Annotated in this window: 43 protein-coding genes; 9 read left to right on the top strand and 34 right to left on the bottom strand. The window is 44.7% G+C overall.

Going from position 1 to position 57,671, the window contains the following annotated elements; translation table 11 throughout:
• Window position 1: 1 nt before the first annotated feature.
• Together HMPREF1150_RS00135 and HMPREF1150_RS00140 are read right to left on the bottom strand one after the other, a co-directional pair.
• Window positions 2-982, bottom strand: coding sequence for a YeiH family protein (locus HMPREF1150_RS00135; RefSeq protein ID WP_002912169.1), 981 nt, complete (start codon window positions 980-982; stop codon window positions 2-4).
• Between the two features lie 99 nt (window positions 983-1,081).
• Window positions 1,082-3,526, bottom strand: a complete 2,445-nt coding sequence (locus tag HMPREF1150_RS00140) for a bifunctional DnaQ family exonuclease/ATP-dependent helicase (protein WP_002912168.1) — start codon at window positions 3,524-3,526, stop codon at window positions 1,082-1,084.
• A gap of 135 nt (window positions 3,527-3,661) precedes the next feature.
• Between HMPREF1150_RS00140 and HMPREF1150_RS00145 the strand changes: the two genes are divergently transcribed.
• Window positions 3,662-4,300: an MBL fold metallo-hydrolase gene (locus tag HMPREF1150_RS00145; RefSeq protein WP_009660587.1), complete on the top strand. Its 639-nt coding sequence runs from the start codon at window positions 3,662-3,664 to the stop codon at window positions 4,298-4,300.
• A 69-nt stretch (window positions 4,301-4,369) separates the two neighbouring features.
• On the opposite strand, the gene ftsX is transcribed toward HMPREF1150_RS00145, so the two are convergent.
• The 3 genes from ftsX to prfB all read right to left on the bottom strand — a co-directional run bounded on the left by ftsX (window position 4,370) and on the right by prfB (window position 7,121).
• The gene (gene ftsX / locus HMPREF1150_RS00150) at window positions 4,370-5,296 is read right to left on the bottom strand and encodes a permease-like cell division protein FtsX (protein WP_009660576.1); all 927 of its coding nucleotides are present in this window, start codon (window positions 5,294-5,296) and stop codon (window positions 4,370-4,372) included.
• On the bottom strand, window positions 5,289-5,981 hold the full coding sequence (gene ftsE / locus HMPREF1150_RS00155) for a cell division ATP-binding protein FtsE (RefSeq protein WP_009660571.1): 693 nt from the start codon (window positions 5,979-5,981) through the stop codon (window positions 5,289-5,291). The genes ftsX and ftsE overlap by 8 nt, the downstream gene beginning before the upstream one ends.
• A gap of 44 nt (window positions 5,982-6,025) precedes the next feature.
• Window positions 6,026-7,121 (bottom strand): peptide chain release factor 2 gene (gene prfB, locus HMPREF1150_RS00160; protein ID WP_156788990.1). Its coding sequence is split into 2 segments (ribosomal slippage): window positions 6,026-7,048 and window positions 7,050-7,121, totalling 1,095 coding nucleotides; the frame shifts between segments, so codons are not numbered across the junction.
• A 310-nt stretch (window positions 7,122-7,431) separates the two neighbouring features.
• Between prfB and HMPREF1150_RS00165 the strand changes: the two genes are divergently transcribed.
• Window positions 7,432-8,292, top strand: coding sequence for a metallophosphoesterase (locus HMPREF1150_RS00165; RefSeq protein ID WP_032905833.1), 861 nt, complete (start codon window positions 7,432-7,434; stop codon window positions 8,290-8,292).
• A 153-nt stretch (window positions 8,293-8,445) separates the two neighbouring features.
• Here the strand turns inward: HMPREF1150_RS00165 and HMPREF1150_RS00170 are convergent, their stop codons facing one another.
• Together HMPREF1150_RS00170 and HMPREF1150_RS00175 are read right to left on the bottom strand one after the other, a co-directional pair.
• A complete protein-coding gene (locus HMPREF1150_RS00170) occupies window positions 8,446-11,142 on the bottom strand; it encodes a cation-translocating P-type ATPase (protein ID WP_009660560.1) in 2,697 nt (898 codons plus the stop codon).
• A gap of 285 nt (window positions 11,143-11,427) precedes the next feature.
• Window positions 11,428-11,814: a DUF1934 domain-containing protein gene (locus HMPREF1150_RS00175; protein WP_032905849.1), complete on the bottom strand. Its 387-nt coding sequence runs from the start codon at window positions 11,812-11,814 to the stop codon at window positions 11,428-11,430.
• A gap of 115 nt (window positions 11,815-11,929) precedes the next feature.
• Between HMPREF1150_RS00175 and HMPREF1150_RS00180 the strand changes: the two genes are divergently transcribed.
• From HMPREF1150_RS00180 to HMPREF1150_RS00195, 4 genes are read left to right on the top strand one after another with little or no spacing between them, the layout of a single operon-like run.
• Complete coding sequence (locus HMPREF1150_RS00180) at window positions 11,930-13,231, top strand: HD domain-containing protein (protein WP_002910076.1); 1,302 nt, start codon at window positions 11,930-11,932, stop codon at window positions 13,229-13,231.
• A 1-nt stretch (window position 13,232) separates the two neighbouring features.
• Window positions 13,233-14,042: a sugar-phosphatase gene (yidA, locus tag HMPREF1150_RS00185; protein WP_009660541.1), complete on the top strand. Its 810-nt coding sequence runs from the start codon at window positions 13,233-13,235 to the stop codon at window positions 14,040-14,042.
• A complete protein-coding gene (locus HMPREF1150_RS00190; protein ID WP_009660573.1) occupies window positions 14,042-15,256 on the top strand; it encodes an aminoacyltransferase in 1,215 nt (404 codons plus the stop codon). Before yidA ends, HMPREF1150_RS00190 begins: the two co-directional genes overlap by 1 nt.
• Before the next feature lie 14 nt (window positions 15,257-15,270).
• Window positions 15,271-16,506, top strand: a complete 1,236-nt coding sequence (locus HMPREF1150_RS00195) for an aminoacyltransferase (protein WP_009660578.1) — start codon at window positions 15,271-15,273, stop codon at window positions 16,504-16,506.
• Between the two features lie 33 nt (window positions 16,507-16,539).
• Here the strand turns inward: HMPREF1150_RS00195 and HMPREF1150_RS00200 are convergent, their stop codons facing one another.
• The 8 genes from HMPREF1150_RS00200 to pcrA form a co-directional block, all read right to left on the bottom strand.
• Window positions 16,540-20,412, bottom strand: coding sequence for a GBS Bsp-like repeat-containing protein (locus HMPREF1150_RS00200; protein WP_009660543.1), 3,873 nt, complete (start codon window positions 20,410-20,412; stop codon window positions 16,540-16,542).
• Window positions 20,413-20,476: 64 nt separating this feature from the next.
• Window positions 20,477-21,235 carry a triose-phosphate isomerase gene (gene tpiA, locus HMPREF1150_RS00205; protein ID WP_009660567.1) on the bottom strand — a complete coding sequence of 253 codons (759 nt, stop codon included), beginning with the start codon at window positions 21,233-21,235 and terminating at the stop codon, window positions 20,477-20,479.
• Between the two features lie 278 nt (window positions 21,236-21,513).
• Window positions 21,514-22,368, bottom strand: a complete 855-nt coding sequence (gene rfbD, locus HMPREF1150_RS00210; RefSeq protein ID WP_009660566.1) for a dTDP-4-dehydrorhamnose reductase — start codon at window positions 22,366-22,368, stop codon at window positions 21,514-21,516.
• 260 nt (window positions 22,369-22,628) lie between these two features.
• Window positions 22,629-24,113 (bottom strand): glucosyltransferase domain-containing protein, encoded by a 1,485-nt coding sequence (locus HMPREF1150_RS00215; protein WP_009660572.1) that lies wholly within the window; start codon window positions 24,111-24,113, stop codon window positions 22,629-22,631.
• Window positions 24,110-25,036, bottom strand: a complete 927-nt coding sequence (locus tag HMPREF1150_RS00220) for a glycosyltransferase family 2 protein (RefSeq protein ID WP_002906863.1) — start codon at window positions 25,034-25,036, stop codon at window positions 24,110-24,112. Before HMPREF1150_RS00220 ends, HMPREF1150_RS00215 begins: the two co-directional genes overlap by 4 nt.
• 161 nt (window positions 25,037-25,197) lie before the next feature.
• Window positions 25,198-26,478, bottom strand: coding sequence for an O-acetylhomoserine aminocarboxypropyltransferase/cysteine synthase family protein (locus HMPREF1150_RS00225; RefSeq protein WP_002906864.1), 1,281 nt, complete (start codon window positions 26,476-26,478; stop codon window positions 25,198-25,200).
• Between the two features lie 98 nt (window positions 26,479-26,576).
• Window positions 26,577-26,975, bottom strand: coding sequence for an NUDIX pyrophosphatase (locus tag HMPREF1150_RS00230; RefSeq protein ID WP_002906865.1), 399 nt, complete (start codon window positions 26,973-26,975; stop codon window positions 26,577-26,579).
• Window positions 26,972-29,272: a DNA helicase PcrA gene (pcrA, locus tag HMPREF1150_RS00235; protein ID WP_009660579.1), complete on the bottom strand. Its 2,301-nt coding sequence runs from the start codon at window positions 29,270-29,272 to the stop codon at window positions 26,972-26,974. Before pcrA ends, HMPREF1150_RS00230 begins: the two co-directional genes overlap by 4 nt.
• Before the next feature lie 260 nt (window positions 29,273-29,532).
• On the opposite strand from pcrA, the gene HMPREF1150_RS00240 reads away from it, so the two are divergent.
• On the top strand, window positions 29,533-30,729 hold the full coding sequence (locus HMPREF1150_RS00240; protein WP_009660535.1) for a cation diffusion facilitator family transporter: 1,197 nt from the start codon (window positions 29,533-29,535) through the stop codon (window positions 30,727-30,729).
• A gap of 32 nt (window positions 30,730-30,761) precedes the next feature.
• Here HMPREF1150_RS00240 and HMPREF1150_RS00245 read toward each other — a convergent pair whose 3' ends face one another.
• The 5 genes from HMPREF1150_RS00245 to HMPREF1150_RS00265 all read right to left on the bottom strand — a co-directional run bounded on the left by HMPREF1150_RS00245 (window position 30,762) and on the right by HMPREF1150_RS00265 (window position 38,154).
• Entirely contained in the window at window positions 30,762-31,499 is a 738-nt protein-coding gene (locus tag HMPREF1150_RS00245; protein WP_032905846.1) for a hypothetical protein, read from the bottom strand.
• A 140-nt stretch (window positions 31,500-31,639) separates the two neighbouring features.
• The gene (lepB, locus tag HMPREF1150_RS00250) at window positions 31,640-32,197 is read right to left on the bottom strand and encodes a signal peptidase I (protein WP_009660559.1); all 558 of its coding nucleotides are present in this window, start codon (window positions 32,195-32,197) and stop codon (window positions 31,640-31,642) included.
• 182 nt (window positions 32,198-32,379) lie between these two features.
• Window positions 32,380-33,885, bottom strand: a complete 1,506-nt coding sequence (gene pyk, locus HMPREF1150_RS00255) for a pyruvate kinase (RefSeq protein ID WP_002897851.1) — start codon at window positions 33,883-33,885, stop codon at window positions 32,380-32,382.
• 63 nt (window positions 33,886-33,948) lie between these two features.
• Window positions 33,949-34,959: a 6-phosphofructokinase gene (pfkA, locus tag HMPREF1150_RS00260; RefSeq protein WP_002906871.1), complete on the bottom strand. Its 1,011-nt coding sequence runs from the start codon at window positions 34,957-34,959 to the stop codon at window positions 33,949-33,951.
• Window positions 34,960-35,043: 84 nt separating this feature from the next.
• Window positions 35,044-38,154, bottom strand: a complete 3,111-nt coding sequence (locus HMPREF1150_RS00265; protein ID WP_032905844.1) for a DNA polymerase III subunit alpha — start codon at window positions 38,152-38,154, stop codon at window positions 35,044-35,046.
• A gap of 180 nt (window positions 38,155-38,334) precedes the next feature.
• Between HMPREF1150_RS00265 and HMPREF1150_RS00270 the strand changes: the two genes are divergently transcribed.
• Window positions 38,335-39,042: an ABC transporter ATP-binding protein gene (locus HMPREF1150_RS00270; RefSeq protein WP_009660581.1), complete on the top strand. Its 708-nt coding sequence runs from the start codon at window positions 38,335-38,337 to the stop codon at window positions 39,040-39,042.
• 14 nt (window positions 39,043-39,056) lie between these two features.
• Entirely contained in the window at window positions 39,057-39,890 is an 834-nt protein-coding gene (locus HMPREF1150_RS00275) for a hypothetical protein (protein ID WP_009660565.1), read from the top strand.
• A 42-nt stretch (window positions 39,891-39,932) separates the two neighbouring features.
• Here the strand turns inward: HMPREF1150_RS00275 and HMPREF1150_RS00280 are convergent, their stop codons facing one another.
• The 14 genes from HMPREF1150_RS00280 to HMPREF1150_RS11945 form a co-directional block, all read right to left on the bottom strand.
• Window positions 39,933-40,628, bottom strand: coding sequence for an LrgB family protein (locus HMPREF1150_RS00280; protein WP_002906876.1), 696 nt, complete (start codon window positions 40,626-40,628; stop codon window positions 39,933-39,935).
• A complete protein-coding gene (locus HMPREF1150_RS00285; protein ID WP_002906877.1) occupies window positions 40,621-41,001 on the bottom strand; it encodes a CidA/LrgA family protein in 381 nt (126 codons plus the stop codon). Before HMPREF1150_RS00285 ends, HMPREF1150_RS00280 begins: the two co-directional genes overlap by 8 nt.
• Before the next feature lie 173 nt (window positions 41,002-41,174).
• Complete coding sequence (locus tag HMPREF1150_RS00290) at window positions 41,175-41,396, bottom strand: accessory secretory protein Asp5 (RefSeq protein WP_002906878.1); 222 nt, start codon at window positions 41,394-41,396, stop codon at window positions 41,175-41,177.
• A 1-nt stretch (window position 41,397) separates the two neighbouring features.
• Window positions 41,398-41,580: an accessory secretory system protein Asp4 gene (gene asp4 / locus HMPREF1150_RS00295; protein ID WP_002897858.1), complete on the bottom strand. Its 183-nt coding sequence runs from the start codon at window positions 41,578-41,580 to the stop codon at window positions 41,398-41,400.
• On the bottom strand, window positions 41,573-42,925 hold the full coding sequence (gene gtfB, locus HMPREF1150_RS00300; RefSeq protein WP_002906879.1) for an accessory Sec system glycosylation chaperone GtfB: 1,353 nt from the start codon (window positions 42,923-42,925) through the stop codon (window positions 41,573-41,575). Before gtfB ends, asp4 begins: the two co-directional genes overlap by 8 nt.
• On the bottom strand, window positions 42,909-44,429 hold the full coding sequence (gene gtfA, locus HMPREF1150_RS00305; RefSeq protein WP_002906881.1) for an accessory Sec system glycosyltransferase GtfA: 1,521 nt from the start codon (window positions 44,427-44,429) through the stop codon (window positions 42,909-42,911). Before gtfA ends, gtfB begins: the two co-directional genes overlap by 17 nt.
• Window positions 44,430-44,441: 12 nt before the next feature.
• Complete coding sequence (secA2, locus tag HMPREF1150_RS00310) at window positions 44,442-46,823, bottom strand: accessory Sec system translocase SecA2 (protein ID WP_002906884.1); 2,382 nt, start codon at window positions 46,821-46,823, stop codon at window positions 44,442-44,444.
• Entirely contained in the window at window positions 46,816-47,295 is a 480-nt protein-coding gene (asp3, locus tag HMPREF1150_RS00315; protein ID WP_009660554.1) for an accessory Sec system protein Asp3, read from the bottom strand. Before asp3 ends, secA2 begins: the two co-directional genes overlap by 8 nt.
• A complete protein-coding gene (asp2, locus tag HMPREF1150_RS00320; RefSeq protein WP_009660585.1) occupies window positions 47,292-48,821 on the bottom strand; it encodes an accessory Sec system protein Asp2 in 1,530 nt (509 codons plus the stop codon). Before asp2 ends, asp3 begins: the two co-directional genes overlap by 4 nt.
• Window positions 48,811-50,391, bottom strand: coding sequence for an accessory Sec system protein Asp1 (asp1, locus tag HMPREF1150_RS00325; RefSeq protein WP_009660537.1), 1,581 nt, complete (start codon window positions 50,389-50,391; stop codon window positions 48,811-48,813). The genes asp2 and asp1 overlap by 11 nt, the downstream gene beginning before the upstream one ends.
• Window positions 50,392-50,399: 8 nt before the next feature.
• The gene (gene secY2, locus HMPREF1150_RS00330) at window positions 50,400-51,623 is read right to left on the bottom strand and encodes an accessory Sec system protein translocase subunit SecY2 (RefSeq protein WP_009660545.1); all 1,224 of its coding nucleotides are present in this window, start codon (window positions 51,621-51,623) and stop codon (window positions 50,400-50,402) included.
• A 32-nt stretch (window positions 51,624-51,655) separates the two neighbouring features.
• Complete coding sequence (locus tag HMPREF1150_RS00335; RefSeq protein WP_009660574.1) at window positions 51,656-52,660, bottom strand: sugar transferase; 1,005 nt, start codon at window positions 52,658-52,660, stop codon at window positions 51,656-51,658.
• 16 nt (window positions 52,661-52,676) lie between these two features.
• On the bottom strand, window positions 52,677-55,898 hold the full coding sequence (locus HMPREF1150_RS00340) for an SP_1767 family glycosyltransferase (RefSeq protein WP_009660548.1): 3,222 nt from the start codon (window positions 55,896-55,898) through the stop codon (window positions 52,677-52,679).
• A 344-nt stretch (window positions 55,899-56,242) separates the two neighbouring features.
• Window positions 56,243-57,671: LPXTG cell wall anchor domain-containing protein (locus tag HMPREF1150_RS11945; RefSeq protein ID WP_083842709.1), on the bottom strand; the 1,429-nt coding region annotated here is incomplete at its 5' end.

Here is a 57,671-nt window from a genome sequence, read left to right as displayed (position 1 = left end):
TTTAGAAAAAATACTGGATAATCAAGCTAGAAACAGCGACACAAAACCAAGCAAAGGCACCAGTCAGCAAAGGCGCTGCTCCTGCTTGCTTAAACTGCTTAAAGGAAACCTTTGCGCCAATAGCTGCCAAGGCCATAGCCATAAGCCACTGAGAAATGAATTTTGTATAAGGGATGACAGCAGCCGGCAGAAATCCAAGACTGCTGATAAGTGAAGCTAGGACAAACCAAGCTATAAACCAAGGAAAAATCTGTTTCAAGTTTGTCTTTTGTGACGACTTCTTAGACTTGATATAGCGATAAGCTGCGAAGATCAAGCAGGCCGGTACAATCATCAGAGCCCGACTAAGCTTAACAATGGTCGCCAAGTCGCCAGCTGACGGGCTATATGTATAGCCTGCCGCCACTACTGACGAAGTATCATTGATGGCTGTTCCAGCCCAAGTCCCGAAAAATGCATCCGACATCTGCAGCAAATGCCCTAAAAAAGGGAAAATGAATACTGCTAAAATATTGAAAAAGAAAATAGTGGAGATAGACAGGGCGATTTCCTCTTCGTCAGCTTCCAAGATTGGTGAAGCAGCCGCTATGGCAGAGCCACCGCAGATGGCAGTTCCAAAACCAATTAAAATAGTCAAGACACGGTTCATCTTAAAGAAACGCCCAGCAAGATAGGCCGCTAGAAAGGCTATCAGAATTGTAATAAGACTGATACGAAGAGAAGAAATTCCCGTCTCAGAAACTCGACCTATGGACATGGAAAATCCCAAAAAGATGATGGAATACTGCAACAATTTCTTCCCCGAATAGCTGAGTCCTTCCTGAAAAGCAGCCGGCAGCTTCATGCTGTTGTTCAAAACAATCCCAAAGACAATAGCCAAAACACTAGAGCCTATCAAGGGAAGCAAGCCGCCTAAAAAGATAGAAACAGCCGCTATGACAAAGGACAACAGAATTCCTGGTAAATATTTTTTCACGAACACCCCTTCTTTCCTATGCCTCTCATTATAACAAATTTTGTTCCAAAAATCTGAATGAACCTAAAAAATCAGCCGATAAAACTCAGCTGATTTCAGATAGTTTCAGTCAAAAAAGTCTTGTAATTCCTGCATAATGGCTGCCTCTGGCAGAATATCCAAAGAAGCCAATTGTGACAGATGATGCTGAATCTGCTTGCCATAGCGTTTGCTAGAGATTCGATTGTCCAAAAGAATAACAGCTGACTTCTGATGTTCATTGCGCCGGGTCCGGCCAATGGCCTGTTTAAGACGTAAGATAGCAAGAGGCAGTTGATAATCATAAAAGGCATTCTTACCTTCCGCTTTCAAGCAGCTGTTAATCTTCTGCACGAAGAAATCCTTGGGATTATCAAATGGAATCCGAGTAATCAGCTGAATAATCTGGTCTTGCTCAGCAAAATCCGCCCCCTCCCAGAAGCTGCCAGAGCCCAAAAGGATAGCTGCCTCTCCTCTATCAAAACGCCGCTTGATATTGCCAGCATCGCCATTTTTATATTGGGCCAAATGCGGCAGAGCCAGCAAGTCCGAAACAGCCAAAAGCAAATCTTTAGAGGTGAAGAGGACGACGATAGGCAGACCAAGTTCTGCCACTTTCTGCAGGCAAGCAACAATCTCTTGAGCAAAATCCTCAGTTGACAAATCCACTACTGCTGGAAAATTTTCATCTAAAAAGAGCTTCTGCAGTGGCTTCTTCTTGCTTTTCAGCTTATAAAAGTGATAACATTCAAAGCCTAGCAACTGCGCCAGATTAACCTTAGAGCTAATTTCCAGAGTAGACGAAACCAAGATAACCTTAGCATTTTCAGGCAGGAAGTCAGTGAAATGCAGCAATTCTGAACGGCCAGCATGCAGAGTCATCAAGCGATGGTCTGCCAAAGCTTCATCAACCAACCAATAATACTGGTATTTGCCACTGAACAAGTGCTGCAGCTCAGGCAATGCACTAGTTTTTAACTCGGACACATCCTGAAGCAGCCGGGCAATCTTTTCCGGACTTAGCTCAGACGTTTTCTTGCGATGCTTCTCTGCGGCATCAGCGAGCTCAAACTGAATGCTTTGCAAAAGCCGTTGCTGCAGAAGCTCCCCTTCTTCCTGAAGGAGATGATTTATCTGCTGCAGCGTTTTAGTTAGATTTATACTGGACTGAGAGAAGCTTTCCAAGGCAAAAAACATCTTCTGAGCTTCATCAACTACCAGAATACGATTGTCCAGCAAAGACTGGTCATCCTCTAAACGCGTCAGCAGGTAAGCATGATTGGTAATCACGACTCGACTGGTAGCTGACTTGACCTGTCCCAACCGCCAAAAATCTTCCTCATAAAAAAGAGAATGTTTGCTTAGCTTACCGTCATGACGGATTTCATTGAAGTAGCTTGAGAAGCGATGAGCCTGCCCGATTTCATTCAAATCACCTGTTTTAGTTTCTGTCAGCCAAACCAAGAGTTGCAGCTTGCAGCGATTAACCAAACGGTTGTCATATTCCCTATCCAATGTCCGATAGAAATAGTCCAGTTTGAGATAATTCTCCGGACTCTTGAGACTGTGAAAGGAAATACCAAATACTTCCTCCAACAATCGCCCTTCCTTTTGCAGCAGCTGGTCCTGCAAGATCTTAGTCGGAACCGTCACTAGTACTTTTTCTTTACCTCTAGACAGTATAGGCAGCAAGTAGCCAAAGGTCTTACCCAAACCTGTCTGCGCCTCTAAAAAACTAGGCTCCTGCTGGTTCAGAGCTTCCTCCATAAAGCAAGCAAACTTGAGCTGTTCTGGCCGCTCTTCTAAGCCCATCAAGTATAGATTGGTCAGGAAATCCTGCGACAGTTTCTTTTCCGAAGTCAGCTTTTGGGGACGTCGCAAGAAAATACCATGGCAGGATTGCAGTTCCTTATCTTGCTGATCCGGCATTGTCTGATAAACTTCCTCGATAGCCAAACGAGACTCATAGATAATGCTGTCCGCCAAAGTTAGCATTTTCTCAACCAAGGCCTTGGGTAGGCTCTTGATTTTGTCTTGTATTTTTAAAAATAGCTGAGCCGTTGCTTGAGCATCTGCCAGAGCAGTATGGGCGTTTTCCAAAGAAATATCCAGCAGATCGCAGAGATTGCCCAAGGAATATTTATCAAAGGTCGGGTAAAAGACCTGAGCCAACTCCACCGTGTCCACACGCGGTGTCAGCAAGTCAAACCCTTCCCAGAAAAGGGCCTCTGCTAGTAGATTAGCGTCAAACTTGACATTATGAGCAACAAAAATCGCATCCTGAATCAGCTCATATACCTCCGCTGCTACCTGAGAAAACTCCGGGGCTCGGCCAAGCCGCTCATCATCCAAACCTGTCAGCTCTTTGATATGCTCATCCAGTTCCTCATGAGGATTGACATCTGTTTCATAAGTCTTGGTAATGCTTCCATTCTCAATCAGAACAATGCCAATCTGGATAATCTTTGCACCGCTGCCCGTTCCTGTAGCCTCCAAGTCCACAACAGCATACTTATAATCATTTTGTGTCATACTGCTATGATTATATCATAAAAGCCATTCAGAGACATCTGAAAATTTTCAGTCCTAGCCTAGAAAGCAATTCTGTGCAAAAAATTCTCTTTTCTGTTACACTCAATAGCAGAATACATTTTCCGAGGAAATCAAATGAAGATTCATAAAATTATCAACCTTATTGCTTTTGAAAATACCTATATCTTAGAAAATAATCAGGGTCTCCTAGTCGTCGATCCTGGCAGTGACTGGAAAAAGATTGAACGCAAGCTGGAGGAACTCGCCAAACCTGTGATTGCTGTACTCTTGACCCATACCCATTATGACCACATTATGAGTTTAGAAAAGGTTCGGGAGCACTATGCTGCCCCACCTGTCTATGTGGCTGAGAGTGAAAGCAGCTGGCTCTACACACCGACAGATAACCTATCTGGTCTGGCGCGCCATGCTGATCTGGATGATATTATCTGTCGACCAGCAGAAGAGTTTTTCTCCTACGAAACAGACTATGATCTTGGAGGCTTTCACTTCTATGTGCTTGCAACACCTGGCCACTCCATCGGAGGTGTCTCTCTAGTCTTTCCTAATGACTGCCTTGTTTTGACAGGTGATGCCCTCTTTCGGGAAAGCATCGGACGAACGGATCTGCCAACTGGAAACATGGAGCAATTGCTGACATCCATTCGCGAGAAACTTCTGGTCCTCCCCAAAGACTACGCTGTTTATCCTGGGCATGGTCATGATACCACTATTTCACACGAAAAAAACTTTAACCCATTTTTAGCTCAGTAATCATTTAAGCAATTACCTATAACAAAAACAGAGTTTGAAGAATTTCAAACTCTGTTTTTTTATGATTTGTTAAATCTTCAAGAAGCGTCTCATAGAGATGATAGATCCCAATGATCCGATAAGAATTCCCAACACAAAGAGTGCTGCTATCATAATCGGACTAAAGAGTTTTGGATCAATCATAGAAAGTCCTTGACCTACCAAGCTCTTATTCATAGTCTTGTAGGCTATACCATATGTCAAATACACTACAAGTGACGGAACTGTTGCTCCTAACAAGCCAATCCATGCTCCTTCAAACAGAAATGGTCCGCGGATATAGCTATTCTTGGCACCAACCAAGCGCATGATTTGAATCTCGCGACTTCGGGAAATAATGGTAATCCGAATAGTATTGGAAATGAGAAGGATAGCAATGAAAATCAGAAGCGCTGTCCCAATCAATCCCCATGTTTGGATGAAATTAGAAAACGCAAAGAGATTTTTGGTATTGGTACCACCATTTTGAACCTCAGAAACACCATCAATCTTACGAGCATCTTTTGTAACAGATTCTACATACTTAGGTGCCTTGGTCTCAACAATATAAGCATCGTAAAGAGGATTATTTTCTTCATCAAAAACATCCCACTCACTACCCATGGTCTCTGTTAGCTTATTATACTGCTCTTGCTTGCTAGAAAAAGTAACCTTCTCTACATTTTTCATAGAAGTCAGAGCATCATAAACCTTGTGGTAGTCCTCATTCTGAACTGTTTGACCTTCTTTTACAATCGTTTCGCTATTATCGAAAACATCCTTACGCATGTATACCATGACGCGGACATTATTGGAAATATCATTTGCCAGCTTAGCTGTATTTAAAATTACTGAAGCAAAAACAGCCACTAAGCTCAAGGTAATCATAACCGAGCTGACAGCCGCTACAGTCATCCAGCCATTCCGCGTAAGACTCTTAAGCGACTCAATCAAATGACGAAAAAATCTTCTAATCATCGTATCCGTATTCTCCTTCCGCTTCATCACGTACCACACGGCCATTTTCAATAGCAATAACGCGGTGACGCAGAGTATTTACAATCTGGCTGTTGTGGGTTGCCATCAGGACAGTTGTTCCCTGAAGGTTAATCCGCTCCAGCAGGTTCATAATCTCCCAAGAATTATCTGGGTCCAAGTTTCCTGTCGGCTCATCCGCAATCAGGACTTTAGGGTTGTTAGCAATCGCACGCGCAATGGCAATCCGCTGTTGCTCACCACCGGAAAGCTCATTAGGGAATGAGCGGACCTTATGCTTAAGGCCAACCAGGTCCAGCACTTCCATAACCCGCTTTTTAATATTGCGGCGGCGCTCACCGATAACTTCCATGGCGTAGGCAATATTCTCATACACTGTCTTTTTAGGAAGAAGTTTGTAGTCTTGGAATACGACTCCAACCTGACGGCGCAGCATTGGAACATCGCGCTTTTTAATCCTAGCTAAGTCAAAATCAGCTACTTTCAGACTTCCCTTATCCAGCTTTATCTCCCTGTAAAGCAAACGAATAAAGGTTGACTTTCCTGCTCCTGAAGGGCCAACAATATAGGCAAACTCCCCAGGTTCTACATTAATAGACACACTACGCAGAGCAGTGGTCCCGTTGCCATACTTCTTGACAACATCTTTCATTTCAATTATTGACATCTATTGAAATTTCCTTTCAATCTAATTCTAATCTCTTACATTTCCTAGTTCAAACGCCATTTCAAATAAGCGTCGATGAAACCATCCAAATCTCCGTCCATAACCTTGTCCACCTGTGCTACTTCGTAACTGGTCCGATGGTCTTTGACCATGGTATAAGGCGTAAAGACATAGGAGCGGATTTGGCTGCCCCAGGAAATTTCCTTCTTATCTCCCTTGAGTGAATTGACTTCGGCTGCTTGTTTCTCTTGCTCTAGCTGATAAAGCTTGGCCTGCAGCATCTTCATCGCCCGATCACGGTTTCCATACTGGGTCCGGTCAACCGTAGACTGCACCACAATTCCTGTAGGAATATGGGTCAGCCGCACACCAGTAGAAACTTTATTGACGTTCTGCCCGCCGGCTCCTCCCGAGCGGAAAGTGTCCATCTTAATATCGTCATCGCGAATTTCCACCTCAATGGTGTCATCCAGCTCTGGCATGACCTCTACTGAGGTAAAGGAAGTATGGCGACGTTTAGCTGAGTCAAATGGTGAAATCCGAACCAAACGGTGGACTCCCATTTCTGACTTGAGCAGACCATAAGCGTGCGGACCTTCAAATGAAAGAGTCACTGACTTGATGCCTGCTTCATCACCAGCTTGATAGTCCAAGACCTCAACTTTGAAGCCCTTGGCATTGCCAAAGCGCGTATACATACGCAGCAGCATATCTCCCCAATCCTGGGCCTCTGTACCACCAGAACCTGGGTGGATTTCAAGGATAGCATTGTTATTGTCGTAAGGCTCAGATAGGAGTAGGGTCATTTCATAGCTGGTCATCATTTTCTCGAGTTCGTCCAGCTTTTCTTCCAACTCTCCCTGAACCGACTCATCTTCAGCCAGAAAATCAAGCAAGATTTCCGATTCATCAAAAAGCTCGGTCATCTGATGGAAATTTTCATAGGTTTGCTTGAGTTCATTCAGCTCTTGAGATGTCTTCTGGGCTGCAATGTTGTCATCCCAAAAGTCGGGTTCTGTCATCTTATTTTCTAAGATGGCAATTTCTTCTTCCAGACCTTCTAAGTCAAAGAGACCCCCTGAAAGAAGCTAATTTTTCACGATTTGCGTCAATCTTTTGACGAATTTCTGAAATGTCCATAAATACCTCTTTTCACATATCGTTTAATTATAACATAAATTAAACAGTTTGCCTAATCTCACATTCAGCAGCTTACATTTTATCGGATTTTCCCTAGCTAGGCAAGACAAGCGACTCCTTGTCACCTAATTGTTAGAAAAGTAATATAATGACATGGGGTTGGAAGAATTATTTCAAACCTTCCTAGACTTCATTCATGGATAAACGAAATACAAAATTACAATAATTTATGATGTGTTCAGATAAAAGGGAGACTCTCCATAGGTGCTTAAGCATTTTCAAGTTTTGAAAAATATGCTAGACTAAAATCATGACAAGAATCGGATTTATGAGCGACCTCCATCTGGACTCCAATCAGTTTGGGGATTTTGAGCTGCAAGCTCTTCTCCAGCTTTTAAAAGAGGAAAGGATTGACCACCTACACATCGCTGGAGACCTGTCCAACGACCTGACCAAGATTAGTTTGCCCTTTATTGAAACTTTGAAGCAAGAGATTCCCCTTTCTTTTAATCTAGGAAATCACGATATGCTGGGACTTTCTGAGCAAGAAATTTCAAACCATGATTTTCAGGTTCAGCAGTTCGGCCAGACCAAGCTCGTCAGCTTTTCTGGCTGGTATGACTACAGCTTTTTTCCAGAAAAAAGCAAGGAAGAGCATCTGAGAACCAAGACAAATTTCTGGTTTGACCGCAGATTGGAGCGTCAACTCGACGACCCCAGTATTACGGCTCAGACACTGCAAGAGTTAGAAAAATTGCTGGCGACTTTAGATGGTCCCATTATTGTTGCTCTGCATTTTGTCCCCCATCAAGACTTTCTATACGACCATCCCTATTTCCAGCGCTTCAACGCCTTCCTAGGAAGCCAAGCTTTTCATCGGCTCTTTGTCAAATACAAGGTGAAAGAGGTGGTTTTTGGTCATCTCCATCACCGCCATCAAAGCCGTGTTATCGAAGGGGTCCGCTACCATATGCGTCCTCTGGGCTACATTCGTGAATGGGAACTGACTCGGAACTTTTTTAATGACTTTCCTCAGTATAAGATCCCCCAGATGTACCGCCTGCATAAGCGTTATAATGCTGTTAAAGATTTAGTCGAATTTCGAGACTATAAGAAAAAACACCTGGCAGCTGAACTGCGAGATGCTTTAACGGTGATTGAAGTTCAGTAACGGAAATGTTGAATAGCAGTTCTCAGCTCATCTGAGAGCTGCTTTTTGCTGTCCAACTGTACATAGACTTCTAATAAACAGGAGCGAAAATTGGAAAAAGCAATGAAGTCCTGGTTGCTATAAAAAAAGCCATCCGAAGATGACTTTTTGCTGTTAAATAGCATTCTTGTCCATACCTAATTTACGTTGGATGAACTTAACAATTTCAACAATGACAATCATGGCAAAGCTACCAATCAGAACAACTGTCCATTGTGACAAGTCCAGCTTGGTTACATGGAAAATCTTTTCCAATGGATCAATTACAATAGTTGAAATCAATAGGATGAAAGAAACCAGAATAGACCAGTTAAAGGTCTTAGACTTGAATGGACCAACTGTAAAGATAGATTGGTAAACAGATTTTACATTATAAGCATGGAAGAGCTGGATGAGGCCAAGCGTTGCAAAGGCCATTGTGAGAGCGTCCGCATGGATAGCCTTGATATCACCGGCATGGACGGGATTAGAGATAGCATAACCATAAACTGCCAGAACCAAAGCCCCTTGCAGGACACCTTGGTAGATGATAGAGCTCAGAACTCCGCCTGAGAAGAAGCTAGACTTACGGCCACGAGGTTTATGACTCATTACGCCAGGCTCAGCAGGCTCAACTCCCAGAGCAATAGCTGGGAAGGTATCTGTTACTAGGTTAATCCAAAGCAGATGAACTGGCTGCAGCACATCCCAGCCAAAGAGGGTTGCCAAGAAAATAGTCAGCACCTCAGCTGTATTAGCTGAAAGGAGATACTGGATAGTCTTTTGAATATTAGAGAAGACCTTACGTCCTTCTTCCACGGCTACAATGATGGTCGCAAAGTTATCATCTGCCAGAATCATGTCAGAGGCACCCTTAGATACTTCTGTACCGGTAATGCCCATACCGATACCGATATCAGCTGTCTTCAGAGCTGGTGCATCATTGACACCATCACCTGTCATGGCTACGACCTTGCCTTGGTTTTGCCAAGCTTTGACAATCCGTACCTTGTGCTCAGGCGAAACTCGGGCATAGACAGAGTATTGGCCAACAACCTTTTCGAATTCTGCATCAGAAAGCTCATTGAGCTCTGCACCAGTCAGGACATGGTCTTCAGTATCTCCCTCTTCGATGATACCCAAGCGCTTAGCGATAGCTTCAGCTGTATCCTGATGGTCACCAGTAATCATAATCGGACGAATACCTGCTTCCTTGGCTACACGAACAGCTTCTGCTGCTTCTGCACGTTCTGGGTCAATCATACCGATTAAACCAGTAAAGATTAAATCATTTTCTAGATTTTCAGATGTCAGGTCAGTCGGAACTGCATCAATAATCTTGTAAGCACCAGCCAGCACGCGCAGAGCTTGGTGAGCCATCTCTGAGTTGTTAGACTTAATCAGCTGTGAAGTAGCATCATCAATCGCTGCAACATCTCCAGCCTTATCACGGGCAACACAGCGTTTCAATAGTTGATCTGGTGCTCCCTTGACTGCCACTAAGAATTTCCCATCTGGCAATGGATGGACAGTAGACATGAGCTTACGATCTGAATCAAAGGGCAGCTCAGCTACTCGAGGATATTTCTCTAAAAAGGCCTTCACATCGTAGCCCTTGTCCAAAGCATACTGGATAAAGGCTGTTTCCGTTGGGTCACCAATCAGTTTTCCTTCTTGGTCAATCTTAGTATCATTGGCTAAGACAACCGAACGTAAGAGTGGCAGTTCCAAGCCAAGTTCAATATCTTGTCCAGCTTCATTCAGGACTCCGTCATAAAAGACTTTTTCGACCGTCATCTTATTCATGGTCAGGGTACCAGTCTTATCTGAAGCGATAATCTCAGTTGATCCCAAAGTCTCAACAGCTGGAAGCTTACGGACAATTGAATTCCGCTTAGCCAAAACCTGAGTTCCCAAAGCCAGCACGATGGTAACGATAGCAGGCAGACCTTCTGGAATAGCCGCAACTGCCAAAGCTACAGAGGTCATGAGTTCATCCAGTGGATTTTTCCCTTGAATGAAGACACCGACTACAAAAGTCACTGCAGCAATCACCAAGATAGCATAAGTCAGAACCTTAGACAGACTATTAAGATTTTGCTTGAGCGGTGTGTCCGTTTCATCCGCATCCTGCAACATACCTGCGATATGGCCGACTTCCGTATACATCCCTGTATTAACAACCAATCCAACCCCTCGACCATAGGTCACATTTGAGTTTTGGAAGGCCATATTCACACGGTCACCAATACCAGCATCTGCAGCCACCTCAACAGTCAAATCTTTCTCAACCGGAACAGACTCACCTGTCAGAGCCGCTTCTTCGATTTTCAGTGAATTAGCTTCCAAAAGCCGCATATCTGCTGGAACAACGTCACCGGCTTCCAATCTAACGATATCACCAGGCACCAAGTCCTTAGAATCTACTTCTGTGACATGGCCATCACGCAGGACACGCGCAGCCGGGCTGGACATCGATTTGAGAGCCGCAATCGCTTCTTCAGCCTTGCCCTCCTGATAGACACCGAAGATGGCATTGATGATTACTACAGCTAAGATGATTAAAGCATCTGCGATGTCTTCACCACCTGATGTGACAACAGACAAGACAGCTGCTACCAACAAGATGATAATCATTAAATCCTTGAACTGCTCCAAAAACTTCATTAAGAGAGATTTTTTCTCCCCTTCATCCAGTTCATTGCGGCCATAATCAGCTAAACGCTTGGCAGCTTCTTGACTGGACAAACCTTGCTCTGAAGCGTCCAAAGTTTTGAAAATTTCCTCAGGACTCTGGGTGTAAAAAGCTTGGCGCTTTTGTTCTTTTGACAATGTATTCCTCCTCTTGGCCTCTTTTATTTCTGAACTTTTCTGACCACTAGGACTCATCATCTCGAGCCGCATCCGTCATATCCAAAAAGTCAGAAACAAAAAAGAGACCTGTTTATTAACAAGTCTCGCTATTTCATACAAGGCCGGAAATTTCTTTCGTATTGACGACCTTGTAACGGTTATTCCGTTAGCTACTCCCTTGAGTTAGAAACTATTATACCAAATTTTCAAGCTTTTGCAAGGGGAAACATTATGATTTTCAAGAGATTTCTCAGAGAATTGCAGCTAACCCCAGCTAATCTCCATTTCATAGCTGGCAAAAATCTGCTCTCCGTCAACAGTTTTCAGCTGATAATGAAGTTGCAGAACCTGCTTGGTAAAATCAACCTTATAAAAAGGAGTATCGGTCACAAACTGCTGCAAGCCCACAGGTGTATGGATACCAACCAGCGCCTGCCCTTGACTGATGAAGCGCATGATGGACTTAGGTTCAGAAAAGCGCGTCATAACCAACTCTTTATCGTGGAACTTCAGAACTACTTTCTCTCCTTCTTCATTCTTATATAGCAGATAATGATAGTCTCCTTTTTGCGTCCAGTCCGTATCGTAGACCTGATCGATTAGCTCGGTATGCCCGTCCAGCTGGATGTGATTTTTTATTCTAATTTGCATCTTCATCTCGTTTCTCTTTTTCTTTCCCTATTTTATCAAAAAAAGAACAAAATTGCTCTTCTTTCAGTTGCAGCTTTGATTTTTTTCCTACTCTGATTTGTGGTATAATGATAACATGATTGAAAAAGTATTTCGGGACCCGGTTCATAATTATGTTCATGTGGACCATCAGGTTATCTATGATTTAATCAATACTAAAGAATTTCAACGGCTGCGCCGCATCAAACAGCTGGGTACCTCCGGCTATACTTTCCACGGCGGGGAGCACAGCCGTTTTTCGCATTGTCTGGGAGCTTACGAGATTGCCCGGCGCATCACCAAGATTTTTAATGAAAAATACCAAGCCAACTGGGACAGCCATGAAAGTCTGCTGACCATGACAGCTGCTCTCCTGCATGACTTGGGACACGGAGCTTATTCACATACTTTCGAGCGCCTTTTTGATACCAATCACGAGGATATTACGCGGCAAATCATCACCAGCCCAGAGACAGAGATTCATCAGGTACTGGTTCAGGTTTCACCAGATTTCCCAGAAAAGGTAGCTAGCGTCATCAACCATACCTATCCCAATAAGCAGGTGGTTCAGCTGATTTCCAGCCAAATTGATGTGGATCGAATGGACTATCTCTTACGAGACTCCTTTTTCACCGGCGCTTCCTATGGACAATTTGACTTAACCAGAATTTTACGAGTGATTTGTCCTGTAGAGAACGGCATCGCCTTCAAGCGCAATGGCATGCATGCGGTAGAGGACTATGTAGTCAGCCGCTACCAGATGTACATGCAGGTCTATTTCCACCCGGCCAGCCGTGCTATGGAAGTTCTGCTGCAAAATCTGCTCAAGCGGGCCAAGTATCTCTATCCGGCTCAGAAAGATTATTTTGCGCTGTCATCGCCCAATCTCATTCCATTCTTTGAAAACAGAGTGACCCTGCAGGATTATCTGGCCTTGGATGATGGTGTTATGAATACCTATTTCCAAGTCTGGATGACTAGTCCAGACAAGATTTTATCTGACCTGGCTCAGCGTTTTATCAACCGCAAGGTCTTTAAGTCTATCGTCTTCTCTCAGGAAAACGAAGCGCATTTGGATATCATGCGAGACCTAGTTGGACAGGTTGGTTTCGACCCTGATTACTATACTGCTATCCATCGTAATTTTGATTTACCTTATGATTTCTACCGGCCTGACGTTGAAAAACCCCGGACCCAGATTGAAATTCTGCAAAAAGATGGCAGCCTAGCAGAACTGTCCAGCCTATCTCCTATCGTTCATTCGCTAGCCGGGACCAGACAAGGCGATAATCGCTTCTACTTCCCCAAGGAAATGCTAGCAGAGACCGGACTTTTCAGCGAAAAAAACCAGACCTTTATGCACTATATCAAAAACGACCAATTTACCTACGGAGAATAATATGTCTATCAAATTAGTTGCCGTCGACATTGACGGTACCCTTTTAAATAACCAAAAAGAAATCACTCCTGAAGTCTTCAGCGCTGTTCAGGATGCCAAAGCTGCTGGTATCAAAATCGTTATTGCAACCGGCCGTCCTATTGCTGGTGTTCAAAAGCTTCTCGAGGAGCTAGATCTTAATCAGCCAGGCAACTATGTCGTTACCTTCAACGGCGGACTGGTGCAGGATACTGTCACAGGTCAAGAATTAATCAAAGAAACACTGACCTATGACGACTATCTGGATATCGAACTGCTCGGGCGAAAATTAGGTGTCCACATGCATGCCATCACCAAGGACGGCATTTATACAGCCAATCGCAACATCGGCAAGTACACTGTTTACGAGTCCAATCTGGTCAGCATGCCTATCTTCTACCGCACACCTGAAGAAATGACCAATAAAGAAATCGTCAAGTGCATGTATATTGATGAGCCGGAAATTTTGGATGCGGCCATTGCTAAGCTGCCACCGGAATTAGCTGAAAAATATACACTGGTTAAATCAGCTCCTTTCTATCTGGAAATTGTCAAAAAGACTGTCAATAAAGGGGCTGCTATCCTTCATCTGGCTGAAAAACTTGGCTTAAGCAAGGAGCAGACTATGGCTATCGGTGATGAAGAAAACGACCGCGCCATGCTGGAAGCTGTTGGCTCTCCTGTTGTCATGGAAAACGGCAAGGAAGAACTCAAGAAAATCGCCAAATATATCACCAAATCAAACGACGAATCCGGCGTAGCACACGCTATTAGAGAGTGGGTATTAAACTAATGTTTAGATACAAAATTGGAATTTCAGCTCAGGAACACGACGATTTTGTCACGGCTCATCCGCAGGCCAACCTCCTTCAGAGTTCAGCCTGGGCTCAGATCAAGGATAACTGGGCCAATGAGCGCTTAGGCTTCTATAAAGATGACCACTTGGTTGCTGCAGCTAGTGTCCTGATCAAACCCCTGCCTCTTGGGATGACCATGCTTTATATTCCGCGCGGTCCCATCATGGACTATGGTGACAAGGAGCTGCTGACCTTTGTTTTGGCGTCGCTCAAGAAATTTGCCAAGGAGAAAAAAGCGCTCTTTATCAAGTTTGACCCTAGCCTCTTTCTGGCAGAAAGCAAGATGGGTGCTGAATTGCAAGATAATACAAAGACTGTTGAGCTGATTCAACAGTTGCAGCAAGCTGGAGCTGTCTGGGTCGGACGGACTGAGTCTCTAGATGAAACCATCCAGCCTCGCTTGCAGGCCAATATCCATAAAGAAGATTTCAGCGAGGAGCTGCTTTCTAAGAGTACCCGCCAGGCTATTCGTACAGCCCGTAACAAAGGCATTCAAATCCAATTTGGCGGAGCAGAATTACTAGATGACTTTTCAGCCATGATGAAGAAAACAGAAAATAGAAAAAACATCCACCTACGCGGCAAAGACTATTATCAAAAACTCTTGGATACTTATCCTGAGCACTCCTACATCACATTATCCAGCATTGATCTAAAGGCACGATTGGAAGACTTGCAGACTCAGCTGACCAAGACACTCAAGGAAGCAGAGAAATTTACCGAGAAAACCAAGCCTGGCAAGATTGAGAATAACCAGCAAGAACAGAAACGCCTCCAAGAAGAGATTGATTTTTTGCAGGACAAAATCAGTCAAGGTGCTACTGTCGTTCCCCTGTCTGGCACACTGGTCTTGGAATACGGCAAAACCTCTGAAAATATCTATGCCGGAATGGACGAGGAATACCGCCGTTACCAGCCAGCCATTATCACTTGGTACGAAACGGCCAAACATGCTTTTGAGCGTGGAGCGGATTGGCAAAATATGGGCGGAATCGAAAACGATCTCAAGGGTGGTCTCTATAGCTTTAAATCCAAGTTCAATCCGACCATTGAGGAATTCGCTGGTGAGTTCAACCTGCCAACTAATCCCCTCTACCACCTCTCTAATCTGGCCTACACACTCAGAAAGAAACTGCGCAGCAAGCATTAACAGAAAGGAAGCCTATGACCTTTAAACTTCTCAGCCAAGAAGAATTCATCCAGCATACCTCAGCTAGCTCCCAACGCTCTTTCATGCAGACCGTAGAAATGGCAGAGCTGCTGAGCAAGCGTGGCTTCAGTACCCAGTATGTTGGCTACACTGACCCACAGGGACAGGTAGTGGTGTCTGCTGTCCTCTACAGTATGCCGATGACTGGCGGCCTCCATATGGAAATCAACTGCGGCCCTGTCTCTACCGATGCTCAATACTTGACTCCCTTCTATCAATCTTTGCAGGCTTACGCTAAAAAAGAAGGCGCTCTAGAGCTCATCATCAAGCCCTACGAGACTTATCAGACCTTTGACAGCAATGGCCAGCCCACATCTGATGAAAAAGTCGAGCTTATCCAGCAACTGACTGACTTGGGCTTTGACTTTGACGGTTTACAGACGGGCTATCCAGGCGGGGAGCCTGATTGGCATTATGTCAAAGACTTAGCTGGTCTGACGGAGAAAGACCTGCTCAAATCCTTCAGTAAAAATGGTAAGGCGACTGTCAAAAAGGCGAATACCTTTGGTATCAAGCTAAAAAGGCTGGAACGTGACCAACTCAGCATTTTCAAAGACATCACAGCTGCTACTTCTGACCGGCGGGAATATGATGACAAGCCACTAGACTACTATCAAGATTTTTATGATAGCTTTGGTCAGCAGGCGGACTTTATGACAGCCAGTCTCAACTTCAAGGACTATCTTAAGAACTTACAAAAAGACCAAGAGAAACTGGGCCAAAAAATCCAGAAACTGCAGGCTGACTTGGAAAAAAATCCTCAATCTGAAAAGAAGCAAAATCAGCTGCGAGAGCTTTCCAGCCAGTTTGACAGCTTTGAAACCCGCAAAACTGAAGCCCAAGAACTAATTGATAAGTACGGCGACCAAGACCAAATCCTGGCTGCCAGCCTCTTTATCTATACCCCCCAGGAAGCAACCTATCTCTTCAGCGGCTCCTATCCTGAGTTTAATAAATTCTACGCTCCAGCCCTGCTGCAGGAATACGTTATGACCGAAAGCATCAAGAGAGGCATTCCATTTTATAATTTCCTCGGCATTATGGGAATTTTCGACGGTTCTGACGGTGTTCTGCGCTTCAAGCAGAACTTCAACGGCTTCATCATCCGAAAAATGGGAACTTTCCGCTACTACCCTAACCCTCTCAAGTTTAAGCTGCTTCAGCTCATAAAGAAAATTCTAAGACGTTAAAAAACCAAGGTTTCCCTTGGTTTTTTTGTATGTTTATCTATAACGAGGTGTCGCAAAACCACGGATATTTCCGTGACCGATTCGGTAAGTGTTGCGTTTAACTACGTTATTGCTGTTGCCTTCAATCGTGTGAATGATGCCATTTTCAACTTTTTCGACAATACCGATATGATCAGCCCAGCCATCGTTTTGCTGGGTATCTTTATCCCAGTTAAAGGTGATGATATCGCCTGCGCTAGGAGTCGAATTACCATCTTCATTCCAGATACCTAGTCTTTGGAAAATATGAATATGGCGCTCAACACCGCACTCGCGGCCGATAAGATCGCTCAAGCCCTCTCTTTGGAAAATAACCGTCGTGAAAATGTCGCACCAGTCATCTGTGTTTTTCACAGCATAACCAACTGGCAGCGGTCTGACACTATTATAATCGTTGACCAAGCGCTGATGCTCAGCACTGCCTCCCCTGACACCTACCATAGCAGCTGCCGCCGCAAGAACACGGTCTCGCTGACTAGCTGCCTGAGGACGGTTTACAGAGATAGAGGTCTTTTCTCCGCCAGCTCCCTGCAGCTGATTTTGATTATTTAAGTAATACAAGTGAACATTGTATTCGCCTGCATTATTCTTATGGTCACGCGCATATACATGCTTACGATAAGTGCCATCAGCCTGACGATCCGCTGCGTACCATTGGATATCATCTTGACCATTCGCTTCTGACCAAGTCGGCAGGTAAACTGTCTTGAGACCTTCTGGTGCCACAATACCTGATACTACAATGTCAAACTCTCCAGTATCGTTATTCTTATTTTGAATACTGATTTTACCCTGCGGCTTACTGATAGAAACATTGGTCTTGATGCCACCTGCTCCTACTAGCTTGCCATCATTTTGCACATAGTAGAGATGTACATTATATTCGCCCTGAACGTTGTTATGGTCGCTCGCACGAACTCGCTTACGATAGGTACCATCCGGCTGACGTTCCGCGTTGTACCACTTGATATCATCCTGACCGTTGGCCTCTGACCAGGTTGGTAGGGAAACATTCTTGAGACCGCCTGGCGATACAATATCTGAAACCACAATATCAAAATCGCCATTTTCGCTGTTACGATTTTGGATACTGATTTTGCCCTGTGGTTTAACTGCTGACACATTGGTTGTAGTACCACCAACACCGACTAACTGCCCGTCGTTACGGACATAGTAAAGATGGATATGATACTTACCAACTGAGTCTTTATGTTTACTAGATTCAACAGTAACTTTATAGGTACCATTAGCCTGCTGAGTAGCTGTATACCAGATAATATCGTCTTGACCGTTAGCTTCAGACCAAACCGGAACACTGACAGCAGACACATCATAAGGGGCAGAAACGTTCGAAATCACAACATCAAAACTGCCGTTGACATTATTCTTATTTTGAATACTTATGTTGCCCTTTGGCTTGCCTAGAGAAACATTAGTCTTGATGCCACCAGCACCAACCAGATTGCCATCATTTTGCACATAGTAGAGATGAATATTGTACTCGCCCTCAACATTTTTGTGATCACTCACACGGACTCGCTTACGATAGGTACCATCCGGCTGACGTTCTGCATTGTACCACTTAATATCATCTTGACCATTGGCCTCTGACCAAGTTGGTAGGGAAACAGTCTTGATACCGCCTGGCGATACGATATCTGAAACCACAATATCAAAATCGCCAGTTTCGCTATTGCGATTCTGAATACTGATTTTGCCTTGAACTTTTGGTTTTTCTATAGAAATAGTCGTTTTAGTGCCATTTACACCTACCAAGCTGCCATCATTTTGCACATAGTAGAGATGCACATTGTACTCACCCTCAACATTTTTGTGATCGCTCAGACGGACACGCTTACGATAGGTGCCATCAGCTTGACGCTCAGCGTTGTACCACTTGATATCATCTTGGCCGTTAGCCTCAGACCAAGTTGGCAGGGAAACTTCCTTCAGACCGCCCGGAGATGAAATACCTGAAACCACAATATCAAAATCGCCGGTTTCTTTATTTCGATTTTGAATACTGATGGTGCCCTTAGGTTTTCCAAGAGAAACGGTCGTTTTAGTGCCGCTTACACCAACCAAGCGACCGTCATTTTGCACATAGTAGAGATGCACATTGTACTCGCCTTGCACATTATTGTGATCGCTTATACGTACTCGCTTACGATAGGTGCCGTCAGCCTGACGTTCAGCAGTATACCATTTGATATCATCTTGGCCGTTGGCCTCTGACCAAGTTGGCAGAGAGACAGTCTTAAGACCACCCGGAGATGAGATACCTGAAACTACAATATCGAAATCACCAGTTTCGCTGTTGCGATTCTGAATGCTGATTTTGCCCTGTGGCTTGATGACAGATACATTGGTTGTAGTACCACCAACACCGACTAATTGACCGTCGTTGCGGACATAGTAGAGATGGACAATGTACTTGCCAACTGAATCCTTATGTCTGCTAGAATCAACAGAAACTTTATAAGTACCATTAGCCTGCTGAGTGGCTGTGTACCAGATAATATCGTCTTGACCATTAGCTTCAGACCAAACCGGAACACTAACGACAGACACTCCATAAGGAGCAGAAACGTTTGAAATCACAACATCAAAGCTGCCGTTGACATTATTCTTATTCTGAATACTGATGTTACCCTTCAAAGGCTGCTTAGCAAGAGCAGACTGCTGGGTAAATCTTCCGGAATAGTCAACGCTATGGTCAAATACATGTTTGCCAGCTAAAAGCTGAGCCTGAGCTGTAAACTGCCATGCTCCAGCGCCACTGTTGTATTTGAGAGATTTAGCTCCATCAAGATTTAAATTAGAAGACGGATACTGAGCCACCCAGAAATTGCTATAGCCAAATTGCGATGTATTGACAGGTCCCTTGCTGCGAAGATTATTTTGATCCAGCCAGCTGGCACTGGTATAATACATCAGGTTGGAATAACCCAGTCTGCGCATCTCATCCGCCCAAGCCTGGGTATGCTGGTTAATCCCATTTTGCATTTTGGGATCTTCCATGTCGTTGACCATGACTGTGTTTTTAGGCAAACCTAGTCTATTAGCAAAGGCAGCGTAATAACGAGCTTCTGCTCTCGCTTCTTCATCACTGGTATAGTGCGAGAAGGCATAGGTCGATACTTGTAAACCAGCTCCCTGAGCATTTCTCACTTGAGACTCAGCAAATGGATTGGCGTAATGGGTTCCTTCAGTCAGTTTGACAACGACACCGCCAACCCCTTGCTGGGCTAATTTACGATAGTCGTCTACGCTGATATGGCCATTGTGGCTGCTGACATCTACAAAGGAAGTACCTTTAATCTCTGCTTGGGAATTCCCGCGGGCTGCCTGAGCCTTTGACCCAGCATTATAAAATACAGTTTTTCCAGCATTATTAGCTTTTGGTGCTGATACTACTGCAGGACTAGCCTTGGGCTCTGAGGCAATAGCAGAATCTCCAACAGAAGAACTTGCTTTTGCTGACTGATAAGCTGCAGTTTCATTCTGATTAGAAGCATTTGCATCTAGCTGACTTTGCCCTTCTGGCTTAGCAGAAGCTACCTGAGTTTCTACAGGAACTGATTGAGCTGCTCCTCCAGACTCAATAGCTGTTCCTGTAGCGTTCGTTGCTTCCTCCTCTTGCTTAACAGCTTGAACTGACTGTTCTGCAGATGATACTGCTACAGTCGGCTGATTAGACGTTTGTGATGCGGCCGCATTGACTGTCTGATTCTGGGAACTAACAGACCTTTCTGTTTTTAAAACTTCTGACTCAGCGATAGTATGTTCCTCGGCTTTTGCAACATTGGCAGTCGCTGCCAGCAAAATAGCCGTACTCGCTAAATAAACTAATTCTTTCGATTTCAACTTTTCTCTCCAACTTTTAAAAAACTTGTCACCTTTGGGAAGACAAGTCTTTTTTCAACATTTTTTATTTTACAAAATCAAGCAATGCCAAGAAGCTCTCAGCTTCAAGTGATGCACCACCAACAAGAGCACCGTCAACATCTGGACAAGCCATGTAAGACGCAACATTTTCAGGTTTAACAGAACCACCGTACTGAACACGAACCTTGTCCGCTACTTCTTGACCAAAGTCAGCTGCTACAACATCACGAACTGCTTTACACATCTTTTGAGCGTCGTCTTGAGTTGCTGACTTACCAGTACCGATAGCCCAGATTGGCTCATAAGCGATAACCAATGATGCAACTTGCTCAGCAGTCAAGCCTTTCAAAGCAGCTGATACTTGAGCACCAACGAATTCTACTGCTTTACCAGCTTCGTAAGTTTCAAGCGATTCACCACAGCAGATGATTGGCACCAGACCATTACGGAAGATAGCGTGCGCTTTTTTGTTGATGTCTTGGTCTGTTTCATGGAAATAATCGCGGCGTTCTGAGTGACCGATAACAATGTAGTCAACTCCAACTTCTGCAAGAACTTTAGGGCTGTTTTCACCAGTGAAGGCACCTGCATCTTCAAAGTAAGCATTTTGCGCTGCTACCTTAAGATTGCTTCCTTTAGCTGCTGCCAAAACAGTCGTCAAATCAATTGCTGGAGCAGCGATACCAGCTTCTACCAAATCTGAAGAAGGTAGCTTAGCAGCAACTGCTTCTACAAAAGCCTTTGCTTCTTCAGGATTTTTGTTCATTTTCCAGTTACCAGCAATAAATGGTTTACGTGACATATTCACACACCTCTTCTATTTTATTTATAGTAACATTGTAACACAGTTGAATGAAATAATAAAGGTTATCCACAGAATTTCATCAAATTGAAACATCTTTATTTTAAGGGGATAACATCTGTGGAAAATTTTTCTCATTATCATTTCCCATCCTCATCTTCAAGCCAAATCTTTCTCCACCAGAGCACGCGCCTGAAAATCGTTTCTTTAGTCTGCTAGAAAAAAACAGAACCTAGTCTGAGACTAAGTTCTGTCGCTGTTATAAACATCAAAGAAAATCACTGTTTCTTCTCTTGCTTGTAAAACTCTTTTAAGGCATCCTGCCAAGTCGGAATGACAAAGCCTGTAGCCTTAGCCTTGGCCAGGCTCATAGTTGAGTTGAAAGGCCGCTTAGCCTTGGCCGGGAATTTGCTGGAATCAACCGGCTGGACTTCCACATCTGTATCTTTGAGAATTTCCACTGCAAAGTCATACCAAGTGGTGTCCTCAGCCGCATCATTAGACAGATGGTAATAACCAAATTCCTTTTGGTTTTCAGCCAGATGAGTCATAAATTCAGCCAGCGTACGAGTCCAAGTCGGACGACCATGCTGGTCATTGACTACAGTCAGAGTTTTATGTGTCTTAGCAAGATTTTGCATGGTAAAGACAAAGTTTTTACCGTAGTTACCAAAGACCCAGGCAGTACGGATAATGTAGAAACGGCTAGAATATTTCTCAACCAGCTCCTCACCCATGCGCTTGGTACGGCCATACTCCGTCTGCGGATCCGGCCGGTCATCTACTTCCCATTCCTCTCCGACAGGTTTTTGTCCGTCAAAGACATAGTCTGTTGAGATGTAGACCAAGGTTGCTCCATGTGCTTCTGCTGCTTTTGCAACATTTTCGGTCCCGGTCACATTGATGGCATAGTCCAGCTCTTTTCCTTCGTCCTCAGCCGCATCAACAGCAGTATAAGCTGCGCAGTGATAAACCAAGCTTGGCTTGACTTCCGCAAAGACCTTGTCCACCATTTGGGCATTGGTAATATCCATTTCCGCCACATCAACAGCCACATACTCCTCATTGCGCTCATCCAAAAGATAGCGAAGCTCTGTACCCAGCTGTCCATTCGCACCTGTAATTAAAATCATTTGTCTTTCCTTTCACATCATAAACATTTAATGAGTTTATTATAACAAAAAAAGCAGAAAAAATCTGCTTGGTCGAATCATACCTCTAGTCATTTTTAGGAAAAAAATCTCATACTTTTTACACTCCATATATAAATGATGCAACATTATGCAAGTGATAATCAGAAAACTTAGCATCATTTCAAATTGACAGTATAAACTTTAACAATGCATAATCATATTAAAATGAATCTTTTCTTTATTTCTCTCTTAGAAAGATTCTACTTCATGATAACAAATAATTCATTATTTTCAAGATAAATATTATATAACTTTGTTTCTTCAAGTAATGTATAGTTTTCACTACTAAAATCTATATTAGCAATATCGATTAATTTGAAATCGACGTTTAAGTTCGTTATGCTATTAAATCTCAATGTCATATCCCAAGAAACATTCGTATTTGGCATAATCAAACTTTTTAACATTGGATAAACAGAAGCTGTATTGCTAAATACTGGCGAATCAGAAAGAAAGCGATTCACATTAATAACTGTTTTTTCGGGTGTAATGTACTTGTTTAGAGAGGAAGCTAGCAATATGCTCTGCGCTTTGAACATTTCATTTTGTTGTTTTAAACTGCTCACATAAGTAAAAGAGAAAGATAAGAAATAAAAAACTAATAATCCCGAGACGAAGGACTTCCCTCTACGTAGAATTTTACTCTTTTCAACGTACTCTAAGTTAACAATTAAGATAATCGCTAAAAAAATTCCGAAACCATATTCATATCTTGGTCTCATAAGATAATAAGGATTAGACAAAATCAAATAGGTTCCATAGCTAAATACACTTCCTAAACTTAGCCAAATCAGCATGTAAATAAAGTTTAAAAGGAATTTAGTTCTGGATAAGCGAATCACACTGATAGTTAAGAGAAATATAGCAATTATTGTTAATAAAACCCAGATAGTTGAACTTTGAAAAAATATATTGTTCAAATATCCTGTAGCATTCACCCCAATTATTTTAATCATCTCTAATCCCTTTGGAATATCAGCTTGATCAGCAAAAATCGGTGGCTTTATAAAAATTTGTATACGATATAAAAGCAAACCAATTACATATGACAACATTGAGATGAAAATTTTAGGAATTTTTTCTTTAAAATAACTTCCTTGCAATAATTCTAAAAATACTAGCGTCATGGTTACAATAATGTACACTCCTGAAGAAGCTTGGTATGAATTGCACATTAAGAATATACCAACAACTGACATAACTCCAAATATTTTTTTATTATCCCAGAAAATAAATGGAATGATGGAAACTAATATACTTAAAGTCATAAAAGGATTGTCAAACCTAAAACTTAATGGCTCTAAAAACCACGGATTAATCCCTATAATAGTTGAAACAGATGCTGTTATAAAAGAAATCTTTTTATTGGGATATAAGACAAACAATAAAATTAAGCTCGCTAAAGTTAAAAAACAAGCTGACAGAATATTTGAAGTCAAGCCTAGTTCTGTCAGATGATCCCCACCTTGTATTAAACGAGCGGAATACTCACTTAAATATCTTGAATAATGTTCAGAGAATTTTGAATAGCCTTGTAATTGTCTTCCAATATCATCAATATAGGGATACTCAGCTAAACCGATATTAATATTGACTACTGAATAAATAATAAAAATAACTAGGGCAGACGATTTATTTAAAAGAAGATAGTTTTTAAAATCAGAAAAACGTTTCTGGAAAATCATTTACTCTTCTCCTTAATCACATAAATCGGCCGATGCTTGGTTTCCATAAATATTTTACCAATGTATTTACCCAGTATGCCGATGGTCAGCAGCTGGAAGCCTCCGATAAGGAGAATGACAGTCATAAGGGACGGCCAACCCGATGTCGGGTCACCAAAAACCAAGGTGCGAATAATAATCACTGCCATCAGGATAAAGGCTAAAATCCAAGACAGGATACCTCCTAAAAAGGCGATGTTGAGCGGCGCATCAGAGAAATTGACGATGCCTTCCAAAGAATAGTTGAAAAGAGACCAGAAATTCCAAGAGGTCTTGCCAGCTACTCGTTCGACATTTTTGTATTCCAAGTACTCGGTATTAAAGCCAACCCAGGCAAAAATTCCCTTGGAGAAGCGATTGTACTCTGAAACTTCCAGAATAGCTTCTACCATCTGGCTGCGCATCAGTCGGAAGTCACGCGCACCATCCACCATCTCTACCTGACTAATCTTGTTTATCAACTTGTAAAACAAATTGGCAAAAAAGCTTCGGATAGGCGGCTCTCCCTCGCGAGTAGTGCGACGAGTACCCACACAATCCAGCTCAGAATTCGTGTCCAGCATGGCCTTCATCTCAACCAGGAGCTCTGGCGGATCCTGCAAATCCACATCCATTACCGTCACAAAATCCCCACTCGCCTCTTGCAAACCAGCATATAGAGCTGCTTCTTTTCCGAAATTACGAGAAAAAGACAGATAGTGCACATCAGGACAGCGACTGCTGAGCTCTCGCAAAACAGCCAAGGTCCGGTCCGTCGATCCGTCATTGACAAAAATATATTCAAACTGGTCACGGATTTGATATTTGACCGCTTCCATGGCTTCATGAAACAGAGGAATAGACTCTTCTTCATTGAAACACGGAACAATCACCGAAATTGTCATTTTAATCTCCTACTATTTTTATATATTTCATCCTATTATAACAAAAAACTAGGCGAAATGCACTGCACCCTAAAAGTTAGATACAAAAAATCTAGCTTTTGGGGTGCAGCTTATTTCCAACCTAGTTTTATTCTTATTGCTTAGTCTAGAGACCTTGAAAATTAGATAGATTCCAAGGCGATTTTCAAATCCTCTATCAAGTCATCTACATTTTCCAAGCCGATAGAGAGTCGGATTTGATTTGGTGCAATGCCTGCTGCTAGCTGAGCCTCTGGCGACATCTGACCATGAGTCGTCGTAGCTGGATGAACGACCAAGGACTTAGCATCTGCTACATTGGCCAAATCGGAGAAAATCTCTAGGCTGTCAATAACTTTTCGAGCTTCTTTCTCCCCACCTTTGACATTAAAGGTGAAGATAGAGCCTACGCCTTTAGGGAAATATTTTTCTGCCAAAGCATGATAAGGACTGTCAGCAAGCTTGGGATAATTGACCTTCTCAACCTTAGGATGCCCTGCTAAGAATTCCACAATCTTCTCGGCATTGGACACATGGCGCTCTACACGCAAAGAGAGTGTTTCCAACCCCTGCAGGAAGAGAAAAGCATTGAAGGGAGACATGGCTGCACCCGTATCGCGCAAGAGCTGAGTCCGGACAGCAGTAACAAAGGCTGCTGCTCCGACATCGCGCGTATAACTGATATCGTGATAGCTCGGGTCCGGGTCCACGAACTGCGGAAACTTGCCAGAAGCTTCCCAGTCAAAACGACCGCTGTCCACAATCACACCGCCAATGCTGGTTCCGTGACCACCGATAAACTTGGTAGCAGAATGTACCGCGATGTCCACTCCATGAGAAAAGACATTGATCAGATAAGGAGTGGCAAAGGTATTGTCGGAAATCAGCGGAATTTTATGAGCATGAACCAGCTCTGCCAAAGCATCAAAGTCAGGAATATTTATCAAAGGATTGCCCAAACTTTCAATCAGAACCAACTTTGTATTGTCCTGAATAGCTGCTTCTACTTCAGCCAGATTTTCAATATCCACAAAAGTCGTGGTAATGCCATAGCGAGGCAGGGTTTCTTTGAGCAGATTAAAGGTACCACCGTAGATGGTAGAGGCTGCTATTACATGGTCGCCAGCATGCGCCAAGGCTAGAACGGTATAGGTAAGGGCCGCCATACCAGAAGCTGTCGCTAGAGCTCCAACCCCACCCTCCAAAGCCGCAATCCGCTCCTCAAAAGCAGACAGGGTCGGATTGGTAATCCGAGTGTAGATATTGCCCGGTTTGCGCAGGGCAAAAAGTTCTTCTCCCTCCTGAGTATCGTCAAACACATAGGAAGTTGTCTGGTAAATAGGCAGAGCCCGAGACTTGGTTGTCGGATCAACTGTCTGTCCAGCATGAAGCTGCAGAGTTTCAAATTTAAATTCACGTGTCATAAGGTCACCTCACTATAGTTATGTGATAAGTCTACCACTAAACGCCCCGCTTGACTAATAGAATTTCCTTATCAAAAGAAATAAAGAGAAGCTATATCTTATAGCTTCTCTTTTATAATCTCAAAAGTCGCTTGATTGCTGGGCCAGTACAGCTGCGACGAAACTTTGTCTAAAGCTACCCACTGAGCTCCTACATGCTCATCAGAAATCTGGATTTCTTTCTGTTCAGTCAGAACTAGAAAGAGATTTTTGTGGATGGACAGATTTTCATCAATCTTTACCGTAAAATCTCCAAGACTAGTCAAATTTGGACAAGCTAAGAGCAAGCCGGTCTCTTCCTTTATTTCACGAAGACAAGCCTCTTCTGGGCTCTCGCCACTCTCAATCCCACCAGTAATGGGCTGCCAAAAGGAAACTTTCTCATTCTCCACTTTCAAGAGCAAGATTTCCCTATCCTCTGGATGATAGATCCAGGCTTCAATCGACTGTTTCATCATGATTTTTTCTCAATCGGTGCTATGCTGGCTAGCACTTTCTTCAGACCCACTTCTGGGAAATTAATCTTAAGCTCTTGGCTGTTGCCGCTGCCAGAGACTGCTAGAACTGTCCCATCGCCCCATTTCTTATGGTGGGCAATATCTCCGATAGCCCAAGCAACTTCTGGCTTAGATGGCTGGCTCTGACCGCTCTTTCCAAAAGGCAGACTGCCTGTAGAAATCGAGCTTGGTGCTGCCTGACGCTTCCGTTCTTGCAGGGCCTGGGCCAGACTCATGCCTTGACCGAATTGACTGGTATCACTATTGGTATCACTATTGGTATAACTAACCTTAAAGGAGCTATTTGACGGTCGAGCCAGTCCCTGATAGTCTAGCAAGTCTGAGCTGATTTCTCTCAAAAAGCGTGTAGGATGATTATAGTTGGTTTTACCATAAAGCATACGGGAATTAGCATTGGTCAGATAGAGAATCTTCTCTGCTCGGGTGATGCCAACGTAAGCTAGACGCCGTTCCTCTTCCAACTCATCCTCATCTTCAGACGCCCGACTTAGAGGGAAGACATTTTCCTCCATACCAACCAGAAAGACGACCGGAAATTCCAATCCCTTGGCTGCGTGGAGGGTCATTAGAGTCACTTCGGAACTCTCCGTATCCCCATCATCTGTGTCTGCGATCAAGGCTAAGTCATTGAGAAAACGGCTGAGCTTATCAAGACCAGACTCATCAGTAGGATTGTCTGGACTTTCGTCAAAATTCTTGGTTACAGACAGGAATTCTTCAATATTTTCAATCCGAGCTTGGCTCTCCAAGGTTGCCTGCGCAGCTAAGGCCGCAGCATAACCTGTCTTTTCCAGTACGGCTTCTACCAACTCCGTCACTGTAAAGTCGTCCAAGCGCTCCCTCAAATCCAGAAGCATATTAGCAAAATCATAGACCGCCTGAGCCGCCTTGCCCTTGACTGGAGACAGCAGGATATTGGCCGACGCATCTAGCAAGGAGATTTCCTGACTGGACGCAAAATCCCGAATTTTCTCCACCGTTCCTGGTCCGACACCACGCTTAGGCTCATTGACCACGCGCTCATAGCTGATATTATCGCTAGGATTGGCGATGAGATTGAGATAAGAAATGACATCGCGTATTTCCTTACGGCTGTAGAACTTGGTGCCACCAACCATGGTATAGGGAATATTGGACTTGAGCAAGGCTTCCTCCACCGTACGTGACTGGGCATTGGTCCGGTAAAGGACTGCAAAATCCTTATGACTGTAGCCTTCTCGGCTCAGCTGATCAATAGTTCGGGCGACAAAAAGAGCCTCGTCCTGCTCGTCATTAGCCCGATAGTAGACAATCTCTTCACCGTCTTCATTTTGAGTCCAGAGATTTTTAGGACGGCGGTTGCGGTTGTTTCGGATGACTTCATTAGCTGCCTGAAGAATGGTTTTGGTGGAACGATAGTTTTCCTCAAGCAAGACTACCTTAGCTTCAGGATAATCCTTTTCAAAGTCCAGGATATTCTGCATATCGGCTCCCCGCCAGCCATAGATAGACTGGTCAGCGTCTCCGACCACGCAGATATTCTTAAAGCGAGAAGCCAAGAGCTTGACCAGCTGGTACTGGGCATGGTTGGTATCCTGATACTCGTCCACATGGATATACTGGTAACGTTGCTGGTAGTAGATCAGAACATCAGGATTTTGATCAAAAAGGCGCAGGGTCAGCATGATTAAGTCATCAAAGTCCATAGCTTCGGACTGGCGCAATTCCTTTTGATAGGCTGAGTAACATTTGGCCACAATCTCTGTATACATGTCACCAGCTAGATTTGCATAGGCCACCTCATCAATCAGGTCATTCTTAGCATTGGAAATAGTTCCCAGAATGGCGCGCTCGTTCCACTTTTTAGGGTCCAGATTGAGATTTTTGAGAATCCGCTTCATCAGAGTCCGCTGTTCGCCCGGATCAACGATGGTGAAGTTGCGGTTGTAGCCAATATGGTCTGCTTCTCGTCGCAGGATGCGCACACACATGGAGTGAAAGGTAGCGATTAAGCAATCTTGGGTGGCTGGATTGAGCGCTGATGCCCGCTCTTTCATCTCTCGCGCCGCCTTATTGGTAAAGGTAATGGCTAGAATATTCCAAGGATTAACCATCTTCTCATCAATCAAATAGGCGATGCGGTGGGTCAGGACACGGGTCTTACCCGATCCAGCTCCCGCCATAATCAGCAAAGGTCCTTCTGTTGTTTGAACAGCCTCAGCCTGACGGTCATTCATACCGTTTAATAAAGGATGCATTTTTCTTCCTCTTTCAAAGTCAATGCTACTATTATAACAAAAATCCTGATGAAGCTAAACCAGAAAGAAGAGGAATTTCTGATTTTAGATTAGATTTTCGACAAGGTCATCTAAGGCACCCTAAGCCCGACGGAAATTGAAAATCAGGTCTATTTTTGCTATAATATGCCCATATGAGACTTAGAATATCTTTCCAGAGATGACATTTTTTCGCAAGTCTCTTTTCCGTTCTGCTGCCCCACTCAGAAAGAAAGGCTGTCATGAAAAATCCTAGTAACAATCTGAAACTAGCGGAGAGAGGAGCCATCCTGTCCATCGCTACCTATCTGATTCTCTCTGCGGTCAAGATTATCGCAGGCTCGACCCTCCAGTCCTCCAGTCTGACGGCCGACGGCTTTAACAACGTCTCTGATATCGTGGCTAATATCGCCGTTTTAATTGGCCTGCGTATGGCTAGAAAACCAGCCGACCGTGACCATCGCTTCGGCCATTGGAAGATAGAAGATTTGGCCAGTCTCATCACATCTTTTATCATGTTTTTCGTTGGATTTGATGTCCTGATTGAGACCATTCAGAAAATCATCTCCAATCAAGAAACCAAGCTTGACCCAGTTGGTGCCGTGGTCGGAATCATCTCGGCAATCATTATGTTAGTTGTTTATTTTTACAATAAAACACTGGCTAAAAAAGCTCACTCCAAGGCTCTGGATGCTGCAGCCAAGGACAACTTGTCAGACGCTGTCACTTCTATCGGCACTTCAGTTGCTATCATTGCCAGCACCTTTAATTTCCCAATCGTTGATAAGCTGGCAGCCATTGTCATTACCTTCTTCATTCTCAAGACGGCCTATGATATCTTTATGGAATCTTCCTTCAGCCTGTCCGACGGATTTGATGAAAGTCTGCTCCAAGACTATAAGCAAGCTATCCTGGAAATTCCTAAAATCACTCAGGTTAAATCCCAGCGCGGCCGGACCTATGGCAGTAATATCTATCTAGATATTATCTTGGAAATGAACCCAGATTTATCTGTTTTTGAAAGTCATGAGATTGCGGACCAGGTTGAGGATATGCTTATGGAGCGCTTCGGAGTTTTTGATATTGACATTCATATTGAGCCTGCTCCTATTCCCGAGGATGAGACGTTGGACAATCTTTACCCAAACCTGCTCATGCGTGAGCAGCTCGTGGAGCAAGGAAGCCAACTGGATACGCTTCTGTCCGCCGAATTTCTCTATATTTCCCAAGATGGCCGACAGCTAAACAAGGCTGAGTTTCAGGCAGAAAGAGCCTCAAAAACACCTATCAAAAACTTTGAACTGCTTTCTATTAGCCAGAAAACCAAGCTCATCCGCTATGAAATGGACGGTGTTATCCATACCAGCCTCTGGCGCCGCCACGAAGTATGGCAAAACATCTTTCACCAAGAGACACGAAAAAACCAGTCTGATGATTAAGTCAGCCTGGCTTTTTCTTTGCAACACATCCTTCATTTCCCCGTATAATAAATAACAGTAATGCTATCTACACTTTGCAAATTTGTTAGATTCTCTTTAGCTTTCAGGCCGTCTTTTTCAGGATTGTCAGACAAATGATAGTCATCATAGCTATCATCTAGGTCGGTATAAATCTTTATCTTATCATTAACAAGTAAAGCAACATATCTTGCCTGTCCAAAAGGCTTTCTTGAAATCTTTGTAAATTCAATTTTTTCAACATTTTCATAGTGATTCAGTAAAAATAAAGCCAGCCCCTCTTCCTGATTGCGTACCTTTACTTTTTCCTCTGTCGTCAGCCAAGCATTTTCTCCAGAGTAAATAACATCCGTCTCACCCGTATCTTTAAAATTTGTGACCTTCTCTTTCTTTTTCAGACGAAAAGTCAATTCTGTCGAATCAGTGTGAGAGTTATTATTTATATTATAGTTTTCATCTTTTGAGTCCAAAGAAACATGTGGGATATAACTGGTGTCATTTACTATGAGACTAACGGAATCCCCTTTCCATAAATTTCCCTTGGAAAATTCATCAAATTCAATTTTTTGAACATCTTCATAATGATTAATGATATAAAGTGCAAGCTTTTGCTCTTTCTTATGAAGCTTAGTCATTTCTGTATCTGACATCCATATTTTTTCACCATCTCTATTAACTATACTGCTGCATGCTGTCAAAAAACTTAGAGCCAGTATAGCAAAAAATAATAATTTCTTCTTTCTTGACTTCAAGAGCATTCTCCTTTAGCGATCTTTTGATATTAGTATACCACATCAGGACAAGTATCTTTATGTTTACTTGTAACTTTAAAGTTGATTTTCAAAGAAAAAAACCAAGGCTTGCCCTGCCTTGGTTAAAAATAGACTTCTATTTACTTATTCTTAATAAAACCAAATTCATTAAGCGGTGAGAGCCGGAACTCCACCACTCCCTTGATTTGACTGGCTTTGATGAGTCCAAATTCTCGGCTGTCCTTGGTATTTTCACGTCGGTCATTAAGAATCAAATAAGAATCTTTAGTAATTTTATCAGACTTTGAGTCTTTTAAATCCATAATAGAGAAATCATGAGTATAGTAACCCGAACTTCCTGCTGAAGCCAGATATTTCTCGCGCATTTTCTCGATATACTCTTCCGACATGACCTGACCGTTCAGGTAAAGGAGGTCATCCATATAGGTTACCTGATCTTTTTCCTGGGCAATGACCCGGCCGACATAGTCTTTGCCGTCCACTTCATAGAGAACAAAGTCTCCAAGCTTGATGTCTTGCTTTTTCGTCGCCAAGACCAAGTCATTCTTTGCCAAATAGGAATTACTGTCCTGCTCAGTCACCCGATAAGGCGTATAAATAAAAACTCTCAGCCCTATAATGATAGCTGCCAGTACTGAAAAAATAATGATATTTCTTAATAAATCTCTCTTTAACATTCGTCTCCCCCATCTCTTTTATACCATTATATCATTTTTAGACAAAATAGACAAAGGTACAATTTTATTTCAAAAACCAATTTACAAACTAGCACTTCCTCTTAAATAAAATAAGTTGCATCACATAAACAAGAAAAGAACCGGTGATTTTCCAATCAACGGTTCTTTTTTGTTGTCTTAGATTAACGTACTGTACGGATACGCATTGTGTTGGTACGAACTGCTTCACCAAGCGGCACACCAGCAACGATAACAATATCATCACCAGATTCAACCAAGCCTTGCTCAACTGCAATCTTTTCAGCGATTTCAAACATATCATCTGTGTTAGATGGAGTTTCAGTAGTCACTGGAATAACACCCCAGTTCAGCATAAGCCCACGTTGAGTCAATTCATCAAAAGTGATAGCTAAGATATCAGCGTTTGGACGGTACTTAGAAATCAAGCGAGCTGTGTGACCTGTCTTAGTAAGAGTAACTACCAACTTGATATCCATTGAGTTTGTAGCATCTTTAACTGCTGAAGCCATAACTTCAGTCTTAGAGTTGCGCTCAAAGTTGTCAGTTGTCAAACGACCATATTCGTTAAGAAGGGTTTGAGCGTTCTTATCGATAGTAGCCATTGTCGTTACTGACTCAAGAGGGTATTTACCATTTGCAGACTCACCTGAAAGCATAGTTGCGTCAGTTCCATCGATAACAGCGTTAAATACATCTGATACTTCTGAACGAGTTGCACGTGGTTTTTCTGTCATGGTTTCAAGCATGTTAGTTGCTGTGATAACCACTTTACCAGCTGCATTTACCTTAGTGATGATCATCTTTTGGTAAACTGGAACCATTTCGAATGGTACTTCGATACCCATGTCACCACGGGCAATCATGATACCGTCAGCAGCTTCAATGATTTCGTCCAAGTTATCGATACCTTGTTGGTTTTCGATTTTCGCGAACAATTGAACATGGCCGTTGCCAGTTTCTTCACAGATTGCACGAACTTCGTTGACGTCTTTTGCAGTACGTACAAATGAAATCGCGATGAAGTTGATTCCTTGCTCAAGACCAAAGCGGATATCGTCATTGTCACGCTCAGCAAGTGCTGGGAAAGGAATCTTAGTGTTAGGGATGTTCACACCTTTTTGCTTAGCAATGATGCCGTCATTTTCAACTTCTACTTCAAATTCACGAGTAGCATCGTCTTTAGCCACAACACGAAGACCAAGTTTACCATCGTCAACCAATACTTGACGGCCAACTTCAACATCATCGTAGATGTCCAATCCGCCAGCAACGTTCAAAGCAATGACTTCACGAGTAGACTTGATGCCTTGCTTAGTAGCAACACGGATTTTTTCACCAGTTTTGTATGAATACTCTTTTGCATCGCCTTCGAACAATTCTGTACGAATTTCTGGTCCTTTTGTATCAAGAAGGAAACCAACTTTTTGGCCGGCAATTTCTTCTGCACGCTTAACAGTTGCCATGCGCTCTCCTTGCTCAGCATGGTCACCGTGTGAGAAGTTGAAACGGAATGTGTTTGCGCCAGCTTCAATCAACTTAGCAATGTTTTGAGCTGATGCTTCAACATCCAGCTTTTCTCCCCAATATCCGTCATCACCGAATTTTTTACCACCGCGGATTTCTACCGCAGGACCTAATGTTGCAACGATTTTTACACGTTTATTCATGATTGTATGAAACTCCTTCTTCTATTTGGCCTCTTGGCCTGAATAACAAATAACAAATAATAATTAAATATTGATGCTGCGGTTCAAATCAGCCAAGTCCAGATCAGCTTTGTGCGGATTGTTAACGACAATCTTGCCTTCAGCAGTCAAGCTAAAGAGCGCTCCTTCTTCAGCAGTTCCCAGAATTGGGCTTTCAACCATCTGCTCATTGCGGATTCCAACAGCAACTCCGCCGATACCTTCTTTAAGCAGTTTAACAGCATGTGCTCCCATACGAGATGCAAGAACACGGTCACGCGCAGTCGGTGAGCCTCCACGCTGGATATGTCCGAGCTCTGTGACACGCAAATCGCTCATATCACCAGCTTCTTTCAGCTTCTCAGCGAATTCATCCGCTGACATGACACCCTCAGCCAAGACAATGATGTTGTGCTTCTTACCCTTGGCATAGCCACTCTTAATGCTTTCAACAACTTCTTCGATCTTGAAACCTTCTTCAGGAACGATGATTTCGTCCGCACCAGATGCAATACCTGCCCAAAGAGCAATATCACCAGCATTACGTCCCATTACTTCGATAACGAAAGTACGGCGGTGACTGGATGAGGTATCCCGAATCTTGTCAATCGCATCCATAGCCGTAGTAACAGCTGTATCAAAACCGATAGTGAAGTCTGTTCCGACGATATCATTGTCAATGGTTCCTGGAACACCGACAGCCGGGAAGCCATGCTCTGTCAAGCGCATAGCACCGTGGTAAGATCCATCTCCACCGATAACAACGACACCTTCGATTCCATGTTTTTTAAGCTGCTCAATCCCTTTCAGCTGCCCTTCAACTTGGGCAAACTCAGGGTAACGAGCAGAGTGAAGGAAAGTTCCACCGCGAGAAATAATGTCACCAACTGATGTCGCATCAAGTGGGTAAATCTCGCCAGCAACCATTCCAGCGTAGCCATCATAAATCCCGTAAACTTCCATTCCTTCGGAAATTGCTTTACGAACAACTGCACGGATGGCAGCATTCATACCAGGGGCATCGCCACCACTAGTCAAAACAGCAATACGTTTCATTTCGCTTTTTGCTCCTTTTTCTTTTTAACATTCTTATAGATTATACCACAATCATCATGAAAATTCTCCTATTTTCCATATTTTTTAACGAAAAATCGTTTTCATAGTATAATTCTTCAATTCCTCTTGCAGCTGCTCTAATTTCTCCACTCGGAAATGAGGTGCAGATATAGTTCGCTTCTCATCTTCATAGCGCAGGACAACCGGAATATTGCCGGGGTATTTCTGCAAAACATGAGATATTTCCCGATCATGCTCATGTCCAGCAAGTTTTATCCAGAACCGTTCTGTAGTGGTTTCTTCGATATCTGACAAGACCAACTGTAAGCGTCCATCCCGTTCCTGCACCTTGCCGGTCAAGTAGTAAATCCCTTTCTCCTTAATACGTTCGGCCAACTGACGATAGGTATCAGGAAAAAGGGTGACATCCAGTTTTTTCTTCGTATCTGAAACCTGCAAGAAAGCCATATTCTCGCCCTTTTTGGTCCGGATAGTCTTGATAGTCTGAACTTCAGCCAGAATCCTAGCTCGGCTATTTTCTGTCAGCTCACTAATCCAGCTAAAGGGCTGATCCGCTTCTTTGGCCAATTTAACCAAGGGGTGATCGCTAAGCCCCACACCGATAATGCTCTGTTCCAGCTCAAACTTTTCGGCATCGCTGAAATCCTGAGCCTCTGTCCAAGAATAAGTCGTATCCGCAAAGAGACTGCCCAACTCATCCGCAAATACAAATAGATTAGGCAGATTGGCTAAAATTTTTTGGCGATTTTTCTCAAAACTGTCAAAGAGCCCCAGCTGGATTAGAGGAGTCAGCAGTGGAATCTTATGGTAATTCTGAGGTAGGCGCAGAATAAAGTCTTCTACCCCAGTAAAGGCAGCATTTTGTCGCTCTTCGATAATCCAGTATGCCAAATCCCTAGGCAAGCCTTTGATATTTTTCAGACCCAAAAAAATCTTTTTATCCTGAAACTTATCATGGTAGGGAATATTATTGATGCTGAGGGGTGCTGTTTCAAAGTCAAAACTCAGGGCATCGGTGATATAGTCACTGCTAGAATAATTAAGCATGACATCAAAGAAAACATCTGGATAGTGAGCCTTGAAGAAAGCCAACTGAAAGGCCAGAGCTGAGTAGGCATAGGCGTGGCTGCGGTTAAAGCCATAACCAGCAAACTTCTCCATAATAGCAAAGACTTCCTTGGCTTTGGATTCCGAATGCCCTAGCTTGAGAGCACCGGCAACAAAGTCCTCCTGCATGCGATGCATTTCAGCAGCATTTTTCTTACCCATTGCTCTTCGTAAAATATCGGCTTTCCCCAGACTAAAGCCACCAAAACGCTGGGCTACCTGCATAACCTGCTCTTGGTAGAGCATGATACCGTAAGTCGGAGCTAGAATATCAGCCAAACTGTCATCAATCAGCTCCACCTGCTCCAGCCCATGCTTTCTCTTGACAAAATTGTCGATGTAATCACTGGCTCCAGGACGATTGAGAGAGGTTGTGGCCACTACTTCCTCAAAGCAAACCGGCTGAACCCGCTTGAGCAGACTGATAGCGCCCGGCTGCTCAAACTGGAAAATACCCTTGGTCTGTCCCGCTGCAAAGAGTTTCAGAGTGTTTGCATCCTCCAAGTCAATCTCTGCAATCTCAATATCTACCTTATATTTTTCTAGGGTTGCTTCTTTCATCCGCTGGACAAAGGTCAGATTGCGCAAGCCCAGAAAGTCCATCTTGAGCAGACCGTTGCTCTCCACACCGTGGGCATCATATTGAGTGATATACATGTCCTCACCGTATTTGAGTGGTATCTGATCAGTCAGGTCATTATCGCTCATCACAACGCCGGCTGCGTGAATAGATGTCTGACGGGGATGACCTTCGATTTTTTTAGCAATATCAAAGGCCTTTTGATATTCCAGCTTACTGTTGATAATCTGACGAAAGGCCATATTTTTCTCATAAGCAGAGGTCAGACTATCGCCAAAGCGGATTTTCTTAGTGATATTGGTTAGCTCATACTCTGGCAGACCGAAGCGCTTGAAGACATCGCGAATGGCCTGCTTGGCTCCGAAGGTCGAATAGGTCACAATCTGGGCCGCATGCATACTGCCATAGCGGTCACGAACATAGCGGATAAACTCCGGCCGGTAAACATCAGGAATATCGATATCAATATCGGGCATGGTATAGCGCTCTAGATTTAGAAAGCGCTCAAAAAGCAGGTTATTTTTGACTGGGTCAATCCCAGTAATCTCCAAAGCATAGGCCACCAGACTGCCGACAGCAGATCCTCGACCCATACCCATATAGTAGCCCTGACTACGACCAAAGCGCAGCAAATCCCAGACAATGAGAAAATAATCATCAAAGCCCATCTGATGAATGACAGCCAGCTCCTGGTCCAGTCGTTCCTGATAAAGTTTACCTGTTAAACCACGTTTTTTTAAGCCCGCTTCTGATCGCTCCCGCAGCTCTTCCACGGCAGGACGTTCCCGATTAAAGCGGGGCAATTTCAGCTCCCTATTGATATCATAGTGAACATCACGGACTAGCTTCTCAAGATTAGCCAGACTCTCTGGGAAAGTTTCCTTAAAAGCTCCTGCCAGAGCATCTGGTGCCAGCAAAAACTCATGATTGGGAAGGCTGCCAATCTCCCGCAGGCTGGCATTTTCTCGAATAGCCCGGAGCATCTGCAAGGTCTCCAAATCCCCCCTATCAAAATATCGGACGGTATGCAGGGGCAGGGTTGGCCGACCAAACTCCTGCTGGGGCGTTGCTGGGAAAACTCCAACGTAAAAATCCAACCCCAAATCCAGATCTGCTACTCCGTCAAAAGCAGGAACAATCACAGCCAATCCCTTAAAGAGATGCTGGAAATCCTCCCAGTTTTTTTGTCCCATCATCTTGAGAGTCGAGACTTTCATCAGATTGCGATAGCCTTGACTGTCCAAGGCCAGCAGACGGAGATGAAGCTCCTTCTCTGCCTTGATCAGACTCAGATCCAAGCCTAAAAGCGGCTGCAGTCCCGCAGATTCGGCTTCCTCTAAGAAATGATAGGCTCCATAGAGATTGTCCGCATCCATCATGCCCAGATGACTGTATCCTAAGTCCTTGGCTTTTTGCACATATTTCTTTATCGGGATCAAGCTATCCATAAAACTGTAAACAGTCTTGGTATCAAGTTGTATCACCACATTTTTCTCCTTGAACATGCTTTGCTTCTTCTTATAACTATTATACCGCAATTCACTGAATGAGGGAAATAGGAGTTTGACTGAACAGAAAGATTCCATTCCTTCTTTCCGGCTTTCTTTGCCATTTTCCTAAGGAAAAGGTATAATAATTGTAAATTGAAGAAAATAAAGGAGACATGTATGAATCAGTATCCTCTGGTCTATCTTGACCATGTCCATAAAAATTATAGCGACGCACCCGCCCTGTATGATGTGAGCTTAAACATACAGCCCGGCAGAATCATCGGACTTCTAGGTCCTAATGGCAGCGGCAAGACAACTATTATCAAGCTTATCAATGGTCTCTTGCAGCCCACCTCTGGCCATATCTATCTCAAAGACGTCAAACCTTCTCCTGATACCAAAAGAATCGTTTCCTATCTGCCAGATACGACTTATCTGAGCGACAGCTCCAAAGTAATCGAAGCTGTAAAATATTTCCAAGATTTTTATGATAATTTTGACAGCGCGAAAGCTATGCAGCTTCTAAAGGATCTTCATATCGATCCTCAAGCACGCATCGGAAGCCTTTCAAAAGGAAATAAAGAAAAAATGCAGCTCATTCTGGTCATGAGCCGCCATGCGGAACTGTATATCCTAGACGAGCCTATCGGTGGTGTTGATCCGGCTGCTCGCGACTATATCCTGCAGACCATCATTCAAAACCGCACACCTCAGTCTTCTGTCATCATTTCCACCCACTTGATCGCAGATATCGAGCCAATCTTGGATGAAGTAATCCTGATTAACCAAGGTCAGATCTTTTTGCATGAAAATGCTAATCAGCTGCGTCAACAGTACAATCAATCCATTGATAATCTCTTCCGCAGCCAGTTTCGCTTTTATTAGGAGGGCTTCATTATATGTTTGGAAAACTGTTTAAATACGACTTTAAGTCTAATTACAAATGGTATTGTATCACCTTTGCCATTCTTCTCACTCTATCAGTCTTTATGGGAATCATAGCTGGCAGCATCCTAAGACCTGAGGCGATGAATCGCTATAGTGAACATCCATTGTCTATTAGTGGTGTTATTATCACTTTCTATCTACTATTTCTCTTGCTGTTTTCTGCATCTTGCGCAGTCTTTCTATCCAATACCATCATTATTATCCGTCGATTTTATAAAAATGTCTTTGGGAGAGAAGGCTACCTGACTTGGACCTTGCCGGTCACCCCGCATCAGATTCTTCTGTCCAAGCTTCTTTCCGCATTTGTTTGGACCCTCTTGTGTATGCTGACCATGTTTATTAGTGGTTTAGTCATCTTTGGCATTGCTCTTCCCCTTGTAGGCTATTCATTCGATGAGATTTTTAAATTTATTGGTGAAATACCAGATTTGTGGCTATGGATTGTCAAATACGGCTTCCTTAATCTCCTTCAAATCCTTTCTGGTATCCTCTTCTTTTACCTAGCAATCTCAGTCGGACAGCTTTTCAAGAAGAATCGGATTATGATGGCTGTGCTCTTCGGATTTTTGATTTGGACTGTTCTGGCAATCTTGTCTCTCCTCTTGCCTAGTTCTTTTGATTCATATGGACTACTTAGTTTATATGATTATAGTCACTCCTCTTCGGACTTTGAACAGATGCTAGATGGCTTCATTATTATCAGAGTCGTCTTTGAGCTGGTCAAAATTTTCGGTTTCTATTTTACAATCTATGCCATTGTAAAAAACAAACTAAATCTTCAATAGGCAAAACAAGGTTGAAACGAAACGTTTCAACCTTGTTTATTTTTACTTCAGAATAATCGCTGCCACAATAGGGCTGACCAGAACATACATGAGGCCGGTCACGCCAATCGCAAGTCCTGCCATAGCTCCTGCGACCTGGCCGTATTTAAAGGCGGTTCCCGTTCCTACCGCATGGCCAGTTCCACCTAAAGCAAGACCGATAGCTACCGGGTCTGTGATTTTTAAGAGCTTAAGAAGCGTTGGTCCTAATACACTGGTTAGAATGCCCGTCGCAACCACCACCACTAAGGTCACTGTAGCAAGACCTTGCAGCTTGTCTGTGATACCGACAGCCATGGCCGTTGTGACAGATTTCGGAAAAAGAGAAACAGCCAGAAAGAAATCCATTCCGAAAAACTTAGCCAGTAAAGCAGTGAAGCTGGTATTGACTACAACCGCCGCAAAGGTCCCAATCAAAATACTGCGTGCATGGTGCTTCATCAAATGAAAAGTCTTGTAAAGCGGAATCCCCAAAGCAACCGTAGATGGCACAATTAGGTTGTTTAAATAGGAGCCGCCGACATAGTAATCCTTGTAGGAAATACCGGTTAATTTTAAAAATGAAATAACCAAAACTGCTGCAATCAGCAACGGTGTTGTCAAAGGATGAGGAAATCTCCGAAAAATCAATAGACCGAACAGATAGGCCAAGATAGACAAGGCAAGGCCAAAGAGAGGGTTGCTCCATAAATCAGACATTGCTGGTGTCTCCTTCCTCATAATCTCCTTCAAAACGAGTCTTAATCAGCTGCACCACAACCGCAATCACGCAGACATTAAGCACAATCGCTCCTAAAACAATCAAAATAATCGGCAACAGATAAGGCGCAATGACCTGAAATTTATCCATGATACCAACTGCTGGAGGCAGAAAAAGAATGGTCATATTTGCCAAGAGAAAATTGCCAACCATACTGATATGACGCAGGCGCAGGAGCTTGAATTGCAGAGCCAAAAACAGCAAGACCAAACCAATGATACTGCCCGGAACAGGCAGGTGGAAAACACTTGAAATTCCTTCTCCAACGAGGGAAATCATAAAAATAATCATCAACTGAACGTATAATTTCATACCAAACCTCCATCACTTGTATATCCAGTTTACTCCTTTTCAGAAAAATATCAAGGTGCTTTCAGAAATTAAAACCTTTACATAAAAAATTTGCTTATAAAAATTCCCTCTATTGCAGACAATAGAGAGTCTTTCTTATTTAGCAGTCGTCTGAGTAGCTTCCTAGACAGATGCTAGATGGATTGAATCATAAAGAAAATCATGAGCACAATCAGAGAAAGGCTTGCCAAAAGAACTAGGATTTTCTTTGCGAGGTGGGTTTCCCAGTAGCCTGACTTGCCAATCGATGTATTAGTTTCTCTATAAAATTGCTGGTTTTCTCTAGGAAGCAGACTAACCAGCAAAATCAAGATAAGGGCTACTACAATGGTAAATGTAATCAATATTGTTTGCATTTTATTTCCTCAAGGCTCCAATCAATGTAAAAATCAAGCCAATCAAGATCATCAAGCCCAAGGCGATGACAAAGGCCTTGTTGAGGTTTTCACCCAGGCTGGCCTTCTCTTTCTTGGGCTTGCCATGCTTAAGCTCATCTAACCGTCCCTCAATATCCTTATGAAATAAATCTTTTTTAGCCATGCTGACCTCCTAACAAGCTTTGGAGAGTCTCCTGATAAAGACTGACGGGTACATCATTGGCATGTCGGCCTTGAGCTTGCAAGGCTGACCGCATCTGCTCAACACCAGATAAGGCTTCTTCCAAAGTTGATGCCAGTTGAGCTGGCTGGCTGCTGTCGAAAATATGCTGTTGGGCAATGTAGTGCCTGTCATGCAGGGTCTGCTCAAAGCCTAGAATCAAGAGATTGTTCTCAAAAGCCTTGCGCACTGCCTGTAGAACCTGACCTCCGTGATTGATGTCCAGATAAATGTCCGATTCCAAGTAGAGCTGCTCGATCTGCTTGAGACTGGCATTTTGATAAAGGACGACATTCTTATAGGACAACATAGACAATAGCTTAGGCGACATTTCCGTAAGTGCTGCAATGCGAAAGACTAGCTGCGGCAAGGCCTGAACCAAGGTCTCTAAGCCTTCAATCTGATCCGAATGGGTCAGAATCAAGGCATCTTTTCGTAGGTAGTTGTCCCGCTTGAAGTCATAATGATAGCCCAGATGCAGGAACTTCTGCTGCTGGTCAGTCGCTGCCAGACTCTTGGCCTTTTCATAAGTTGCTAAATCTGGAATGACAATGGTCTGCGTCCGCAGCTGGCTATTTTCCAGAATCAGCTGCATATTGCCCGGAAGCTCATCATACAGAGGTTCCTGCCAAAAGAGAATATCCTGCCCAGCTCGACCTGTCAAGCTGTGGGAAACTAGGAAAGAATAAGCCAGCGAATTAAAGAGAATGTGATCCAAGTCAAAGTCTAGCCGCTCTAAAAAGAAATGGATAAAATCTACTCGGCTTTTGAACATCCGCATCGGCTCTTGGTCCAGAGTCAGGATGATGTCACCAGTGGCATGATTTTCCACGATGCGCTCCTGACCGTCTGTGCTATAGTAGGTTGTGTTGAAAGCTTCCTGGCCTGATTTATAGGCTGTTTTGGCAAAGCAGCGACCTTGCTTATTATAGCGCTCACTCAGTCGTAGCTGGCCTTTTTTATCCAGCCAGTCCACCTGCTTGACCAAGCGGCCCTTGGCCTGACTTGCATAGTGAATCCGTGCTCTTTCTTCTCCCATGTCACTGACACGCGCCGCCTGGTGGTCGCCTGTGATTTCCCAGAAAGGTGGCACTGGTACTTGATTGAAAAAGAGCGGGTGGTCTACTCCCTCTTCATCCCCTAAAAAATAAGTATAGGGGGAAATCATATCGTCCGGGAGAAAGCCATTGGCCTCAATGACAATGGTCGGACAGTCATAGCCAGCTGCAAGGAGGGAATCATGCAGATCCTGGGTTTCCTGATTGTAATAATCAAAGAGCTGAATCATCTCTGACCTCCTTTAAAAGCTGGGACCAAGCCGCTTCAACCCGGCTGGTCAAATAATTCTCGGCCACTTGATAAGAGTGTTGGCTCATCTCCTGCTGGCGTCCTTGGCTAAAGAGAGCTACTATTTTCTCCACAAAAGCAGCAATAATTTGGTCCTCGACCTGATTGGAACTGACCGGTATCAGATAACCATTTTTACCATCATCGATAAAAGTCTGATTGCCATAACGGACATCAAAGCCAATGAGGGGCAGACCCGAGCCAACCGCTTCCATGAGCGTTAGACCAAAGCCTTCGCTGGTTGAAGCCGTCAGATAAAGCTCATAGCCTGCATAAATCTGACTTAAATCTGCATGCCCTTTGAGCCGAATGTAGTCCTGAGCTCCTGCTTCCTCAATCCTGCGGCGTAGCTTCTCCTCTTCGCCCCCCTTACCGTAAATATCAAGAGTCAGTTCAGGCAGCTGGGCTTGTGCTTGGACAGTCGCTGCCACTAGCCAATCGATATGCTTTTCCGTAGCGAGACGCGAAGCCGTAATCATGGAGAAAGGCTTGCGAGGATCTTTGGGATAAGTCAGCTGGTCCAGACTTCCCACCGGTATGGTGACAATTTTGGGCTGCTTGTTCGAGTAATGCTGGAACTGCTGCTCTAGAATCGTTTTCTGAGCCTCTGTTGCCACGATGAAAAAGTCCACCTTGTCAGCATTAGTAAACTGGTAGTCATAAAAATTATTCCAGAGAATGTAGTCGTCACTGCTGGCATTTTCACTAAAATGCTCCGCATGGACCACTACTCCCAGCTTAGCCTTCTGACTCTCCTCAAAGACAACCTGACCAATCCCTGTCTCCCTATCCAAGATGACCACATCATCTGCCTGAAGCTGCAAACATTGGAGAAAATAGCGGACCAGCTCAGCCTTGGAATAGAAAATCCGATCTGGAAAGCGATAGAGCTCTTCCTGACCATCCTCTATCAGCATGTCATAGGCCACACTGCCGTCTTCATGGTAGAAACGGCGCTGGTAGAGGGTTGCAGCATCATTGTGGGGTGCGAAGTATTCACTGGCATAGCGGACATAGGAGAAATAATCCTTGCGAATCAATCTCCCCCGCGAGACATACTCCACATGCTCCACAAAGTCTTGGTCTTCCTGTCGCAGATAACAAGTGATAAACTGTTCATCCTGCGGATAGAAATAGCGGACAATCTTGCCCTCTCTCTCCGAGCGATCCGGCTGACCTGCGACTTGATCCAGCACCTGGTCCAGCGTCACCGTCGTTGGTGCAATCTTGACATCAGTAAAGTAATTATAAAGCCAAATAACTTCCTCATCCAGAAAACCGATATTTTCCGTCAGATGCTGGATATTATCCGCTAAAATCATATCCATAAAGATAAACTTAGCCGGCTGCTGGATCCTGCGCAGTAGCTGGGCCCGATAAGCTTGGGCGTATTCTACACCGCTGCTGGCCCAGCCGATGCCTAAGTTGATGTTATATACTGTCATATTCTCCTCGTCTTACGGGAAGTACATGATGACTTCTCCTTTAGGGTTGAGTGCCAATTCACTCATCAAAAGATTCTTGACAATCTGCTGTTTCATGCGCTCCTTCATATATTCAAAGCCATCGTAAGCCTCTTGATAATATTCTACCAGAGGATTTTTCATAGAGAAATGCTGACCGCTTAAGGCTGTCTTGAGCTGCTGCAGATAGTCCACCTGCTCGACCCAGTTCTCATCAATAGCCTTGAGAACGGACACTCGCTGAAAATGGGTAAAGAGCTTGTCAGACTTGAGATAGGCTTTCTTTGCCTGTAATTCCTGCTCGGCAATATCCTGCAAGAGCTCTGCAATTTTCTCCGGCGAATAAATATCAAAATCATAAGGAATACGCTCAGCATGATAGCTGAAATGGTCTAAGATAAAGCGATAGAGGTCTGCCCGCGTCTCATAGGACTGCTCATAGGCCGCCTGATGAATGACCTGACTGAGGACACGGCTGATTTCTTCATCAATCCGCTCTTCAGCTTGAATCAAGCGATTGCGCTCAGCATAGGTAATCTCCCGCTGAATCTTCATACACTGGGCATATTCCAGCGTCATCCGACGGGACATCTTGGCACTGCTTTCGCTGGCTCTCTGGGCCTTGGCCACTAAGCGTCTAAAGCGGTGCTGCCCCAGCTGGACTGGATGCTGCTGAACTTCTTCAGTTGAATAGTCCTTGTAGAGCTTCTTGAGCCAATCTGGCCCCCACTTCCTGAGCAGATCATCCTCTAGCGAGATGAAAAACTTACTAATCCCCGGATCACCTTGGCGGCCTGAACGGCCACGAATCTGTAGGTCAATCCGCTGGTTCTCCATCCGCTCAGTACCAATCACCACGAGACCACCCAAATCAGCGACACCCGGTCCCAGCTTTATATCCGTCCCGCGGCCGGCCATGGATGTAGCCACCGTCACAGCACCTTTCTGCCCAGACTCTGCGATGATCTGCGCCTCACGCGCCGCATTGTTGGCATTGAGCAGATTGTGGGCGATGCCTTCTCTCAGCAGTAGGGATGAGTAAATCTCTGACATCTCCACTGAGCCGGTGAAAATCAAGAGTGGATTGCCTTGAGCATGGTAGTGCTTGACCTCGTCCAATGAAGCAAAGACTTTTTCTGGCAGGGTCTGGTAAAGCTGGTCTGGTAAATCCTGCCGAATCACTGGCCGGTTGGTCGGGATCTTGATGACAGACATGGAGTAAGTCTCCATAAATTCGCTCTCCACCACCTTGCCGGTCCCGGTCATACCAGAGATTTTCCGGAAGAGCCGGAAGAGATTCTGATAGGTGATGGAAGCCATGGCCCGCGTTTCCTCCGTCAGCTTGACATGCTCCTTGGCCTCAATGGCCTGGTGCTGGCCTCCCTGAAGCCGGGTCATTTCCAGCAGACGGCCGGTTGCGCGGTCCAGAAGTACAACTTCTGCTTCTTTGTCACCCTGGCGGACAACATAGTCCTTATCCTTCTTGTAGAGCTTGTGGGCCCGCAAGGCTAGATTGAGGTGGCGGACCAACTCTTGATTTTCCTTAGAAAAAAGATGCTCCAAGTCAAGAAAAGACTCCGCTGCCAGAATACCTTTCGACGTCAGCCAGACTTCATTCTTCTCGTCATCGTAGTGGTAGTCCTCGTCTTCTTTCAAAGTCGTAATGAAGGTATCCATGATACTATAGAAGTTTGACTGAACCCGAGGAGCACCAGAGATAACCAAAGGCACCTGAGCGCTATCCAAGAGGATGGAGTCAATCTCGTCTATAATGACATAGTTGAAAGGACTAAGATATTGGCTATCCTTATTCTCTGCTAGATTTTCAATCAGATAGTCAAAGCCCAAGGCACTATTGGTCGTATAGACAATATCCGCCTGGTAAATCAGCCGCTTCTGCTTGGGCGTCAAATTTCCAGACCCATCAGCTACCACCGCTGCCTCAATAGTCAACCCAAGAAAACGATAGACCTGCCCCATTTCCTGAGCGTCCCGCAGGGCCAGATAGGTATTGGTGGTCACCAGCATAGCTCCTTGTCCAGACAGGGCATTAAGATAGAGCGGCATGGTAGCTGTCAGAGTCTTGCCCTCCCCTGTAGCCATCTCAGCGACATTGCCCTCATGGAGAACAATCGCCCCCATGACCTGCACATCGTAGGGAAACATGCCCAGCACCCGCTTGTCCGCTTCCCTCACCACAGCATAAGCCTCCGGCAGCAAGTCGTCTAAAGTCTCACCTGCGGTCAGTCTCTCCTTAAATTCCTGAGTTTTCTTTCGTAGGTCAGCGTCTGACAAGCCAGCCATTTCTGACTCAAAACTCTTGACTTTGGCTAAGATTTTCTTTAAGCGCTGAATTTGAAAATGATTTTTAATCATCAGACTCCTCTATGATTTGGTCAATGTTTAGGCAATGAAACTCCAAGGACTCAACTCCTGCACTCAGCAGCTGAACCTTATAGCTATAGGCTTCGTTTGGGTAGGTAAAGATCATACTCTCTGAGCGCTCCACTTGATTGCTGATTTCTTTATCATAGCGGTCAAAGAAGATGATTTTCAGAAAGACGCTGGCTTCAGGATAGGTGGTCATATCTCTAGACAGGCAATAGCGAGCTCCCTTTTTGAGTAAGGGGAGAGCAGGCACCTGCCGGTCTCGCTGATAGTTCCATTTGGAAGACCATTCATGGATGGTCTGGCCGGAGGCCATCAGTTTATTTTCAAAAAATACATGTGAAGGGGAATGAATAATAAGGGTAGTGCCATAGAGATAGGTAAAGTCAGTCATTTTACCAGCTGCCGAAACCCCTCTCAGCTCTCCCCAATAAATTCCCTTTCTTTTTTGAATGTTCATTTCTTTCTCCCAAATTCCTTTTCCAATATCATTCGATAGTAATTCATAAACCAAGACACAGACACAGCTAAGTCGTCATTATGCCGTCCTGGGACACCTCTGCTAATCAGCTTAGCTTCGGTAAGATGAAGAGCCGCTACCAGGTCCTCATAGGCCGTCGGATCATAGTCTTCTTCCTTCATGTAGGCGATACCAAAGGTCGTCCGGCTGAAATCAGCCTTCTCAAACTTACGCCAGTAGCGGCGATTCAGCTCCTCTACATGCTCCTTGTCTTTGCCACCGGTGTGACGGTGAAGGACATCTAGAGCCGTCGGAAAGACCTCGGGCAGGCGTAAGCGACCACGTTGGGCAATAGTGCCTAGATTTCCCAAGGGCTTGGACAAAACGATAGCCCGCGGACGAAACTCCGATCCGTAATAAACCGCACCGTAGGTCCCCATAGACATACCTGACAGGATTAGATCCCGCTCGGTAAAGCCCAGAAAGTCCAAATGTTCTTGGATAATCTTATGAATACTGCTCTCCAGCTCATGGCTGCCCAGATAAAACATACCACCATCCACGCGCGGATCTGAAAACAAGAGAAAAGGGCAGCCCAGACTCCGCATCATTCCGAAGCCCTCGAAGCCTTCCGCCCGACGGTAACCAGAAAAATAAACAGCCAAAGGCGGCTTCAAATCACCCGGATAAAAGAAATAATTAATCTCCTGACGGTGGCTATCGCGAAAAATCTTTCCACCCAGAACATACTTACCAAACTCAAAGCGGGTCAGACGCTGATGCAGAGCGCCGACCTGAATCCGTCCCTCGCCTCTAGCCTCCAGACTGACGCCCAGATAGGAAGTAAAGTCATTGTCCAGAACCATGGATTCTCGCATATCCTCTTCTGCGAAAACAGTCTCTCGAGCAATGTCCGCAGTCGATCCTTCCTGGATGTTATAGAGGCGCAGCCGCAGCTCACAGCTGCCTGACTTTTCATATTCAAGCCAGAGTTCAACTGGATTAAACTTGTTGGCTATAATATTGTATTTCCATGACACGATTGGCTGAAAGTCCTGACCAAAGTCACCTTCCAGATCTAGATTTTCATAGCCATTGTAGCAAATCTTGCCCCGAAATCCGGGGCTAACCACCATATCAAGCGGAGTCATCTTGTCCCCATACTGGCCGGAAAAGAGAGCCTTGGACAGCTTGCGGAGCAGGTCAGCTCGATCGCTCATATCCGTTGGCTGAGCACAGTGACGCTTAAGGAAGTACTCAATATCCGCTTCCTGGGTTTCCTGTTCCTGATCATAGAAAACTGTATAAGGAATAATCTTGGACTCAATCATAAACAAATCTGGAATCCGACGCAGGTCGTCCACCAGAATCGCATCAAACTTGACAATCTTATCCATTTCCATGACCTTTTTGATGGCTAGATTGGAGTTAGGAAAGAAATAATACCAGGCCATATTGTCTGGAATGGCAAGCTCCTTGCTCCAGTCGCTTGATCCAATCTGTAAGATTTTCAGCTTATTTTGCATTCTCAGCCTCCTTGAGCCACTGCTCCCACCGGCCAATCAGCTCCAGACCAGTATTATGATGGATTTTTTCAATGGAATAAATCAAGGCCTGGTTCCAATTTTTCAAACCTTCCAAGTAATAGTCTGCAGCAGTCGGTAGATCAGAGATAGAGTCCAAGATATAGCCATTTTGCAGATGGGTCACATAGTCCGAGCCCACCAGATTGATCTGCGGAATCCCAGCAGAAATCCCAGCAATCTGCGTATAGAGATTGGGCTGCTCACTCAGGTCAATGATTAACCGCGTATCATCCAGCTCCTGAATCAAGCTGAGCTCGTCCGTGATATTCTTAATGGTGAAACGAAGGTCCTGCTCCTGATTTTCCAGCAGGGCATTCTCAGCCTGCTCACTGCGGCGGTAGTTCTTGACAAATTCATATTGATTCAGATACTCATCAATGACTTCCTGCACCTTGGTCTCCACCTTTTGGATTCCTTCCTGCCAGGCATTGTAAACACCGATAGTCAGCTCTGTATCCGGATGCTTGGCCACATAGTGGAGAACCTTGAAGATGGCATAGTCATTAAGCCCTTCTTCCAGATTAATCTGATAAAAAATCTTGGATTCGCGGCGACGCTGGCTCCTGCCCAGCTGCAGACGAGTATCAAAAGGCGACAGGTAATGCACCTTCTGAGCCTGCCTAGGCAGGTAGCGCTGAATAGCCTTCTTGAAATCCATACGATCAGTCAAGACTAAATCTGCCTGCTGCAAATCTGCTTCTAGAGCTGGCCAATCTACTGTATGATTTCGCTCGTGGAAAAAGCTGAGAATGATTTGAACATTCTTGGGCAATAAGCGCAAAATAGCTTGAGTGTATAAAGGATGCGCTGCCAGCACAAAGCGGCTGTCCGCTCCTGCATTGCGCTCGATATAGTGTCCTAATTTCTCCAAGATTAAGTCCGGCATCCGCTCATACTCCAGCTTATCAAAGTCCAGTAAGTAAGCAGGGTTGACCTCTACCCGACCGTCGTCAGGCTTCAGATGCTCACGAATCCGCCAGTCACCATCCGGCTGCAGGTAGTCCTGATAAAGGGGCTGACCTGCTTCATAATAGGTGATACTGGAGACAAAGCCCCGATCATCAAAGATATAAAACTTGTCCAGCTGGTCATCCTTGAAAAACTTGATAAAGCTGATAAAGCCTTCTACTCCAAACTCGACATGGGCATAGAGCTGTCCCTGCCTGCGGACCATGATTAGAAAGGGCGTATAGACAAACTCACAGTCTGGTTCCCAGTCCAGATCCTTGATTTGCAGTACTTGCATTTCTTTAGACTGGATTCCCTGAATCTCATCAAAGACCGAGTAATAGTCCGTCTCAAAAATATCCTGCCGATGCAAGAGGTAACGGGCATGCGGCATATAGGCTGGCAAAAGCAGCTGGACTGGCAAATTTTCACTTTGAAAAATCCGAATCTGATGAATCGAGTCATCAAACTCCAGTCGCTGCATGGAGCGGTACCAAGGGACAATATCCCGGTGCCAAACCCGATCCCCACTGCCACTCCATGAAGGAATAAAGTAATACATAGTTTCTCCTACAACAATGAACGATAACGGTCATTAAGCGTCAAGGCATCCACCTCGTCCTTAATAGAAAAGACCATCCCGATAAAAATCATAAAAATCCCCGGAATCATACTGAGCCGCAGATAGCGAATGTCCAGAAGCACCACCAACATAGGCAGGCCAGAAATCAGGATAAGATAGAAAGCCCCCACTAGTGCAAAATAAGTCACCAAACCATTGATATAGCGACGGGTTGCTCCTCCCGGATAAACATTTTCAATATACTCTCCACTCTTTTGCATCCGCTCAGCAATCTGGTCGCCACTGATATTGATAAAGGCGAAGGCCAGTGCCAGAATGAAAATAGTCAACAGATAGAGAATAAACCAAGCTGGACTTCCCATAGACAGCGCTTCTATCCACTGCTCAATCAGCTGATTGTTCGGCTGAAGAAAGTGGATAATCAAAAGGAAATACTGGGGAATGCTGACCAAGGTCATAGCGTACATAATCGGCATCCCACCAGCAGGATTAAGACGGATATCCAGATAAGAGTATTTCTTAAATCGATTATGGATATTGATCTTATTGACTGGAATTCGGTACTTGGAGCGCTCGACTGTCACAGCCAGATAGAGAAAGACAAGGCTGAAAACCAGCAGAAAGGCCAGCCAAAGTGAAGAAATATTCAGCTCCTGAATGGAGTTCCAAATATCCTGTGGAATGTAGGCAATCATGCTGGCCATGACAATCATGATGGATCCGCCAAGTCCCATGGCAGCATTCAAATCCGTCAGCCAGATGAGAAAGTAAGTCCCAGCCATCAAGACCAAGGTATCTAAGACGATAATCGTAGTCATATCCACCCCACCTGCTTCTTGCAGGGGCAGATTTAGAACCAGTGCCACGGACTGAATCAAGGCAATGACCAAGGTCAGCAGCATCCGCCGCCTTTCCTGTACTTCCAGAGGGAGCTTGCTCAGGCCTAGGCGCTTGGACACAGCAAACATCTGCCAGATCAGCATAGAGGACATCCAAGGAGACAGGCCGACAGAAAAGAGCGACATACTGCGCAGATTTCCCCCCATCAGGGCTGTCGCATAGTTCAAGGTCGTAGAGGTTCCGTCCATAGCAGCTGCCTTACTCATATCGACGAAAGGCAGGGTCAGCTTGGTTCCCAAGACATAGATAAATAAGAAAAATAAGGTCCACAGAAACTTCTTGATAATGACTGGTTTAAAAAATGACTTCACACTGACTCCTCATGACGATGGCTGAAAAAGCTCTAAGATAAGACTTCCATCACCGCATCTACTAAGACTTTTTTGCTAAAATAACCTTCCTTGAGCAGGAAAGAAAACTTTCTAACCCGCTCGACCATAGCCTGATACTCCTCGACAGTCAGATTTTCAACAATCCGACTGGCCTCTTCCAGACTATCTACAACAAAGCCCAGACCGCGCTCGCGGATCAGCTCTGCATTGGACAGGTAAGAAGGGACGATGACCGGAATCCCAGCTGCCAGATAAGTGGCAGACTTATGAGAGATATTGAGACCGTAGTATTCCGGCTCGTCTGCTGGATTTTCTTCGACACCCCAGACCAGACCTATACCTCCCTTGGACAGCTCCAAGAGCAGCTCCGGCCGGCTGACCCAGCCGCGATAGCTGACATTGGCCTCTGGATTTGACTCTTCTTCAGGCGAAAAAATCTCCAGCGACGTAGCATAAGACCAGTTGCTCAGATGCGGAAAACGCTCCACACTTCCTGCGAAATAGAGCTTGCGCTCAAACTGAGGCTGGTGCAGGGGCAGATCATAGGGATGATCCCACATGCGCTGGACCAAAATCTTTTCCACAGTCAGCCCCTCTGCCAGAAGCTTGTCTCGCATCTGCTCAGAAGGCACGATGACCGCATCCGACTGATTGTACATATCGATATACTCCGGCATCAGATAGTAGTTTGACGGGAACATCAGTGGCGGCACATCATGAATAAAGGTAATCAGCTTGGCCTGCAAAATCTTCAGCTTGCTGATAAAGGCCTGGTCAAACTCCCGGCCGTTCCAAGTCGGCGACTGGTAAATCACGACATCGCCATAGCCTACACTCGCCATGATGCCATCCAGACGGGTACTCATCTCTGACTGGCTGTCGCTGTAAATATCGTAAAAATAAAAACTCAGTTCATTGAAGCCCAGCTGCTTGGCTAGCTTGGTCACATCATTCTGGGCAATCAAGGCCGTACTCTGGCCAGACATACCGTATAGATTGGTAATATTAACTTTCATACTCTTTTTCTAATCTTCATTCCTGAGCCAGATTGGCAACAATCTGACTGTCATAAGCTTGGTCATCTCTAAACTCAATATCCTGATCAAAGTTGTGCTCAGCCGTATGCTTGTGCGACAGCTTGACCTTGTGCGTAGCCCCCATCTGGAACCACTCATACTCCGAGTCAATATGCCCAATATCCAGGGCCCGATAACCTTCCTGAACCAGATCATAGACCAAGACCTTGGCCGTCGGACCTAGCATGGTCAAAATCAGACGATTATCCGCATGTTCTCGAACAGCCTGCTTGATAGCCTCCAGCTTGCTGTAGGCGTTGCGCGAAGGACAGATAATCCGCTTGATGGACCTAGCCCCGTCAAAGAGGTCATTGCCCACACCAGAACGGGAAGTCAAGCCCTCTACTATCAAGAGGTCCTTGTCCTGCCAAAGCTGCTTGAGCTTTGCAAAATAACCCGCAGACGGTGTCTTATCTTCCAAGTCGATATAAGGCCGGGAAATAAAAGTCGATCCGTACCAAGGTGCTCGGCAAATCTCTTGGTAATCTGACAAGTGATAATACAAGTGAACTTTCCAAAAATTCTGGGCGTCAATGGAATAGCGCTCTAGCCCTGTAAATACATCGGACAGACAGACCATCAAACGCTCATCGCTTTCCATAGACATGATTTCTCTCAAGCGTGCTGATAGTTCTGGATCAAAGTCTTGATAAACGATACTACGGCCAGCAACTAAATCCATCTCCCCATCTCCAAAGCGAACCACTGAAGCACCTTTCTCCAAGAGATAATCCAGTGATTGGTCGATAGAGAGTACAGAAATCTGCCGCTCTTCAGGCTCGGCCAATCTTAGCTTCTCAATAGCCTGCACCATGACTTCAGGGTTATCAGCTGGAAAGACTTCCTGCCCCTGCTGGCCATGGGCTATGCTATCAAAGGCAAAGACTGCCTTGCCAGCAGACTTAAAGCGAGCAATGATATCGCCGACCTCATCACCTGCATTGATATCCAGCAGCAGCTGAGACTTGGCTTCCAGCGACTCCAAGAGAGCCGGAATGCCCGCAATATCTGAGCTGACGCTGACATTAGGATACTGGAGCAGACGCGTGATTGGCTCTGCCACCACTACCGGTGCCGCGATGTAGAAATGACAGCCAGGCAAGGCTTGAATCAGATAGTTGATATGCAGTAGGTCACAAGAGTAGGTGTAGACTAGGCAGGACAGACTTGAGCCTCCTTCAACTTCCACCATCTTTTGAGTCAGGGCTCCGACTGGCTCCCGCATGTCCGACCAGTCCAGTCCCTGATAGAACCACCAGACCTCACGGTAGATAGACTGGGTGTACTCTTTCCAAGGCTTGCGCTCGGTTAGATAGTGGATAACCGGCGGATAGAGAGCTTTTTCTGGCTCATAGTCCGAGAAAGTCGTATGGAGCGTAATGCAGTTATAAGCAAAAGGCAGCTCTAGCCAGCGGTTCTCAAAGAGCATATTGAGAATGCTTTGGTCACCAGACGGTACCTTGTCATGCCATTCATTGGTCAGTTCAATCAAACGTTGGCGAATATTTTCCTGCTTCCAAAGGGCATTATTGATTAATAAGAACCCAGCATTAAAGATGTGCTGATGAAAATACACTTGCCCACCCAGATCCTTGACCGCAGCAAGTGGTGCATCTCCAAGTTCTGTTTCAAATAGGGAGCTTAAATCCCGCGTGACAACGATATCGCAATCCAAATACAAAGCCTTGTCTTCCTCAACAAAATCCGCTACAAAATAGCGCAGGAAAACTGTATAACTAATATCCGTTTTAAAATTTGACACCAGCGAAGCAGACACCCGAGCATTGACAATCTGGCAGTCCAGCTTGGCCAGCTTTTTCCGCATGCTGACAAACCACTCTGTCGGAAAGTCACTATTGATGACATAAAACTTGATAAAGCGATTGTGGCAGACGATGGACTTAATGGTGGTTAAGACCTGCTCACTATAGGCAGCATTAGCCGCCAGCACCACAGCCCGAAAGGCTTGAGGCTTCTCTTTTTTCATCAGACTGCGCAGGTTTCTCACCATCTCCTGAGGGTGCTCATGGGGATAGACCAGTTCTTCCTTTTCATTTTTCTTAGTATTGTCAAAAGCCAGAACTGGCTTGCCAAGTGCCTTGAAACGACTGCTCAGTTCATAGTGCTCGTTCCCATGGTGAATATCCAAATAGACCTGGCACTTACCAATGAGCTCATCCAGCACTGCATGGATAACCTGTGGATAGAGATGGATATTTTCATAGCGATCCAAAGAACGCAGATAATCTCCCATATCTGTGTAACAGGCTATATAAAAATGGACGCTAGGCAAGGACTGGGCTAAAAATTCAATCTGCTCCAGCTCCTGTACATCTGTCAGGAGCATGCAGTTCAGAGCTGCCTGCTCCCAACGGTCTTGCATCTCAAACTCTCCCCGATGATGGGCTGAAATCTCCGCCAAGCTCAAGGCCTGAAAGTCCCACCAAAGCTGACGATAGCGATAGCTAACTTCCGAGTTCCAAGGCTTGCGAAAGGTCGTATAGTGGATAATCAGTGGTTCCTGATCCAGCTCAAAATGACCATTCCAGCCGCTGTAAAAGGCCACTAAGTCATGGCCTACCTGCAGATTGTAAATCTTATCCAAGGGCAGCCAATCCTGAGCCAGCACATGATTTAAAACCGTCTGATCGCCGTTGAAATCCTCCATCTGGCCAGACTGGACCAAACCCATGATGCGGTCCGTCTCCTTGATAAAGATCTCCTGCAGCTGCCTTTCTTTCCAAGCTCGATTATCAATTAGCAGAACGCCAGAGTTAAAGCCATAACCGCCGGCATCTCCAACCGCTGCCACAAGCTTACCTTCCAGAGGAATATCACATAAAGTCTGCAAATCTCTATTGACAACTAGGTCGCTATCCAGATAAAGGACACGCTCCTCTACCACAAACTGCGGAATGAAATAGCGAGCATAGGCTGCTGAGCTGATATGGTCCTGCGTCAGCCACTCTGGACTGATAGTCACTTGGTCCAAGCTGATATTGACTAATTTACTGTCCAGCTGCTCGGCCAGATCATTAAAATCACGGAACCATTCGTCACTCAATCCCTGATTGAAAACATAGATTTTTACATTTTTATTGTAATATAAAATCGACTTAATTGTAGTCGAAATTTGCTCCTGATAGGCCTGATCCCCAACCAAAACAATCGTTTTCATTTCTTCCCTTACTCTTTCATTTCATAAACTCTAAAACATCATTTCTATACTTGATATTATATAAAATATTGTCCAAAAAATCTATATTCTCAGGGACTTTCCTGCAGAATAAAGGACACTTTTTTTCTACTAAATTGTCAAAAAAACAGGAAGTTGTCAAAACTTCCTGTTTCTATTACCTCTCGGTTTCTTTTTACTAATTCCTAATCTAGGATTTTAGGAAGCAAGCACCAGAAATAACCAAGTTATTTCCTTATAGCTTGCTTTGTCCATCACTTCCACATCTCACTAACAGAGTGGACTTTTGACGGACTAAAAGATAAACTGATTGTCTCTATTTACTGCTACTCCTCAGAGTCGCTTTTCTTTTTACGTCTCTTGAAGGCCAAGCCCAACGCTCCTAAGCCCAGAGCCAGGATGGAAGCCTTGCTCTCCGTTTCCCCTGTCTGAGGCAGACGACCTCTGGAAATCAGATCCAGCTCAGACTGTCTTGCTGAAGCGGACAGGCTTTCAGATGTGCTCTGACTAGCTGACAGGCTCGTAGACAGGCTTTCCGATACAGACTGACTGACACGGGCAAGCTCGCTGAGACTGACTGCTGCTGACAGTGACTCGCTTGTAGAAAGGCTGAGTGAGTAGAATTCCTTCTCATGAACCAGATCCAGCTGACTATGCAAGACTGAGGTGCTGGTGCTTACTGAGGTAGACTCACTGATTGACTGAGAATCGCTAATCGAAGCACTTTCTGAACCAAATAGACTAGCCGAAGTGCTGGCTGATTCTGAGGCACTTACTGAAGCGGATATACTTGCCAACGCTAAAGCAGATGCACTTACTGAAGCGGATTCGCTGATTGATGCTGACTCACTTGCGCTCACGGACGCACTTGTCGATGCTGACGTGCTTGCGGAGACGGACGCACTCGTTGAAGCGGATGTACTTGCTGATACTGATGCGCTGGTTAAGGCAGACGTACTTGCGCTTACTGAGGCACTTGTTGAAGCTGACGTACTTGCCGAAGCTGACGCACTGGTTGAGGCGGATGTGCTTGCAGACACAGATGCGCTCGTTGAAGCAGACGTACTTGCGCTTACGGATGCACTCGTTGAGGCTGAGGTACTTGCACTTACGGACGCACTTGTCGATGCTGACGTACTTGCGCTTACTGATGCGCTGGTTGACGCGGATGTGCTGGCAGATACAGATTCACTCGCTTTTGCAGATGAGCTAGTTGAAGCAGATTCACTTGCACTCACTGACGCGCTCGTGGAGGCCGATGTGCTTGCACTCACTGACACACTCGTTGAGGCTGACGTACTTGCAGATACAGATGCGCTCATTGACGCTGAGGTGCTTGCACTTACTGAAGCGCTCGTCGATGCGGACGTGCTTGCTGAAACGGACGCACTCGTCGACGCGGACGTACTTGCACTTACTGAGGCACTTGTTGACGCCGATGTACTTGCACTTACGGACGCACTCGTTGACGCTGAAGTGCTTGCGGAAACTGACGCACTTGTGGACGCGGACGTACTTGCACTTACGGATGCACTTGTGGACGCCGATGTACTTGCACTTACGGATGCACTCGTCGACGCGGACGTACTTGCGGATACTGAGGCACTTGTTGATGCCGATGTACTTGCGCTTACTGAGGCACTCGTCGAAGCTGATGTACTTGCGCTTACTGAGGCACTTGTTGACGCCGATGTACTTGCACTTACGGACGCACTCGTTGACGCTGAAGTGCTTGCGGAAACTGACGCACTTGTG

The sequence above is a fragment of the Streptococcus sp. AS14 genome, assembly GCF_000286495.1.
GTDB classification, from domain to species: domain Bacteria; phylum Bacillota; class Bacilli; order Lactobacillales; family Streptococcaceae; genus Streptococcus; species Streptococcus sanguinis_P.
The sequence above is the reverse complement of the archived record's forward strand: the minus strand, read 5'-3'. Positions and strand labels throughout refer to the sequence as shown.

Excerpts from the sequence above, each read along its gene's own strand:
- HMPREF1150_RS00275 (WP_009660565.1), top strand. The coding sequence starts at position 39,057 with ATGTTTGGAAAACTGTTTAAATACGACTTTAAGTCTAATTACAAATGG.
- HMPREF1150_RS00215 (WP_009660572.1), bottom strand. The coding sequence starts at position 24,113 with ATGATTTTCCAGAAACGTTTTTCTGATTTTAAAAACTATCTTCTTTTA.
- HMPREF1150_RS00145 (WP_009660587.1), top strand. The coding sequence starts at position 3,662 with ATGAAGATTCATAAAATTATCAACCTTATTGCTTTTGAAAATACCTAT.
- HMPREF1150_RS00230 (WP_002906865.1), bottom strand. The coding sequence starts at position 26,975 with ATGATGAAACAGTCGATTGAAGCCTGGATCTATCATCCAGAGGATAGG.
- HMPREF1150_RS00195 (WP_009660578.1), top strand. The coding sequence starts at position 15,271 with ATGACCTTTAAACTTCTCAGCCAAGAAGAATTCATCCAGCATACCTCA.
- HMPREF1150_RS00335 (WP_009660574.1), bottom strand. The coding sequence starts at position 52,660 with ATGAAAGTTAATATTACCAATCTATACGGTATGTCTGGCCAGAGTACG.
- HMPREF1150_RS00280 (WP_002906876.1), bottom strand. The coding sequence starts at position 40,628 with ATGTCTGATTTATGGAGCAACCCTCTCTTTGGCCTTGCCTTGTCTATC.
- gtfB (WP_002906879.1), bottom strand. The coding sequence starts at position 42,925 with ATGATTCAGCTCTTTGATTATTACAATCAGGAAACCCAGGATCTGCAT.
- HMPREF1150_RS00140 (WP_002912168.1), bottom strand. The coding sequence starts at position 3,526 with ATGACACAAAATGATTATAAGTATGCTGTTGTGGACTTGGAGGCTACA.
- asp4 (WP_002897858.1), bottom strand. The coding sequence starts at position 41,580 with ATGGCTAAAAAAGATTTATTTCATAAGGATATTGAGGGACGGTTAGAT.
- tpiA (WP_009660567.1), bottom strand. The coding sequence starts at position 21,235 with ATGTCACGTAAACCATTTATTGCTGGTAACTGGAAAATGAACAAAAAT.
- HMPREF1150_RS00270 (WP_009660581.1), top strand. The coding sequence starts at position 38,335 with ATGAATCAGTATCCTCTGGTCTATCTTGACCATGTCCATAAAAATTAT.
- pfkA (WP_002906871.1), bottom strand. The coding sequence starts at position 34,959 with ATGAAACGTATTGCTGTTTTGACTAGTGGTGGCGATGCCCCTGGTATG.
- HMPREF1150_RS00190 (WP_009660573.1), top strand. The coding sequence starts at position 14,042 with ATGTTTAGATACAAAATTGGAATTTCAGCTCAGGAACACGACGATTTT.
- rfbD (WP_009660566.1), bottom strand. The coding sequence starts at position 22,368 with ATGATTTTAATTACAGGTGCGAATGGACAGCTGGGTACAGAGCTTCGC.
- HMPREF1150_RS00225 (WP_002906864.1), bottom strand. The coding sequence starts at position 26,478 with ATGACACGTGAATTTAAATTTGAAACTCTGCAGCTTCATGCTGGACAG.
- HMPREF1150_RS00240 (WP_009660535.1), top strand. The coding sequence starts at position 29,533 with ATGAAAAATCCTAGTAACAATCTGAAACTAGCGGAGAGAGGAGCCATC.
- HMPREF1150_RS00290 (WP_002906878.1), bottom strand. The coding sequence starts at position 41,396 with ATGCAAACAATATTGATTACATTTACCATTGTAGTAGCCCTTATCTTG.
- secA2 (WP_002906884.1), bottom strand. The coding sequence starts at position 46,823 with ATGATTAAAAATCATTTTCAAATTCAGCGCTTAAAGAAAATCTTAGCC.
- yidA (WP_009660541.1), top strand. The coding sequence starts at position 13,233 with ATGTCTATCAAATTAGTTGCCGTCGACATTGACGGTACCCTTTTAAAT.
- HMPREF1150_RS00285 (WP_002906877.1), bottom strand. The coding sequence starts at position 41,001 with ATGAAATTATACGTTCAGTTGATGATTATTTTTATGATTTCCCTCGTT.
- gtfA (WP_002906881.1), bottom strand. The coding sequence starts at position 44,429 with ATGACAGTATATAACATCAACTTAGGCATCGGCTGGGCCAGCAGCGGT.
- pyk (WP_002897851.1), bottom strand. The coding sequence starts at position 33,885 with ATGAATAAACGTGTAAAAATCGTTGCAACATTAGGTCCTGCGGTAGAA.
- ftsE (WP_009660571.1), bottom strand. The coding sequence starts at position 5,981 with ATGTCAATAATTGAAATGAAAGATGTTGTCAAGAAGTATGGCAACGGG.
- ftsX (WP_009660576.1), bottom strand. The coding sequence starts at position 5,296 with ATGATTAGAAGATTTTTTCGTCATTTGATTGAGTCGCTTAAGAGTCTT.
- HMPREF1150_RS00220 (WP_002906863.1), bottom strand. The coding sequence starts at position 25,036 with ATGACAATTTCGGTGATTGTTCCGTGTTTCAATGAAGAAGAGTCTATT.
- HMPREF1150_RS00175 (WP_032905849.1), bottom strand. The coding sequence starts at position 11,814 with ATGCAAATTAGAATAAAAAATCACATCCAGCTGGACGGGCATACCGAG.
- lepB (WP_009660559.1), bottom strand. The coding sequence starts at position 32,197 with ATGTTAAAGAGAGATTTATTAAGAAATATCATTATTTTTTCAGTACTG.
- HMPREF1150_RS00340 (WP_009660548.1), bottom strand. The coding sequence starts at position 55,898 with ATGAAAACGATTGTTTTGGTTGGGGATCAGGCCTATCAGGAGCAAATT.
- pcrA (WP_009660579.1), bottom strand. The coding sequence starts at position 29,272 with ATGCATCCTTTATTAAACGGTATGAATGACCGTCAGGCTGAGGCTGTT.
- HMPREF1150_RS00180 (WP_002910076.1), top strand. The coding sequence starts at position 11,930 with ATGATTGAAAAAGTATTTCGGGACCCGGTTCATAATTATGTTCATGTG.
- asp2 (WP_009660585.1), bottom strand. The coding sequence starts at position 48,821 with ATGCAAAATAAGCTGAAAATCTTACAGATTGGATCAAGCGACTGGAGC.
- asp1 (WP_009660537.1), bottom strand. The coding sequence starts at position 50,391 with ATGTATTACTTTATTCCTTCATGGAGTGGCAGTGGGGATCGGGTTTGG.
- asp3 (WP_009660554.1), bottom strand. The coding sequence starts at position 47,295 with ATGAACATTCAAAAAAGAAAGGGAATTTATTGGGGAGAGCTGAGAGGG.
- HMPREF1150_RS00165 (WP_032905833.1), top strand. The coding sequence starts at position 7,432 with ATGACAAGAATCGGATTTATGAGCGACCTCCATCTGGACTCCAATCAG.